At 70.0% G+C, this 52,390-nt stretch carries 56 protein-coding genes (1 of these 56 running past the window's edge); 34 read left to right on the forward strand and 22 right to left on the reverse strand.

Annotation, left to right across the window (positions count from 1 at the left end):
* The 4 genes from HYU53_13615 to cysK all read right to left on the reverse strand — a co-directional run.
* Positions 1-814 carry the start of a heparinase II/III family protein gene (locus HYU53_13615; GenBank protein MBI2222230.1) on the reverse strand. Its footprint begins 1,910 nt before the window's first position, so only the first 814 of its 2,724 coding nucleotides appear in the window; the start codon lies at positions 812-814; the stop codon falls past the left edge of the window.
* An 11-nt stretch (positions 815-825) separates the two neighbouring features.
* Positions 826-1,608: a hypothetical protein gene (locus HYU53_13620; GenBank protein MBI2222231.1), complete on the reverse strand. Its 783-nt coding sequence runs from the start codon at positions 1,606-1,608 to the stop codon at positions 826-828.
* 179 nt (positions 1,609-1,787) lie between these two features.
* Positions 1,788-2,732 (reverse strand): serine acetyltransferase, encoded by a 945-nt coding sequence (locus HYU53_13625; protein MBI2222232.1) that lies wholly within the window; start codon positions 2,730-2,732, stop codon positions 1,788-1,790.
* Positions 2,729-3,706: a cysteine synthase A gene (cysK, locus tag HYU53_13630; GenBank protein MBI2222233.1), complete on the reverse strand. Its 978-nt coding sequence runs from the start codon at positions 3,704-3,706 to the stop codon at positions 2,729-2,731. Before cysK ends, HYU53_13625 begins: the two co-directional genes overlap by 4 nt.
* Positions 3,707-4,183: 477 nt before the next feature.
* Here cysK and HYU53_13635 point away from each other — a divergent pair, with 477 nt between their 5' ends.
* The 9 genes from HYU53_13635 (at position 4,184) to HYU53_13675 (ending at position 10,826) form a co-directional block, all read left to right on the forward strand.
* Positions 4,184-5,146, forward strand: a complete 963-nt coding sequence (locus tag HYU53_13635; protein MBI2222234.1) for a hypothetical protein — start codon at positions 4,184-4,186, stop codon at positions 5,144-5,146.
* A 252-nt stretch (positions 5,147-5,398) separates the two neighbouring features.
* A complete protein-coding gene (locus HYU53_13640; protein ID MBI2222235.1) occupies positions 5,399-5,884 on the forward strand; it encodes a copper chaperone Copz family protein in 486 nt (161 codons plus the stop codon).
* A 2-nt stretch (positions 5,885-5,886) separates the two neighbouring features.
* Positions 5,887-6,330, forward strand: coding sequence for a heavy metal-responsive transcriptional regulator (locus HYU53_13645; GenBank protein MBI2222236.1), 444 nt, complete (start codon positions 5,887-5,889; stop codon positions 6,328-6,330).
* The gene (locus tag HYU53_13650; GenBank protein MBI2222237.1) at positions 6,327-6,650 is read left to right on the forward strand and encodes a mercury transporter MerT; all 324 of its coding nucleotides are present in this window, start codon (positions 6,327-6,329) and stop codon (positions 6,648-6,650) included. The genes HYU53_13645 and HYU53_13650 overlap by 4 nt, the downstream gene beginning before the upstream one ends.
* A 20-nt stretch (positions 6,651-6,670) precedes the next feature.
* Positions 6,671-6,982 carry a heavy-metal-associated domain-containing protein gene (locus tag HYU53_13655; protein ID MBI2222238.1) on the forward strand — a complete coding sequence of 104 codons (312 nt, stop codon included), beginning with the start codon at positions 6,671-6,673 and terminating at the stop codon, positions 6,980-6,982.
* A gap of 8 nt (positions 6,983-6,990) precedes the next feature.
* The gene (merA, locus tag HYU53_13660; protein ID MBI2222239.1) at positions 6,991-8,397 is read left to right on the forward strand and encodes a mercury(II) reductase; all 1,407 of its coding nucleotides are present in this window, start codon (positions 6,991-6,993) and stop codon (positions 8,395-8,397) included.
* Positions 8,398-8,540: 143 nt separating this feature from the next.
* Positions 8,541-8,825 carry a hypothetical protein gene (locus HYU53_13665; GenBank protein MBI2222240.1) on the forward strand — a complete coding sequence of 95 codons (285 nt, stop codon included), beginning with the start codon at positions 8,541-8,543 and terminating at the stop codon, positions 8,823-8,825.
* A complete protein-coding gene (locus HYU53_13670; GenBank protein MBI2222241.1) occupies positions 8,822-10,135 on the forward strand; it encodes a DUF2029 domain-containing protein in 1,314 nt (437 codons plus the stop codon). Before HYU53_13665 ends, HYU53_13670 begins: the two co-directional genes overlap by 4 nt.
* Positions 10,128-10,826, forward strand: coding sequence for a glycosyltransferase family 2 protein (locus tag HYU53_13675; protein MBI2222242.1), 699 nt, complete (start codon positions 10,128-10,130; stop codon positions 10,824-10,826). The genes HYU53_13670 and HYU53_13675 overlap by 8 nt, the downstream gene beginning before the upstream one ends.
* A gap of 7 nt (positions 10,827-10,833) precedes the next feature.
* Here the strand turns inward: HYU53_13675 and HYU53_13680 are convergent, their stop codons facing one another.
* The 3 genes from HYU53_13680 to HYU53_13690 all read right to left on the reverse strand — a co-directional run bounded on the left by HYU53_13680 (position 10,834) and on the right by HYU53_13690 (position 12,747).
* Positions 10,834-11,634: a redoxin domain-containing protein gene (locus HYU53_13680; protein ID MBI2222243.1), complete on the reverse strand. Its 801-nt coding sequence runs from the start codon at positions 11,632-11,634 to the stop codon at positions 10,834-10,836.
* 21 nt (positions 11,635-11,655) lie between these two features.
* A complete protein-coding gene (locus HYU53_13685; GenBank protein MBI2222244.1) occupies positions 11,656-11,805 on the reverse strand; it encodes a redoxin domain-containing protein in 150 nt (49 codons plus the stop codon).
* Between the two features lie 411 nt (positions 11,806-12,216).
* A complete protein-coding gene (locus HYU53_13690; GenBank protein ID MBI2222245.1) occupies positions 12,217-12,747 on the reverse strand; it encodes a hypothetical protein in 531 nt (176 codons plus the stop codon).
* A 268-nt stretch (positions 12,748-13,015) separates the two neighbouring features.
* Between HYU53_13690 and HYU53_13695 the strand changes: the two genes are divergently transcribed.
* A complete protein-coding gene (locus HYU53_13695) occupies positions 13,016-14,284 on the forward strand; it encodes a translocase (protein MBI2222246.1) in 1,269 nt (422 codons plus the stop codon).
* A gap of 70 nt (positions 14,285-14,354) precedes the next feature.
* Here HYU53_13695 and HYU53_13700 read toward each other — a convergent pair whose 3' ends face one another.
* Both HYU53_13700 and HYU53_13705 read right to left on the reverse strand, forming a co-directional pair.
* Positions 14,355-15,638 (reverse strand): hypothetical protein, encoded by a 1,284-nt coding sequence (locus tag HYU53_13700; protein MBI2222247.1) that lies wholly within the window; start codon positions 15,636-15,638, stop codon positions 14,355-14,357.
* 64 nt (positions 15,639-15,702) lie between these two features.
* Entirely contained in the window at positions 15,703-18,732 is a 3,030-nt protein-coding gene (locus tag HYU53_13705; protein MBI2222248.1) for a TonB-dependent receptor, read from the reverse strand.
* 248 nt (positions 18,733-18,980) lie between these two features.
* Between HYU53_13705 and HYU53_13710 the strand changes: the two genes are divergently transcribed.
* Genes HYU53_13710 through HYU53_13725 form a run of 4 tightly spaced genes read left to right on the forward strand, consistent with a single transcriptional unit; the run spans position 18,981 to position 24,390 of the window.
* Positions 18,981-22,115: a PD40 domain-containing protein gene (locus HYU53_13710; protein MBI2222249.1), complete on the forward strand. Its 3,135-nt coding sequence runs from the start codon at positions 18,981-18,983 to the stop codon at positions 22,113-22,115.
* Positions 22,094-23,005, forward strand: a complete 912-nt coding sequence (locus HYU53_13715) for a transporter (GenBank protein MBI2222250.1) — start codon at positions 22,094-22,096, stop codon at positions 23,003-23,005. Before HYU53_13710 ends, HYU53_13715 begins: the two co-directional genes overlap by 22 nt.
* A gap of 21 nt (positions 23,006-23,026) precedes the next feature.
* Positions 23,027-23,377: a heavy-metal-associated domain-containing protein gene (locus HYU53_13720; GenBank protein MBI2222251.1), complete on the forward strand. Its 351-nt coding sequence runs from the start codon at positions 23,027-23,029 to the stop codon at positions 23,375-23,377.
* Positions 23,377-24,390: an NHL repeat-containing protein gene (locus HYU53_13725; GenBank protein ID MBI2222252.1), complete on the forward strand. Its 1,014-nt coding sequence runs from the start codon at positions 23,377-23,379 to the stop codon at positions 24,388-24,390. Before HYU53_13720 ends, HYU53_13725 begins: the two co-directional genes overlap by 1 nt.
* Before the next feature lie 31 nt (positions 24,391-24,421).
* Here HYU53_13725 and HYU53_13730 read toward each other — a convergent pair whose 3' ends face one another.
* From HYU53_13730 to HYU53_13765, 8 genes are read right to left on the reverse strand one after another with little or no spacing between them, the layout of a single operon-like run.
* The gene (locus HYU53_13730) at positions 24,422-25,117 is read right to left on the reverse strand and encodes a DUF3179 domain-containing protein (protein MBI2222253.1); all 696 of its coding nucleotides are present in this window, start codon (positions 25,115-25,117) and stop codon (positions 24,422-24,424) included.
* A gap of 21 nt (positions 25,118-25,138) precedes the next feature.
* Positions 25,139-25,450 (reverse strand): DUF3179 domain-containing protein, encoded by a 312-nt coding sequence (locus HYU53_13735; protein MBI2222254.1) that lies wholly within the window; start codon positions 25,448-25,450, stop codon positions 25,139-25,141.
* 11 nt (positions 25,451-25,461) lie between these two features.
* Positions 25,462-26,289, reverse strand: coding sequence for a DUF547 domain-containing protein (locus HYU53_13740; protein MBI2222255.1), 828 nt, complete (start codon positions 26,287-26,289; stop codon positions 25,462-25,464).
* Position 26,290: 1 nt separating this feature from the next.
* Entirely contained in the window at positions 26,291-26,983 is a 693-nt protein-coding gene (locus HYU53_13745; protein MBI2222256.1) for a TVP38/TMEM64 family protein, read from the reverse strand.
* On the reverse strand, positions 26,980-27,297 hold the full coding sequence (locus tag HYU53_13750) for an inorganic phosphate transporter (protein MBI2222257.1): 318 nt from the start codon (positions 27,295-27,297) through the stop codon (positions 26,980-26,982). The genes HYU53_13745 and HYU53_13750 overlap by 4 nt, the downstream gene beginning before the upstream one ends.
* On the reverse strand, positions 27,294-28,106 hold the full coding sequence (locus HYU53_13755; GenBank protein ID MBI2222258.1) for an inorganic phosphate transporter: 813 nt from the start codon (positions 28,104-28,106) through the stop codon (positions 27,294-27,296). Before HYU53_13755 ends, HYU53_13750 begins: the two co-directional genes overlap by 4 nt.
* Positions 28,106-30,589 carry a methyltransferase domain-containing protein gene (locus HYU53_13760; protein ID MBI2222259.1) on the reverse strand — a complete coding sequence of 828 codons (2,484 nt, stop codon included), beginning with the start codon at positions 30,587-30,589 and terminating at the stop codon, positions 28,106-28,108. The genes HYU53_13755 and HYU53_13760 overlap by 1 nt, the downstream gene beginning before the upstream one ends.
* Positions 30,577-32,100 (reverse strand): mercuric reductase, encoded by a 1,524-nt coding sequence (locus HYU53_13765; protein ID MBI2222260.1) that lies wholly within the window; start codon positions 32,098-32,100, stop codon positions 30,577-30,579. The genes HYU53_13760 and HYU53_13765 overlap by 13 nt, the downstream gene beginning before the upstream one ends.
* Before the next feature lie 135 nt (positions 32,101-32,235).
* Between HYU53_13765 and HYU53_13770 the strand changes: the two genes are divergently transcribed.
* From HYU53_13770 to HYU53_13820, 11 genes are all read left to right on the forward strand, one after another.
* Entirely contained in the window at positions 32,236-32,487 is a 252-nt protein-coding gene (locus HYU53_13770) for a zf-HC2 domain-containing protein (GenBank protein MBI2222261.1), read from the forward strand.
* 37 nt (positions 32,488-32,524) lie between these two features.
* Complete coding sequence (locus tag HYU53_13775; GenBank protein ID MBI2222262.1) at positions 32,525-33,169, forward strand: sigma-70 family RNA polymerase sigma factor; 645 nt, start codon at positions 32,525-32,527, stop codon at positions 33,167-33,169.
* A 37-nt stretch (positions 33,170-33,206) separates the two neighbouring features.
* Complete coding sequence (locus tag HYU53_13780; GenBank protein MBI2222263.1) at positions 33,207-33,437, forward strand: zf-HC2 domain-containing protein; 231 nt, start codon at positions 33,207-33,209, stop codon at positions 33,435-33,437.
* A 16-nt stretch (positions 33,438-33,453) separates the two neighbouring features.
* Positions 33,454-34,146, forward strand: a complete 693-nt coding sequence (locus HYU53_13785; GenBank protein MBI2222264.1) for a Crp/Fnr family transcriptional regulator — start codon at positions 33,454-33,456, stop codon at positions 34,144-34,146.
* Positions 34,147-34,167: 21 nt separating this feature from the next.
* Positions 34,168-34,692 (forward strand): carboxymuconolactone decarboxylase family protein, encoded by a 525-nt coding sequence (locus HYU53_13790; GenBank protein MBI2222265.1) that lies wholly within the window; start codon positions 34,168-34,170, stop codon positions 34,690-34,692.
* 91 nt (positions 34,693-34,783) lie between these two features.
* Positions 34,784-35,251: a hypothetical protein gene (locus HYU53_13795; GenBank protein MBI2222266.1), complete on the forward strand. Its 468-nt coding sequence runs from the start codon at positions 34,784-34,786 to the stop codon at positions 35,249-35,251.
* Positions 35,252-35,275: 24 nt separating this feature from the next.
* Positions 35,276-36,658: a TIGR04283 family arsenosugar biosynthesis glycosyltransferase gene (locus HYU53_13800; GenBank protein ID MBI2222267.1), complete on the forward strand. Its 1,383-nt coding sequence runs from the start codon at positions 35,276-35,278 to the stop codon at positions 36,656-36,658.
* A gap of 70 nt (positions 36,659-36,728) precedes the next feature.
* The gene (locus HYU53_13805) at positions 36,729-37,688 is read left to right on the forward strand and encodes an alcohol dehydrogenase catalytic domain-containing protein (GenBank protein MBI2222268.1); all 960 of its coding nucleotides are present in this window, start codon (positions 36,729-36,731) and stop codon (positions 37,686-37,688) included.
* Between the two features lie 241 nt (positions 37,689-37,929).
* Complete coding sequence (locus tag HYU53_13810) at positions 37,930-38,598, forward strand: phosphoribosyltransferase (GenBank protein ID MBI2222269.1); 669 nt, start codon at positions 37,930-37,932, stop codon at positions 38,596-38,598.
* A 27-nt stretch (positions 38,599-38,625) separates the two neighbouring features.
* Positions 38,626-39,321: a dienelactone hydrolase family protein gene (locus HYU53_13815; protein MBI2222270.1), complete on the forward strand. Its 696-nt coding sequence runs from the start codon at positions 38,626-38,628 to the stop codon at positions 39,319-39,321.
* Between the two features lie 48 nt (positions 39,322-39,369).
* Complete coding sequence (locus tag HYU53_13820) at positions 39,370-41,727, forward strand: PBP1A family penicillin-binding protein (GenBank protein ID MBI2222271.1); 2,358 nt, start codon at positions 39,370-39,372, stop codon at positions 41,725-41,727.
* A 2-nt stretch (positions 41,728-41,729) separates the two neighbouring features.
* Here the strand turns inward: HYU53_13820 and HYU53_13825 are convergent, their stop codons facing one another.
* Positions 41,730-42,155, reverse strand: a complete 426-nt coding sequence (locus HYU53_13825) for a DNA-binding protein (GenBank protein ID MBI2222272.1) — start codon at positions 42,153-42,155, stop codon at positions 41,730-41,732.
* A 12-nt stretch (positions 42,156-42,167) separates the two neighbouring features.
* Here HYU53_13825 and holB point away from each other — a divergent pair, with 12 nt between their 5' ends.
* Genes holB through smpB form a run of 4 tightly spaced genes read left to right on the forward strand, consistent with a single transcriptional unit; the run spans position 42,168 to position 45,399 of the window.
* Positions 42,168-43,190, forward strand: a complete 1,023-nt coding sequence (gene holB, locus HYU53_13830; protein ID MBI2222273.1) for a DNA polymerase III subunit delta' — start codon at positions 42,168-42,170, stop codon at positions 43,188-43,190.
* Between the two features lie 40 nt (positions 43,191-43,230).
* The gene (locus HYU53_13835; GenBank protein ID MBI2222274.1) at positions 43,231-44,010 is read left to right on the forward strand and encodes a stage 0 sporulation family protein; all 780 of its coding nucleotides are present in this window, start codon (positions 43,231-43,233) and stop codon (positions 44,008-44,010) included.
* Positions 43,992-44,870, forward strand: coding sequence for a 4-hydroxythreonine-4-phosphate dehydrogenase PdxA (gene pdxA / locus HYU53_13840; GenBank protein ID MBI2222275.1), 879 nt, complete (start codon positions 43,992-43,994; stop codon positions 44,868-44,870). The genes HYU53_13835 and pdxA overlap by 19 nt, the downstream gene beginning before the upstream one ends.
* A 49-nt stretch (positions 44,871-44,919) precedes the next feature.
* A complete protein-coding gene (gene smpB / locus HYU53_13845) occupies positions 44,920-45,399 on the forward strand; it encodes an SsrA-binding protein SmpB (GenBank protein ID MBI2222276.1) in 480 nt (159 codons plus the stop codon).
* A 236-nt stretch (positions 45,400-45,635) separates the two neighbouring features.
* Here the strand turns inward: smpB and HYU53_13850 are convergent, their stop codons facing one another.
* From HYU53_13850 to HYU53_13860, 3 genes are all read right to left on the reverse strand, one after another.
* Positions 45,636-45,941, reverse strand: a complete 306-nt coding sequence (locus HYU53_13850) for a hypothetical protein (GenBank protein MBI2222277.1) — start codon at positions 45,939-45,941, stop codon at positions 45,636-45,638.
* Entirely contained in the window at positions 45,904-46,467 is a 564-nt protein-coding gene (locus HYU53_13855; GenBank protein ID MBI2222278.1) for a glycosyltransferase family 2 protein, read from the reverse strand. Before HYU53_13855 ends, HYU53_13850 begins: the two co-directional genes overlap by 38 nt.
* A gap of 79 nt (positions 46,468-46,546) precedes the next feature.
* Entirely contained in the window at positions 46,547-47,695 is a 1,149-nt protein-coding gene (locus HYU53_13860; GenBank protein MBI2222279.1) for a hypothetical protein, read from the reverse strand.
* A gap of 45 nt (positions 47,696-47,740) precedes the next feature.
* Here HYU53_13860 and HYU53_13865 point away from each other — a divergent pair, with 45 nt between their 5' ends.
* From HYU53_13865 to HYU53_13885, 5 genes are read left to right on the forward strand one after another with little or no spacing between them, the layout of a single operon-like run.
* Complete coding sequence (locus HYU53_13865) at positions 47,741-48,883, forward strand: DegT/DnrJ/EryC1/StrS family aminotransferase (GenBank protein ID MBI2222280.1); 1,143 nt, start codon at positions 47,741-47,743, stop codon at positions 48,881-48,883.
* Complete coding sequence (locus HYU53_13870; GenBank protein ID MBI2222281.1) at positions 48,880-49,125, forward strand: sugar nucleotide-binding protein; 246 nt, start codon at positions 48,880-48,882, stop codon at positions 49,123-49,125. The genes HYU53_13865 and HYU53_13870 overlap by 4 nt, the downstream gene beginning before the upstream one ends.
* Positions 49,126-49,164: 39 nt before the next feature.
* A complete protein-coding gene (locus tag HYU53_13875) occupies positions 49,165-49,761 on the forward strand; it encodes an NAD(P)-dependent oxidoreductase (GenBank protein ID MBI2222282.1) in 597 nt (198 codons plus the stop codon).
* Positions 49,762-51,330 carry a glycosyltransferase family 39 protein gene (locus tag HYU53_13880; GenBank protein MBI2222283.1) on the forward strand — a complete coding sequence of 523 codons (1,569 nt, stop codon included), beginning with the start codon at positions 49,762-49,764 and terminating at the stop codon, positions 51,328-51,330.
* The gene (locus tag HYU53_13885) at positions 51,327-52,073 is read left to right on the forward strand and encodes a glycosyltransferase (protein MBI2222284.1); all 747 of its coding nucleotides are present in this window, start codon (positions 51,327-51,329) and stop codon (positions 52,071-52,073) included. The genes HYU53_13880 and HYU53_13885 overlap by 4 nt, the downstream gene beginning before the upstream one ends.
* On the opposite strand, the gene HYU53_13890 is transcribed toward HYU53_13885, so the two are convergent.
* Positions 52,066-52,390, reverse strand: a 325-nt coding sequence (locus HYU53_13890) for an FAD-dependent oxidoreductase (GenBank protein MBI2222285.1), incomplete at its 5' end; no start/stop codon positions are given. The genes HYU53_13885 and HYU53_13890 overlap by 8 nt on opposite strands.

The raw sequence follows: 52,390 nt of genomic DNA on the forward strand, positions 1-52,390 counted from the left end.
CGTGCGCGGCCGCGGCCTGGAAGAAGCCATCCTCGATCCGCGCGCGCACGTTCATGCCGCGCTCGCGCCCGAGCCTCTCGATCTCCCCGCTGTCGTAGATCAGGTCGTACGCGCGAATCAGGGGCGTCGGCAGCTCATCGTAGTACCACCGTCCCCACTTGCCGCCTTGCGTGTCGTAGGGCGGCGCGTGCTGAAAACCCTTGTCCCAGACCGAGGGCTCGCGCGTCACGAGAAAACCGGGATAGAACTCTGCGAATCGATCCAGGATGAGGGCCGCCCTGCGGGCGCATGCGGCGTCGCGGGTGAAATGGAAAACCTGCGCGAGGTCGTAGGCGGCCAGCATGAAGTAGTCGCGGGCGATCCGCCATCCGCGCGCCTGGAAGAAGTATTTCCGGCCTGACGAGTCCTCGTAGTACGGATAGGCCTGTAGCCGTCCCAGCGGATCGCGGATCTCCAGCACCCGGTCGTCGGGGTACTGCCGGCTGGGGTACCGGTGTCCGCAGTAGCGGCACACCACGACCGAGGGATCCTCTATCCGCCACTGCAGCTGCGCGCCTTGTGCGCCCTCGTCGCAGTTCGGGCAGTCGACGGCCGTGAACCCGCTGCGAGCGGGGATGGCCGCGAGGAGCTGATCCTCCTTCAGCTCGATCAGGCTTCTCAGGTGCGCCTGCAGGCGGGGGACCTGCGCGCTCGCCGACTCCGGCTGGAAGACCGGGTGCGCGCTCGCGCGCGCCGGTGGGAGCCGGCGCAGCAACGCCGGCCAGGGCGCCGCGACGACCCCGCAGAACAATGCGGCGAACTGCCGGCGATGCATCCAGGCTCCTCCTAGGCTCCCGCGAACACCAGCTCCCGCGCGCGCGCGACCTTTCGCGCGTCCACGGTCCCGTGCGGAAAAGACTCCTCCGGAGTCCGGACCGCGCTGCCAAAGTGAAACTCGCGGATGCCCGTCGCGTCGCGGATCGCCTGCACGACGTCGAGGGTGAGACTGCCGGCGATCAGCTCGCACCCGGCGCGCAGTCGCATCCGATACGTCTGCAAGCGCGCGATCCGCTCGGCGAGCGGACGCCATGAGCCGCCGCTGACGAGTGCGCGATCCACGCCGCTCAGCGAGGCGAGCGCCTCGATGGCACCGGGAGGATCTGCCGTGCGCTCGATCGCGTTGTGGATGGTCAGGTGCAGCGACGGGGCCGCGCGTGAGATCGCCCGAAGCATGTCGAGGTCCAGGCGCCCCTCACGCACGTACCCGGTCACGAGGCCCTCGACCCGCAACGCCGCAAGCTGCCGCGCCTTCTCGAGCACGAGGCCTCGTTCGTCCCGCCCCGCCAGCTCGAGCGCGTCCTGTTCTCGAAGCATGACCCTGGCGGGAATGGACACCGCCGCGACGATCTCTCCCACGAGCGCAAGCGGCGGCGTGAGCCCGCCGCGATCCAGCTGCACGGCGATCTCCAGGCGCGTCGCGCCTCCCGCTTCGGCTGCGCGCGCATCTTCGACCGACGAGACGATCACTTCGACGTGCCGGGAGGTCGCGGACGGGCCGCGGTCCGACGATTCCGCCCAGGCCAGGAAAGGCGCCCAGGCGAGGCATCGCGCGAAGTCGCGTCGGTTCATCGGGTCGAGAACACTCTAGCCGCCGCGACATTCCGTGTCGACCACAAAAACGCGGTGAGTTCTGTTGAGAAGAACACGGCGCCGGGTTCCGCCCGCACGCGCCGCAGCGGCGTCAGCTACCTGGAGAGATCGCCTGATTGATGGCCGGCGTGAGTTCTGTTACGCAGAACAGCAGGGGCTTAGATCCCCGACCCGGCGTCGAAGACTTCGATGCGCGCCAGCGCCTGTGTGAGGTGGCTCCCGGGCGCAACGCTCCTCGTGACCCAGACGTTGCCGCCGATCGTCGATCCGCGGCCGATCGTGATCCGGCCCAGGATCGTCGCGCCGGCGTAGATCACGACGTCGTCTTCGACGATCGGATGGCGCGGCGTGCCCTTGACGAGCGCCCCGTCCTCGTCCACCTCGAAGCGCTTGGCGCCAAGCGTGACCGCCTGGTACAGGCGCACGCGGTCCCCGATCACGGCCGTCTCGCCGATGACGACACCGGTCCCGTGATCGATGAAGAAGCTGCCGCCGATGCGCGCGCCCGGATGGATGTCGACCCCCGTGGCGGAATGCGCCACCTCCGCGATGAGCCGCGCGATGAGCGGCGTGCCCAGCTCGTACAGGGCGTGCGCCAGCCGGTGGTGCATGATCGCCTTCACGCCGGGATAGCAAATCAGCACCTCGTCGATGCTCTTCGCGGCCGGGTCGCCGCGGTACGCGGCGTTCACGTCGCTCTCGAGCCGCGAGCGCACGCCCGGCAGCGACGCCGCGAACTGCCGCACGATACCGCCGGCGTGCTCGTCGATGCCGCCCCCGTCGAGGCTGCCCCGGCGGGCCGTCCACCGCAGCTCGCGGCACACCTGGTCGAGCAGGGTCTGGAGCGCCCGCTCGAGCGTGTCGCGAACGAAGCGGTCCACCCCGCTGGTCCCCATGTCCGGCGGGCCGAAGTGGTTCGGGAACAGCGCCGCCACGATCGCCTCGACAACCCCGGCGAGCGCGCGCGCGGACGGCAGCGTGTCGCCCGTGCCGCGATCCGGATCGCGGGCGCCGTCGCGGGCGACGCGCAGCGCGGCGACGAGGCGCTCCACGTGGCCGTGGGCGCGCTCGCCCTGCGCGCTGCCGCCGGTTCCGTGCGTCATATGGCGATCCCCGCCTCGTCGAACACCCCCTGGAAGAGGATGGTGCTCAGGTACCGCTCGCCCGAGTCGGGAAGGACCACGACGATGGTCTTGCCGGCGTACTGCGGGCGCCGGGCCAGGCGAACGGCGACGGCGGCCGCGGCGCCGCTGGAGATGCCGCTGAGGATGCCTTCGTCGCGGGTCAGCCGGCGCGCGCAGTCGACCGCTTCGTCGTTGGTGACCTGCTCGATCGCATCGACGAGCGAGAGATCGAGCACGTCGGGGACGAACCCCGCCCCGATGCCCTGGATCTTGTGCGGCGCCGGCTGGATCGGCCGGCCGTCGCGGTTCTGCGTCAGCACCGGGCTGTCGCTCGGCTCGACCGCCACCGACACGATCCGCTTCCCGCGCGTGTGCTTGATGTAGCGCGAGACGCCGGTGATCGTGCCGCCGGTGCCGACGCCCGACACGAGAACGTCGACGGCGCCGTCGGTGTCATCCCAGATTTCCGGCCCGGTGGTCTGCTCGTGAATCGCCGGGTTCGCCGGGTTCTTGAACTGCTGCAGCAGGACGTACCGCTTGGGATCGGACGCGGCGATCTCTTCCGCCTTCTTGATGGCGCCCGGCATGCCGCGCGCCCCCTCGGTCAACACCAGCGTGGCGCCGTAGGCCGCCAGCAGCTTCCGCCGCTCGATGCTCATCGTCTCGGGCATGGTGAGCGTGATCGGGATGTTGCGCGCGGCCGCGACGAAGGCGAGCGCGACACCCGTATTGCCGCTCGTCGGCTCGACGATTTCCGTGCCCGGTCCCAGGAGGCCGCGCTGTTCGGCGTCCCAGACCATCGCCGCCCCAATCCGGCACTTGACGGAGTAGGCGGGGTTGCGTCCCTCGATCTTGGCAAGAATCGTCGCCGGGGCGCCGTCGGCGATCCGGTTGAGACGAACGAGAGGGGTCCGTCCGATCGATCGCGAGTTGTCTTCGAACCAAACTGCCATGATGGCCTCCGCACGAGGAAAAGAAAAAAGGCCTTCCGGGCCTTGGACCGGCTGCGATTTCGGGGATGAGGTCGTTACGGTTGCACGACCCGCGTGCACGCAGCGCGTACCGGACCGGAGGGCCGGCGACAACACGCGCAGGTGCACGTCATCATGATGGTCTCGACTATGCCGGACGCGGCGCGCCAAGTCAAGGCGGCGCGCGGACGTTCATCGCGTCATATCAATGGGATCAATCGGCGATCTCCCTTCAATGGGCGATCTCCCTGCCGGTCCGTTGATCAATATGACGAGAAACGCTAATATCCGGTCCATGCGACGGGTTTCTTCCGGCCTTCGCTGTATCTGTCGGTAGAGGCGCTCCGCGCGGCGGACCGCCTCTCTGCCCCCGTTATTTCTCCTCGACACACGAACGCGAACTGATCCGGCCCGCCACGTGCAGCAGGCAGCAGGCGAGGCCGTTTTCCGGAGACCGCCATGAGCATTGGTGTCCTGTACGAACATCCCGAGTGGTTCGCGCCGCTGTTCCGCGCGCTCGACCGCCGCGGCCTGGCCTACGAGCGACTCGACGCGGCGAATCTCTCCTGGGATCCCGCGGCGGCGCCCGGTTTCTCGCTGCTCGTCAACCGCATGAGCCCGTCCGCGTACTTGCGCGGGCACGGACACGCGATCCACGCGACCCTGGCGTACCTGGACTACCTCGCGGCCCGCGGCATTTCGATCGTGAACGGCCCGGGCGCGTACGCGCTCGAGATCTCGAAATCGCGCCAGCTCGACCTGCTCGAGCAGCTCGGGCTGCGGTACCCGGCGAGCCGCGTGATCAATCACGCGGACGCTGCGCCCGCGGCGGCCGCCGGGCTCCGGTTCCCGGTGGTGGTGAAACCCAACATCGGCGGGAGCGGCGCCCGCATCCGCCGGTTCGATTCGCCCGAGGCGCTCCAGGACGCCGTCGCGGACGGATCGCTGGATCTCGGCGTGGACCGCGTCGCGCTCGTGCAGGAGTTTCTCCCCGCGCGCGGATCGTCGATCGTGCGCGTGGAGATCCTGGATGGAGAAGTGCTGTACGCCATCCGGCTCACGCCTCCCGCCGGCCACGGCTTCAACCTGTGCCCGGCCGACGTGTGCCAGACGCCCGCCGAGACGCTGGAAGGGTTCTGCCCGGTGAAGCCGGCGATGGACATCGAGGCCGTGCAGGTGCCGGCCCGCGTGAGCGACGAGGCGCGCGCGATTGCCGCCGCGGCAGGCCTGGATGTCTGCGGCATCGAATACCTGGTCGACGACCGGGATGGCGAGGTGTACTTCTACGACGTCAACGCGCTCTCGAATTTCGTGACCGACGCCGTGTCGATCGTCGGGTTCGATCCGTTCGAGCGCTTCGTCGATTACCTGGAGATGCGGCTCGCTCCCGCAGGTGCGGCGACCTCCGCGCGCGGGGCGTGAGCCTCGCTTGCCGGGTCGCGCGGACTGGCGCACGACCAGCTCGCCGTGGAGCAGGATGTCGCGCGTGGGCGGCGGGCGATCGGCCTGACCGACGCGGTCGAGCGATCGCGGCGATCGCCGCCGCGCCTCATGCAGGCGCCGCCCGTGGTCGCGGCCAACCTGCTGTACTCTCCGCCGCGGCCCGGGCCGCAAAACGCGCTTGACTCTGGAGTCCACTCCAGACCTGACAATGGATCCAGCAAGGGAGGATCCATGTCGAGCTGCTGCCAGTCCAACGCGTGCGAGACGGCGTCCCGTCCGCCCGAGGCATGCCCGAGCAGCGGCTCCAAGGGGGCTCCGGTCGAACTGGAGACCGTCAAGGCGCTGCTGACCGAAGCGGCGCTGGCCCGCCTGGAGCCCGCATCCTACCGCCTGTGCCTCGATTCGGCCTGTGACGTCGTGTACTTTGCCGGCGCGGGCCGTACCTTCGCGCGGGCCGACGTGCGCGTCCCCGTCTGGCAGAAGGAGCCGGCGGGCGCGCGGACGATATGCTACTGCTTCGGCGAGAACGAAGCGGACATCCGCACGGAGATCGCGCGCGGCGGAGGCTCGCACGCCGTCGCGCGCGTGACGGATCACATTCGCGCGGGCCGCTGCGCCTGCGAGGTTCGCAACCCGAAAGGCACGTGCTGCCTCGGCGACCTGGCCGCCGCGGTCACCCGCATGGCGGCGGCGGTGGAGCCTGGGACTGGAGTGTAACGGTGACGGGCAAGTCGAGACCATCGAACGGCGCGCTCCGGATCGGCGCCGTTGCCGCGGCTAGCGGGCTGACGCCCGACGCCGTCCGTTATTACGAGCGGCTGGGCCTGCTGCCGCCGCCGCCGCGCACGGCGAGCCGGTACCGCGTCTATCCGCCCGACACCGTCGCGCGCCTGTGGTTCATCCGGCAGGCCAAGGGGTTCGGGCTGGAGCTGCGGGAGATCCGCGAACTGCTCACGCCAGGCGCCGGCCGCGGGCGCGAGCACTGCCGGGCCGTGCGGGCGGTGCTGGCGCACCACCTGGACGGCGTCGAGGCGAAGCTGAAGGAACTCGCGTCGTTCCGGCGCACGCTCCGGGGAGCGCTCGATGACTGCGACCGCGCGCTGGAGCGGAAAGAGAACATTGACTGCCCGGTCGTCGACCGGTTGAGGAGGAATCGCAAGTGAAAGCCAGCATCGGCGCCATCGTCGCGGCGGTCGTCGCCTCCGCGTGTTGCATCGGCCCGGTCGCGTTCGCGGCCCTCGGCTCCGGGGCGCTCGCCGCGGCGAGCACGAAGCTCGACGCCGTTCGCCCGGTGTTCCTCCTTCTGACGACGGCGCTGCTGGGCGCGGCGTTCTATCGGACGTACGGCCGCCGCGCGGACACGTGCGAGGACGGCACGTGCGCGCCGGGCGCGAACCGCAAGGCGCGCATCCTGCTGTGGATTGCGACAGCGGTCGTGGCGCTGATCGCCGCATTTCCCTACTACGCGGAGCACTTGTTCTGAGGAGAGAGAGGAGACACGTCATGCGTTTCTGGACACTCGCGTTCGTCGTTGCCGCACTGTCGCTCGCCCCGCATGCCCTCGCAGAGAGCCGCGACGAGGGCAAGGCGGCCGTCTGCCAGCTCAAGATCACGGGGATGACCTGCGGCGGCTGCGAGGGGGCCGTGAAGATGGCGGCCAAGCGCATCGACGGCGTGAAATCGGTGACCGCGTCGTACAAGACGGGGAGCGCCGAGGTCACCTACGATCCGGCGAAGACCTCGCCGGACGCGATCGCGAAGGCCGTCAGCGAGAAATCCGGCTTCAAGGCGGAAGTCGTGAAGAAGAAGCCGTAACGGGCCCCATGATGGCCACCTACGACCTCGTGATTGTCGGCGGAGGCGCCGGCGCCTTCGCCGCGGCGATTCGTGCCGACGAACTGGGCGCGAAGACGGCCCTCGTCAACAGCGGCCTGCCACTGGGCGGCACCTGCGTCAACGTCGGGTGCGTGCCGTCGAAGGCGCTCCTCTGGGCCGGGGAGATCGCGCACGCCGCGCGCCACCACGGCGTGCCGGGCATCGAGATCGACTCGCCGCGCGTCGACTTCGCCACCCTCGTCCGTGACGAGCTGGCGCTGGTAGACCGGCTCCGTGCCGAGAAGTACGAGCACGTGCTCGCGGGGCTCCGCCGCGTCACGCACATCGAGGGCAAGGGACGCTTCGTCTCGCCGCGCGAGATCGAGGTGAACGGCGGCCGGGTGAAGGGGGCAAAGTTCATCATCGCCACCGGCTCGACGGCGACCGTGCCGCCGATCGATGGCCTCGCCACGGCGGGGTTCATCACGCACATCGAGGCGCTGCGCCTGGAGCGCCCGCCCGCCACCCTGCTCGTCATCGGCGCCGGCGCGCTCGGACTGGAGTTCGCGCAGTTGTTCGCGCGGTTCGGCACCCAGGTGACGGTCCTCCAGCGCGGCGCGACGATCTTTCCACGGACCGAGCCCCGGCTCGCACGGCGGCTGATGGAAGTGCTCGCGCGCGAGAACATCACGGTCGTGACCGATGCCGCCGTGCGGTCGGTCGAGTGCGGGGGTGGACGCAAGCGCGCCAGCTACGAGGCGGACGGCGCAACGCGGGGGATCGTGGTCGACGAGATCCTGCTGGCCGCAGGCAAGACGCCCAACACGTCCGGCCTTGGCCTGCGGAGCGCCGGGGTGCGGAGCGACGGCCGGGGCGCGATCCGCGTCGACAGCACGTTCCGCACGAGCGAGCCCGACATCTTCGCCGTGGGCGACGTCGCGGCGCTGCCGATGCGCCTGGAGATCACGGCCGCGCGGGAGGGCACGCTCGCGGCCGAGAACGCGCTCCAGCGATCCGCCCGGACCCTCGACTACGACACGGTGCCGTACACGGTATTCACGGATCCGCAATTGGCCGGCGCCGGCCTCACGGAAGACGCGCAGCTGCAGCGGCTCGGCGCGTGCGAATGCCGGACGCTCTCGTTCGAGGCGGTGCCGAAGGCGATCATCATGCGGCGCACCGAGGGGCTGATCAAGATGACCGTACACCCGCAGACCAAGCAGGTGATGGGCGTGCACATCCTCGCGCCGCAGGCGGGCGAGCTTGCCGCGCAGGCGGCGCTCATCGTCGGCCGGGGGCTGACGCTGCACGAGGTCGCCGACTCGCTTCCGATGTTCCCGACGCTCTCGGAGGCGATCAAGCTGGTCGCGATGTCGTTCACGCATGACGTGTCGAAGATGAGCTGCTGCGTCTGAGTCGAGCTGTGAGCCGGGTCACAGGCGACGCGAATGACGTGGCCGCCCCGTAACGCCTCTCCAGCCGCACGGACTGTTCAGCAGATACCGCTGGCGGGCCGCGTGAGGCGGCAGGCTGGCGACAGCCTCGAGGAGTGACCGTCATGCGCAGACATCTGGCGTCCATCGGGATCGCCACCGCCTTGCTCGCCACCACCGCCGCCGCGTCGTTCGCGCCGGCCAGGTACCTGCCGGCTTATGACGGCTTCTCCGCCACGGGAGTGTCGATGGGCGTGAAGCTCCGGTCGAATCCCAGGGTGTTCGCGCTCCGGAACGGGCGCACGTACTTGTTTTCGGATGCCCAGGCGAAAGCAGCGTTCGAGGAGGACGCGGCCGGCGTCATCGCGAAGGCCGACGCCAACTGGCCGGCCGTCAAGCGACGGAAGTGACGCGGCTGCCGGCCAGCGCGGCGCGCGGCCCCGCGTGGACTGGGCTGGTGGCGCCGGCCGCGACGATCGCTGCAGCGTTCTGGGCTCTCGCGTGGCTGGCGCCGCAGTCCGGCGAGCCGCTGTTCATGGCGGCCGTCGCGGTTGCGGTCGCCGGCTACGTGTGGGCGGCCGTTCGGCTCGTCGCGAACGGCGCCCTGGAGACGCGCGCGCTCGTCATCTGCTGCGCGCTCGCGCTGTCCTGGCGCGCGCCGATGCTGGCGCTGCCCGACGCGACGGCGCACGATGCCGTGCGGTACCTGTGGGATGCGCGTGTCTCGTCGGCCGGCCTGAGCCCGTACGAAACCCGTCCTGACGACGAGGCGCTCGCGGCGCTGCATTCCGAGGTGACGCGCGGCGTGGATGCTGCGTGGCTGCCGACGATCTATCCGCCGGCGGCGCAGGTCTACTTTCGCCTGGTGACCGCCGTACGCGAATCGATCACGGGGTTCCGGGTGGCCGCGCTGGTGAGCGACGCGGCGATCGTGCTGGTCCTCGTCCTGATTCTCCGCGCGACGGGGCGGCCGGTGGGATGGGCGCTCCTCTACGCCTGGCATCCACTCGTGCCGCTCGAAGGCGCCTCCGGCGCCCATTTGGATTTTGCCGGCGCGCTCGCGCTGGTCGTGTCGTGGCTGGCGCTCCTGCACAGACGGCCGACCCTCGCCGCCCTCGCGTTCGCCGCGGCCGTGATGGTCAAGCCGCTGCCGATCGTGCTCGCGCCGCTGTACTGGCGCAGGATTCGCCTGCGCGACGCGGCGCTGGCCGCCGCCGCCGCCCTGGCCGTCACGGCCTGGATCGCGCGCGGAGACGTGCCGCTCGGATCGATGGGGACCTTCGTGGACGTCTTCCGCTTCAACGGCCCGCTGTTCGAGGCGATGCGCGGCATCGCGCCACCCAGGGCCATCGCCGCCGTTGCGGTGAGCACCGGACTTATCGTCGCGATCTGGCTGCGGAAGACCCGCGAGGTCGGCGCGCCAGAGGCCTGGGCCTGGCCGATGTCGCTCGCGCTGCTCGCGTCCCCCGTCATTTATCCGTGGTACCTGGTCTGGTTGATTCCGTTCGCCACCAGCCGGACGGCGCTCCCCGTGTGGGCCTGGACGCTCAGCGTGCTCGCGGTCTATCCGGTGTGGTACCTGCGGCGGCTGGGCGCGCCGTTCGCGGTCCCGCCCCTGCTGCTGCTCGTGGAGTTCGCCCTGCCTGCGGCCGCGGTGCTGTACGTGCTCGCGAACCGGGCGGTGGCTGCTCCCCGCGCGGCGGGTGCCGCCCATGGATAACGGTCTCCGCGTGCGCGTCGTCGTGCCGGCCCTGAACGAGGCCGGCTCGATCGTGGCGCTGATCCGGCGCGTGCCGTGCCCGCCGGGCGCGGTGATTGTCGCGGACAACGGCTCGACGGACGGCACCGCGGCGCTCGCCGAAGAAGCGGGGGCGCGGGTGGTTCGGGTTCCGCGGCGGGGGTACGGCCGCGCATGCCTCGCGGGCATCGCAGCCGACCCGGGCGCGGACGTGTTCGTGTTCGTTGACGCCGATCTCAGCGAGGATCCGGCGGAGATGCCACGCCTCGTCGATCCCATCGCGAGCGGGGAGGCGGACCTCGTGCTCGGAGCGCGCGGCGGGCGCGGCCGGCCCTGGCACGCGCGGCTCGGCACGACGCTCTGCGTCTGGCTGATCAACCGCCTGTGGCGGACCCGCTATACGGACCTCGGGCCGTTCCGCGCGATCCGCGGCTCGTCGCTGCGGGCGTTGGACATGCGCGACGAGACGTGGGGCTGGACGATCGAGATGCAGGTGAAGGCGGCCGAGCGCGCCTTTCGCACGGTGGAAGTGCCGGTGGCGTCCGGCCCACGCGCGGCCGGACGCTCCAAGATCTCGGGTTCGCTCACGGGCAGCGTGCGAGCCGCGGCGCGGATGCTCGAGATCATCGCGCGCCTGCGGCTGACACGGCGCTATCGCGGCCGCACGGGCTGAGCGCGAACTATCGCTTCACCCGCTCGCGGTCGAGCGGCCTGAGGGCGACGGTCCAGGTCAGTGGCACCGACTGCGGCATGTAGCAGATCTTGTCATCGCACGCCTGGTAGTTGAGCGTGGCGGCGATGGTGAGGCCGGTCTTCCCGGCGAGCGCGGCTTGCGCCTCGCGCGACGGGTCCACCATGACGTCCTGCACGATCCGGAACGGCCGCTGGAACACCTGCACGCGTTCGTTGAGCGGCTCGAACACGTACTCCTCTGAGGGCGGGAAGTGGCTGTCGCGCACCACGAGGCCCGGCTGCGGCTGCACGCTGAGCGCGATCGGTTTGTACCCCGTCACCCCCGGGGCGTACACATGGATCTTCGGCAGCGGCACGATGTCGAGCACGAGTGAAAAGCGCGTCCCCGGCGCGGCGACCGCGTCGGTGGCATACGACGTGATTGCAAGGTGCGGCGCCGTGATCTTCGTCGCGGTCGCGTTCACCTGGCCGCCGAGCCGGACGAGCACGCTGCTGATCGTGTTGCGCTCCTCGTAGCTCCGCTCGAAGAATCGCGCCGTGACGACTCCCGCCCGGTCGATCACGAACGTGCCCGGGAACGGGTAGCCGTAAGCGGGATTTGTTTCGGGGACCGTCGTGTTCAGGATGCCGTACCGCTTGATCGTTGCGGATCCCTCGTCAGACAAGAGAGGGAAGGTGATACCGCGACGCGCGGCGAACTCCGCGAGGACCGGCACGGGGTCGTAGGTGACCACGGTGAGCCCCATGCCGCTCTTCCGAACGTCATCCAGCCGTCCTTGCAGCTCCACGAGCTGCGTCTTGCAGTAGGGTCACCAGTCGGCGGAGCGGGAGAAGACCAGGACGAGCCCCTGTTCGCCCATCAGCGACGACAGGCTGCGCCGGCGCCCCGCCTGATCCGGCAGCGTGAAGTCCGGCACCTTCTCGCCGACCTGAGGGCCCAACCGCGTCACATCGATCACAGGACCAGTCCTCGCGGGTCCGGGCTGTTGCGGATCGCTCCACGCCACGCTCCCGTTCACATGAATCCAGAACACAACAGCGGCGGCCAGCAGTCTCGAGCGCGTGTGCATTGGCCGTCACAGTGTATCCAACCTGACCGCGCGGCGCGAGGGCGGACCTGAAAGGTCCGCCCCACAGGCGCCGGTCCGTTGACGGCACCTGTGAACAGGCTCACAGTCGCTCGCATCCTGGCGCCCGAGCGCGTAAGATGAAGGAATGGAACTGCTCGCACGCATCTGGCGCGGAGCCGCGGCGTTCGTGCGGGCTCTCTACGCCAACCCGCCCGGCTGTTGAGCCATGAGCGTGCGGTCTCTGGATCGAGACCGGCATCCGTTCCTGTCCGCTCGCCGGTAGCGGGCGAGCCGAGCGACCTAAAACTCCTGTACCCGGTCCCCGCACGCCGCGCCGGCGTGGCAGCCGTACGCGAGCGCCACCGCGACGCCATATGCCAGGTGCGCGAGCAGGCTCGCGACGGCGGCGCTTGCGCCCAGATTCAACGCCAGGAAGCCCGGCCCGTCGCCGGTTCCGCCGGCCGCCGCGATCGCGCCCAGCAGAGGCACCGCGACCGCCTGCGCGAACGCCCATAACCCAAGACCCAGCATGAGGCCGCCGTAGGCCGCTCTCACTTTCAGGCGCGGCTCGATCCGGAATGCATAGAGGAGAGCGTAGGCCGATCCCACGAGGACGTGGAGCGCGAGACCGAGGGCCGCCGCGTGCGCCGCATCGCGGACAAACAGGCGGGCCACCCAGATCGGCAGCTCCACCTGGCTGATTCCCAGCGCCGGCAGGACGTACATGATGATCGTCATCGCCAGCGTCCCGAGAAACCCACTTGCCAGGGCGACGGCGACGTCCACGTGCGCTCGAGCGGCCACGCGCGCGGCGATTCGCTGTGTATGCATGGGCACCGGTGTGTCCTTTCCGCGGTCGCGCTCCCAGCGACAGCTCTCAATCGTGAAGTCCCGCGGCCGCCGCCGTGCGTTACCGCGGCGGCGTGATGGAACGCCAAGACCGTGAGCCTTCTCACACCAGGCGGCTCGCGCGGCGGACGCCTGCGCCCGCTGGCGACGGGCGATGTAACGCATCGGGCGGCGCCGGGACTCTCAATACAGGGCGCACGAGGGGTATTTGCATCTTCCAGCGGATTCCGGGACGGGCCGCGACAGCGGCATGGCGCACGCCGTTCTCCGGCTGTTCAGCCACGTGAAGCCGGGGGAGGCGCCGATCGCCCTGCTGATGCTGCTCAACCTGTTCCTGCTGCTCGTCGGCTACTACGTGCTGAAAACGCTGCGCGAGCCGCTCGTCCTGGCCAGCGGTGGCGCGGAGATGAAGGCGTACGCGGCCGCCGTGCAGGCGGTCGCGCTCATGGCATTCGTCCCGCTTTACAGCTGGGTGGCCGCCCGCGTCTCCCGCGCCCGGCTCATCGCCGGGCTGCTGCTGATGTTCCTCGCCAGCTTCCAGCTCTTTGCAGCCGGCGTCGCCGCCGGCTGGCCGTACGTGGGCTTCATCTTCTTCGTGTGGGTCGGCATCTTCAGCCTCGCGAGCATCGCGCAGTTCTGGTCCTACGCCAACGACCTCTACGACGTCGAGGCGGGCCAGCGGCTGTTTCCGCTCGTCGCCATCGGCGCCACGGCCGGCAGTCCCGTCGGGGCCAAGCTCGCCCAGGTGCTGTTCGACCGCGGCGCGTCGCCGCAGGTCCTCCTCCACGTCGCGAGCCTCATCATCGCCGCGCACATCGGGCTGTACTGGTTGATCGAGCGCCGCGAGCGCCACCGCGGCAGGACGCCGGCGGCGCCGATGCCTGGAGCGGGCGGGTTCCAGCTCGTGCTGCACAATCCGTATCTGCGGTGGGTGGCCTTGATTCTGCTCCTGCTGAATCTCGTGAACACGACCGGTGAGTACATCCTGGGCCGCATGGTCCTCGGCGCGGCGGCCGGCGCCCCCGGGAGCCGCGAGGCCTTTATCGGCAGCTTCTACGGCCAGTACTTCTTCGGCGTCAACGTGGCGGCGGTCCTGCTGCAGGCATTCGCGGTGTCGCGGATCGTGAAGCACGCCGGCACGGTTGGCGCCGTGCTGATGCTGCCGCTCGTGGCGCTCGGCGCGTATGCCGCGATCGGCGCGGGCGCGGGGTTCGCCCTCATGCGCTGGATCAAGACCGCCGAGAACGCGACCGACTACTCGGTGATGAACACGGGGCGGCAGCTGCTCTGGCTGCCGACCTCGCGCGAGGAGAAGTACAAGGCGAAGCAGGCGCTCGACACCTTCATCGTGCGGACGGGCGATCTGGTTGCCGCCGCGCTCATCTTCGCGGCCACAACCTGGCTGGGGCTCGAGCTGCGCGGGTTTGCCTGGGTCAATGTCGGCCTGGCCGGCCTCTGGATCCTCGCATCGATTCCGCTGCTACGCAGCTTTCGCCGCCTGTGCGCGGATTGTCCGTGACACGCCCCGATCGTCAGCGGCGGCCGCACGGTCAGGCCTGAATACCCTCACCGAGGGTGGCGACGATCGGTCAGGAGTCTGGCACACGGAGGTCCGAGAACGCGCCCGGCTCTCCCGGAGTCCGGCGACACGCCCTGGAGGCGGCGATGACGGCCATCATTCGCGTGGCCAGCACCCACAGAACGGCGGCCGCCACCAACGCGTACGCGAGCCAGGAGACATCCACCCGCGCGGCCGCATCCGGCCGTCCCCGCAGCGAGACAAACAAGAAGAGCGCGGCCGTCCCCTCGGTCATCCGCGACACCGCCCCGTCGATGACCAGCTTTGCCGCCCCGCGGTAGGCCGGCTCGACGGGCAGGTACGCCTGTTCCCAACTGACGCGATGGATGGACGCCTTCAGTCCCCCTTCCGCCATGCGGATGCCGGCCCGGAGCATCATCGACGCGCTGAGGATTGCCGCGGGACTGACGAGCGCCAGCGTGCCGGGCAGCACGAGCAGCGTGGCGCCGAGGCCGGCCCGCTGCTGCACCCGCGCGGTCAGAGTCAGCTGCACGGCGAAGGCTGCGAGGCTGAGCACGAGATAGAGGTTGGCGAACAGGGCGATGCCGTGCCCGGCCGGTTCCTGCGCCGCGGCAGCGAGGTAGAACTGGAACTCCACCAGGACGCCCGCCAGCGCCCCGCACGCGCCGACGACCGCCAACAACCGGACGTAGCGATCCTTGAAAAGCTCTGCGAGGGTGTGTGGCCCGACGCGGACGAGCGCCGCTGGAGCGCGGCGGGCCGGCAAGTGCCGCCGCTGCGTCAGTGCCACGATGCACGCCGCCGCCGCGAGCGTGCCGGCCGCGATGATGAAGAGCGTGGGAGGCGCGACCGAGGAGGCGAGAAGCCGTGCGGTCGCGGCCCCCGCCAGGCTGCCTGCGAGCGACGCGGCGCCGGCGCGGCTGTACGCGCGCGCGCGCGGGGCGGGTTCGCGCGCCGCGAGGATCTCGGCGCCGAGCAGCCATGTCATCGAGAAGAGGACGCCGTAGGCGAGCGGCACGAAGAGGAAGAAGGTCGTCATCAGCGGGCCGGCGCCCGGCCGCGCGACCGACGCGTACACGAGGAGGATCGCGGCCATCGCCACCGGCGCGATCAGCCGCGCCCGCCTCGCGCCGGCCAGCCGCATCAATCCCAGCGTGGCGCCGGCAACCGGCAGCGACAGCGCCGCCATGCCCAGGTAGGCCAGCGGAAGGTCGTCGATGCCGCCCGCCTGGAAATAGAGGGCGTCGCGGCCCGTTCGCGCGAGCACGAAGCTCGCGGTCGTCAGGAACAGCGCCGCCGCCAGGCCGTTCATGCCGGACGCGCGGGTGGACAACGTCTCAGTGCCGGACGGCCGCGGGACCTCGATAGTCCCGCGGCCGTTGCCAGCGCTGTCTGGCTCAGAACAGGTAGCGCACGGTGAACCGCGCTTCGATCGGCGCCTGGAAGGCGGACGGCAGCAGGAACCTGGGATCCTGCCGCAGCCCCTGCGCCGCGATGAGCGCGCGCGTGTCCACGCCCGAGAAGAACTGTGTCTCGGTGACGTTGACCGACTGGCCCGAGGCGAGCTCGGTGCGGAACTTCTCGGTCTCGTTCTCTTCGTCGAAGAGGTTCAGGATGTTGAAGCCAACCTGCAGCTTCTGACCGTTCCCGACGCCGAAATCGTGCTGCACCGTCAGGTCGGTCTGGGAGAAGACCGACGTGCGGCCGTCGCTCTTTCTCCCGAGATACATCACGGGGAAGGCGTTGCCTGCGATAAACGCCGCCTCGCGGGTGACGGGCACGCCGCTCGACACGAACTGGCTCACGCCGACGGTCGTGCCGAACGGCAGGTCGTAGATGAAATGCGCCTTGAACTGGTGCGGGCGATCGGTGGCCAGCCGGCCGAGGATCGACTCGCCGCGCTCGTTGAACGACATCACCGGGCTGTCGAAGTTCCGGCCGACGTTCGGGCTGAGGCGTCCCGGCTCGTCGGACTGCGCCAGGCCCGAGTAGTTGCCGTACAGGCGGCTCCACAGGTAGCTCGCCCGCAGCGCCCACCGGTCCGACAGGTTCCTGTTGACCGAGAACTCAAGGCTGTCGTAATCGCGCACCGCCTCGGGGAACGGAATGGGGGTCGTGCCTCCCTCAGGCACGAAGCTCGCCGACTGGCTGAACCCCGGGTTGCCGATCTTGAAGATCTCGTTCTGGTTCTCGTCGAGGAAGCCGATGTCTTCGACCGCCTTGTCGATCTGCTTGTGCACGTACCGCACGCCGACCGAGATCGTCGGTGTCAGCGCGTGATCCAGGCCGAAGACCGCCTCCTGCGAGCGCGTCGGATCGATGCCCGGATCGATCGTCTCGTCGCCCGGTGAGTTGGACGGGCTCCGGAAGTTCACGGGCCCGAGGAGCAGGCGGCCCGGGCAGGCTGGCGGGCAGCTCGCCGGATTGAGCGCGTTGAAGTCCGGGGTGTCGAGCGTGTACCAGTACTCGAGCCAGTGCTCGCCGCCGAACGACCCGCGCGGCAGCTCGAGCTTCATGATGTCGTAGAAGATCCCCCACGAGCCGTACGCCTTCCAGCGCCCGTCGCCGTTGATGTCGTACGCGAAGCCGACGCGCGGCGCCAGCTTGTCGGCGAAATCCCACTCGACGGCGGACGACGCGATGCCCCCTTCCGTGGTGAACGACGGCACGTTCTCGTTCTCGGTCCTCAGGCCGAGATTGAGCGTCAGCCGGTCGTTCGGCGTCCACGCGTCCTGGATGAACAGCCCGACGTTGTTGCTGTCGATGTCGCCGCCCCGCAGGAATCCCAGCTCGGGACGAAGGCCGTTGCTGCGGATCCGGTAGTAGCCGAACTGGCCCCGCTGGCCGCGGAAGCTCTCGTTCCAGAAGATCTGCGTCCGATGGCCCGTTTCTCCGGCATCGACGTTGTTGCCGATGCGGTCCACCTGCACGCCCCCCTTGAAGGTGTGCTGGCCGCCGAAGCTGGCGTAGTAGGTCGTGTCGGCCTGGAAGTTCAGCCTCGTCTTCTCGTCCTTCCGTGTCTCGAAGTTCGTCGAGACGTTCCGGAACCCGGTCGCCCGCTGGAACGCCGCCGGTACTCCCGGCATCCCGATGTTCGACGTGATGAACGAAATCCCCGGTGCTTGAGGAATCCCGTCGTCTTCGATGTCGCTGAAGAAGTAGCCGCCCCTCACGCCGAAGTACAACCGGTCGTTCGCGACGTAGTCGAGGTGGCCGGAGAGCGACCAGTTCGGGAAGGTGGTGTCGATGTCGAACAGGGTGTCGGGGGCATCGGTGCCGCTCAAAGACGGCAGGAGCCCTTCACGTTTCGAGCGGCTGAGGTTGTAGGCAATGCGGCCGACCAGCCGGTCGGTGATCTGGCTGCGCACGTTGGCCGCCGCGTTGTGGGCCGTCACGTCCTGCTCGCGCGTCAGCGCCTGGCCGGTCGCCCTCAGCGTCACGGTGCGCTCGGTGTTGGTGATTGCCGGCAGGTAGCCGCCGAAGAACCAGACGCGGTCCTTCACGATCGGCCCGCCGATGCTGAACCCCGGCTCGATGCGCGTCTCGTCGTCTTCGGGGAACGTCACGAACTCGGCGATGCGCGAATTCTCGAGGCCGAGCCGCAGCGTCGGCCGCCGGCTGCCGGTCAAGGCATCCCCTGAAAAGTGGAACGTCCCCTCGCCGTGGAACGCGTTGCTGCCGCTCTTGCTGACGACGTTGAGCACGCCGCCCGTCGAGCCGCCGAACTCGGCGGTGTACCCGCTCGACCGGACCTCGACGTCATCGATGAACTCGGTGACCACGCCCTTGCCCTGGCTGCCGTTGACCATCTGCGTGGTGTCGACACCGTCCACGTAGAAGCGGTTCTCACCGGCGCTGGCGCCGTCGATCGAGATGCCGCCGCCGAAGCGCCCCTCCGTGTTGACGCCCGGCGCCTGGGCCACGATCGTCGAGAAGTCCCGCCCCTTGGGCAGCTTCTCGAGGAACTCGGCGCGGATGTGGGTCGACTTCTCGCTCTGTTTCACGTCGACGATCGCCGACTCCGCGGACACCTGGACCGACTCGGCCACGCCCGCCACGCCGAGGCTGAAATCCACTTTCTTGATCTGTCCGACGGCCGCCTGCACGCCGGTGGCTGACGCCGGTGTGAATCCCGAGAGTTGCGCCGCGACGTGGTAGGTCCCGGGTGCCAGCGAGGGGAACCGGTACGCTCCGCTGTTGTCGGTCGTCGCCGACTGGACGACGCCGCCCGCGCTGCGCGCTTCCACCGTCACTCCCGGCAGCACGGCGCCGGATGTGTCTTTGACCACGCCTTCAATCGCCGCCCGCTGCTCCTGCGCGGCGCCGGGCATCGCCAGCCACAGCAGGGACAGCAGCACGGCGGAGCCCCTGTACACGTTCCGCCGCGTGTTTCTCTCGCTTGAAATCTCGTCTTGCGTGCGCGACATGGATCGCCTCCTCTTGTATTTCCAGTCCTATTTCCAGTCCGTGACGGAGGAGTGGCGTTACGTGAGGCGATTCACACACGCGCCCTGTTTCGGACGGCTCCGCGTCCGTGCCGCGCCGGCGGCTGTGAGGAACCTCACTGCAACGCGGCCTGGCCGTAACGCGCGGCCGATGCGCCGGACCACACCGTTGCGACGCGTGCGTGGTGGGGGCCGAGCGAACCAGTCAGGCGCGTCGGTGTGAGGCTTCGATGGAACCGAATCGGCTGTCGTCCAGCTTGTCCGCCCGGATCCTGTCAGTCACCTGTGCCGCCGTGGTTGCCGCCACGGTCGCGGCTCACGCGCAGACGCCGTTCTTCCCGTACCACGGCAAGAACCGGATCCAGTACGACTCGTTCGAGTGGCACGTCTACACGACCGACCACTTCGAAATCTATTACTACCCCGAGACCGAGGTGCATCTCGAGCGCGTCGCGAGCTACGCCGAGAGCGCGTACCAGCAGATCAGCGCCGATTTGAAGCACGACCTGGGGCACAAGGTGCCGCTGGTGCTGTTCAAGACCCAGAGCGAGTTCCAGCAGCAGAACATCGAGCCGGCCGAGCTTCCGGAAGGCGTGCTGGCGTTCGCCGAGCCGTTCCGCCACCGCATCGTCCTGCCGATCGACGAGCCGTCGGACGCGCTCTACCGGCTGATCACCCACGAGCTGACGCACCAGTTCGAGTTCGACATCATCCCGCGCTCGCTGGTGCGGCGCTCGCTGCCGTTGTGGGTGGATGAAGGACTGGCCGATTACCTGACCGGGTACTGGAACGCGTTCGACCTGATGACGGTGCGCGATGCGGCGCTGGCCGACGGCATTCCGCGGATGAGCGATTTCCAGGGGGCGGCGTTCGTCGACGGGCGGCTGCCGTACAACCTCGGGCACGCGGCGTTCGAGTTCATCGAGTCGCGCTGGGGCAAGGAGGGGATCCGCCGCTTCCTGTTCTCGCTGCGCAAGACCGTCATCGGCGGGGGGGAGAGCCCGTACGAGGAGGCGCTCCGCCTGAAGTCCGAGGAATTCGACGAGCAGTTCCGGAAGTACCTCAGGGACCGGTTCAAGCCGTTCCGCGACCGCGAAATTGCCGGCGATTACGGCCGCAACCTGGCGCCGGATCGCGAGAAGACGCCGTACCCCGTCGCGCTCTCGATTGCCGCCTCCCCCTCGAGTGAGATGCTGGCCGTCGCCGCCGGGAACCGGAAGGACCAGGAACTGGACATCCTGCTCATCTCCGCCGCCGACGGCCGCGTGATCCGCAACATGACGAGCGGCTTCAACAAGGACCGCGGGTTCGAATACATCGCGTCCCCCGGCGGCTTCCGCAACAACGCGGTGCCCTGGATGTCGTGGAGCCCCGCCGGGGACGTCATCGCGTACTTCGCGCGGACCGAGAAGCACAAGACGCTGATCCTCCAGAACGTCGCGACGGGCAAGATCGACAGGCGCGTCCCGCTGAAGACCGTGGACATGCCGGAGTCGCCGAGCGTCAGCCCGGACGGCCGGACGGTGGCGTTCTCGGCGCTGAGCGGCGCGGTCGGCGACATCTTCCTCGTCGACGTGCAGACCGGGGATGTCCGCAACCTGACCGGTGACGCCTTCGGCGACTTCGCCCCGGTGTTCTCGCCCGACGGCACGTCGCTCGTCTACCTGGCGCGCGTCAGCGGCAGCAACAAGCTGTTCCGCCTGGACCTGTCGAGCGGGAAGAAAGTCCAGGTCAGCTTCGGCACCCACGACGATGGGGGGGCGCAGTTCCTCGACCGGGACACGATCGTGTTTCCCTCGACGGCCGTGGACCCGCGGCTGGTCGTCGCTCCGGACATCGCGCGCAACGGCCAGATCTACAACCTCTGGACGCTGAACCTCGCCAACGGCGAGCTGCGCCAGCTCACCGACACGCTGACGGCGAACGTCTCGCCCGTCGTGCTCCGCGACGGGGCGCAGCGGCGCATCGCGTTTGTCACGTACCACAAGGGGGAGTACAGCATCCACACGCTGACGCGCGGCGAGCCGGTCGCGACAATCGCGAGCGCGGATTTCGGCACGCCGGGGCCGATCGTCGACTTCCAGCCGCCGCTCGAGCACACGCTCATCGAGAGCAACCGGCGGAAGAAGGGCGCCTTCGAGAAGATGCTCCTCGAGGGACGGCCGCCGGTGAACGTCGGCGTGACGAGCGGCGGCGACCTGTTCGGCGGCACGCAGCTCACCTTCACCGACGTGCTCGGGAACCAGCAGCTCAACCTGTTCGCCGCCTCCGTCTCGCAGTTCCAGTCGGCGGCCGTGTCGTACGTGAACATCGGGCGGCGGCTGCAATACGCGCTGCAGGGCTTCTCGCAGACGCAGTTCTTCTTCGGCAACCAGCCCGGCGTGCTGTTCGACCAGCAGCTCGCCTTTCTCGACCGCGACACCGCGCGCGCGACGCAGACCGCGCGCGGCATCACGGCGTTCGGCATCTACCCCTTGAACCGCTACGCCCGCGTGGAGTTCTCCGGCGGCTTCATGAGCTTCAAGCAGGAGTTCGAGGAGCCGGCGCTCCAGGAGCTCGCCGACCAGTTCCAGCGCGAGCGGCTGGGGCGGACCGTGTTCTCGGATGGCAACCTGATGCCCCTCGGAGTGGCGTACGTGCGGGAGACGACGGTCTTCCGCGAATACGGGCCGCTGGCGGGTGACACCCTCCGCGTCGGATACGAGTACGCGCCGTCGTTCGGCGGCCTGCTGTCGCGGCAGACCGCCGACCTCGACGCGCGCTACTACTTGCGGCTCGCCACCAACGGCGTGCTCGCCCTTCGCCTGCGCGGCTACCGGAGCTGGGGAGACGTCCCCGGCTTCCTGTACTTCGGCGGCAACTCCGAGCTGCGCGGCTACGACTACCTGGAGTTTCTCGGGAACAAGGCGCTCTTCGCGAACGCGGAGCTGAGATTCCCGCTCATCGAAGCGGCGCTCACCCCGCTCGGCGTCATCGGCGGCCTGCGCGGCGTGATGTTCGCGAACTTCGGCGGCGCCGGCCTGAACGGCCGGTCGTTCAAGCTCTGGACCGGCAAGACGGTCGAGCACACGCCGCTCCTCGGCTTCGCGCCGGATCCGCTGTCGCCGACCGGAGCGCAGCTGGTGTTCGGCCCGGCCGAGAGCATTCCGGGATTCAAGCTGGTGGACGGGCGCGCCTCCTACGGCCTCGGGCTCGAGACCTTCGCGCTGGGATTCCCGATACACTTCGACTGGTCGTGGCGGACGCTGTTCAACCGCCGGTGGGAGGACGCCGTGTTCGCCCTCCAGGGACGGCAGGCAGGGAAGAGCGGCAGCGAATGGTTCAGAGAGCCACGCTTCTCCGTGTGGATCGGGTACGACTTCTAGCGGCGCTGGGGATCGCGCTGCTCTGTCCGCCGCGCGCCGCCCTCGCCGGGCCGATCACGTTTCTCACGGCGCTGCCGGTCGCGCAGGGGCAGGCCGTGATCCGCGGCCAGTACCTGCTCGTCCGCGCGTCCGGCGATCCGACGCCGGCGGACCGCGAGCTGACCGTGCAGGGCGTGCCGCTGGCCGTGGCGGTCGGCGCGACGCCGCGGCTGGCGATCTTCGGCGTCGTGCCGATCGCGCGCAAATCGATGACGGCCACCACCCCCATGGGCCGCGTGACCCGCGACAGCACGGGGCTCGGCGACGTCGCCGCCTTTGCCAGGTACACGCTGTACTCCGTCGACACGACGGCGTCGACGCTCCGGATTGCGCCGTTCGGCGGGCTGAAGCTCCCGACGGGCGAGAGCGACGAGTCGGACGCGCTCGGCCGGCTGCCGCGACCGCTGCAGCCGGGCTCGGGCTCCTGGGACGTGCTCGGCGGCGCCGCCGTCACGTTCCAGACCAAACAGTGGGAGATCGATGCCGACGCCGGGGTGAGGAGAACCACCGCAGCGGACGGCTTCGAGTTCGGCGACGAGTCGTTCGCCGACGTGTCGTTTCAATATCGCGTGTGGCCGCGACGGCTCGGCGGCGGCGTCCCCGCTTTCCTTTTCGCCGTCGTCGAGTCCAATCTGGTGGTGCAGGGCAGGCATCGCAGCGCGGGCGTCCCCGATCCAGATTCCGGCGGCACCCGGTGGGACGTGGACCTCGGCCTGCAGCACGTCACGACGCGCGTCATCGTCGAGGGGATCGTGCAGATACCCGTCGTGGACGATCCCCGGGGCGCGGGACTGCGGAGCGATTTCCGTGTGATGGCCGGCGTCCGCTGGAACGTGACGCTGCCATTCTGAACGGAGAAGGGTGAATTCACCATGCGCACATCTCTCTCTCTGCGCGCGCGGCGGCTGCAAACGCCGATTGCGGTCCTGGCGGCCGTGTGGCTGTTCGCCGGCCCGTCGCGGGCAATCGCTCAGCAGCCGGAGGCCGCCCCGAAGCAGGCCGTCGTCACCGTGCGGGGCATGCAGTGTCCTTTCTGCGCGTACGGGATCCAGAAGCAGCTCAAGAAGCTCGCCGGCGTCGCGCGCGTACACGTCGAACTGGAAAAAAACCAGGCCGTCGTGACGCTTGCGCCCGGCGCCACGGTGACCGGCGCGGACATTCAGCGGGCGATCCGGAAGGCGGGCTTCACGCCCGGCAAGATCGAGTGGAAGACGGCGCCCTGATGCCTGCGCGCCCGCCATGTCTTGCGGCCCGCGTGGCCGGCTTCCTCGCCGTGATGGCGGTTGCCGCGGTCGCCTCCGCCATCGCCGCATGGGGAACCCGATGGACGATTCCGCAAGCGCGGCCCGACGCCGCGCGGTACGCGCTGCGGGCGCAGTGGAATGGGATCGCGGCGCCGGCCGGCAGGCTCCTCCGGCCGATCGGTGTCGCGGCTGCGCCCACCGGCGACGTGTACGTGACCGACGCGCGGCTGCGCGTCGTCCGCTTCAGCGCGTCCGGCGACGTCCTGGGCGCGTGGGGAACGGAGGGGGACGGCCCGGGAGAGTTCAGGAATCCCGTGGGGATCGCGGCCGGACCGGACGGCTCGGTGTACGTCTCCGACTACGAGCAGGATCGCGTTCAGAAATTCACCCCGAACGGCACGTTCATCGTCGCGTTCGGTCGCTCGGGATCGGGCCCCGGAGAGTTCAACGCGCCCGCCGGCGTGGCTGTCGATGGGGCCGGTGGGGTCTACGTCGCGGATTTCTACAACCATCGGATACAGAAGTGGCACTCGAACGGGTCGTTCGCGCAGGTGATCGGCCGGCCGGGGCGCATCGGCCCTGGCGCGCTGCACTATCCGACCGCCGTCGCGGTGACCGGGGGTGGCGAGCTGATCGTCGCCGACGCGTACAACTACCAGGTGCAGTGGTTCGACACGGAGGGCAGACCGCTGCGGCGAGCCGGGTACCACCTGTTCTGGGTCTGGCCGCGACCAGCCGGCTCGACGAGCGGGTTCTTCGTTCCGAGCGGCGTTGCGGTCGATCGGCGCGGCGTGCTCCACCTCGCCGACAGCGGCAACCACCGGGTGGTCATGCTGTCGCCGGAAGGCGAGTACGTCACCGAATGGCGCGTTCCGAACGCTGATCCGAAGGTGTATTCCCCCGAGCACGTCGCCGTGTCGCCGGACGGGCGCACGCTGTATGCGGCCGATGCGGCGCGCAACCGTGTGCTCGTTCTCGCCGTCGGCCGCTGAACAGGCGCGCACGACGATGTCGAGCGGCGCGTCAGCGCTTCCAGAGATCCGTTCCGGGAAAGTACCCCAGCCACCCGAACCAGAACGCCGGATAGGCGGGCGCCCGCTCGAGCTGCGCGCCTTTGAGCGGACCTGATACCGCGCGGCCGTCGGCAATCGACCAGCGGCTGCCGGTCTCGCGATCTTCGAGCGCCGCGGGCGTGCCTTCGATGAGGCGGAACGAGAGCACGCGGCCCGACACGCGCCGGCCGAACGCGACGATCGGGTGATCGTCTCCTGCGGCGACCAGGACGACGGGCAGCGATCCCGCCGTCGCCTCCGCGAGGCGCGCGTCGCGCACGTCCCGCTCGACGAACGCGATTGCCCCCTCGCCGGCTCGCACGCCGATGATGCGCTCCTTGGGCGGCAGCCGCTTGTCGCGGACCCGCCGGTTCAGGATGCCGATGCGGCCGGGGTCCCTGTTGTACGTCTCGTACGCCGAATTCCGGACGCCGCGCTGCCTCAGCACCAGGCTGTTCGGATAGAGCTGCTTCCACTGCTTCCACGTCGCGTGCACGGACGGGACGACCTCGAGCGCGCGTCCCATCAAGGGGCCCTTCACGCCCCGGCCATCCACGTGCGTCCACAGCGTGCCGGTCTCGCGGTCGTACATCACGAGCCCGTCGCGAAACAACATGCCGGACACGCCGAAAGAAAGCACCCGCCCGCCCGTCTCTCTGGCATACACGATGCCAGTGCCGCAGAGCGGTCACCAGGTCGCCGCGATCGGCCGCCCCTCGAAGACGTCGTTCACGATCTCGTGCCGATCGAGCAGCCAGGTGGAGTACGCGCGCTGCTCGCGCTCGCCGACGACGCCGAGCACCAGCTCGTTGTCACGCAGCGGCGCCTTCGACGCCGGCTCGAACTCCGGGTTGAAGATCGCCGGGATCGCATCGCGCGGCAGGATGACGTGCAGCCGGTCGTCGTCCCCCTCGCTTTGCCCGGCCGCGGTGACCGCCACCAGGGTCGCCGCCGCGACCGCCAGGCACGCTGTGAGCGCGGGAAGTGATCCGAATCGCATGGGGAGCTCCGTCAACGCTGGATGTCGTTGAGCGACCAGTCGTAAGAGAGATACCTGATGGAGGGGCGGCCGCTCCGTGCCAGATCTGCCGCCGCCGGCGGGCCGTACTTCACGACCGCGCCGAGAATCGCCCGCTCGTGCGCGTCCCCGGTGCCGGGCACCAGGCGCGCGTGCTGCCCGATGAAATCGCCGCCGTACCACTTGAAGATGCTCGACACCCGGAAGGCGTCGCCGTCGATCTGCAGGCCTTCCTCGCTCGCGAGGTACCGCCGCCCCGCCTGGTCCAACTGCGCGCTCAGGGTCTTCGGCCGGTACGGCTCGCCCGCCAGGGGCGGGCACGAGACCGAGGCGCAGTTCACCGCGAAGTGAATGCGTGCGTCCTTGAACGTCGGGCGCAGGATGCCGTGCTCGATCTCGTCGAGCGAGACGGTTCGGCCCGCCGCCTGCCATTTCATCTCGGTCCACACGCCGTCGATCTGCCGGATGCTGTTGCGCGGGTACACCGTCAACCAGGCCGAACGAATCGGGTAGTGATCGACGATGGCGCGGAGCGTGAACGCGTTGTACGCGTTGATCCAGAAGGCCATCCGCTGTTCGCGCGACCAGCCGCGCTCGCCCGCGGCCGCGGGCGAGGCGAACTCGGCGACGGCGCGATCGAGCCGCGCGCGGTCTGCCTTGAGCGCGGCGTAGTCGACGCGTGGATAGCGGACGTGCCTCTTGAGGACATCCGCGTACGCGACGTACTCGTGATCGAACGCGCGGGCGCCCGGCGCAGGTCCGGCGTGTGAAACAGCGGCGATGCCGATCGCAAGGCCGAACGCGCTGAGGGCCCTCTTCATCTCACGCGGTCTCCTGCAGCGATGCCTTGAGCGCCGCGCGCGCGGCGCGCGCGGCGATCGTGGCGGCGGCCGCCGTCGCGGCCAGGCCGCCAACATACAGGACCATCCGCGCGCTTCCTCCTCCGCCGCCGGCCGACGACAACTCGGCGGCGGCCGGCGCCAGCGCGCCGAGGTACACGTACAGCGCCGTCCCCGGAAGCATCCCGAGAAACGACGCCAGAACGTACGTGCGGAGACGGACCTGCGTCAGGCTGAGCGCATAGTTCAAGACGTTGAAGGGGAAGAGCGGCGAGAGGCGCAGCAGCACGACGATCTTGAACGCCTCTCGCCCGATTGCGCCGTCGACCGCCTTCAGCCGCGGAGACCGGCCGACGCGGGCGGCCGCCCAGTCCCGAAGCAGCGTGCGGCCGAGAAGGAACGCGCACGTCGCGCCGCAGACGCTGGCGGGCGAGGCGACCGCCAGCCCCCAGAACGGACCGAAGGCGAAGCCGGCCGCGAGCGTCAGGATCGATCCCGGCAGGAACGCCACGGTGCTGATGACATACGCCGCGAAGAACATCGCGACGCCGAGCGGGCCCGTGTTCCGCGCGCGCGCGGCGATGGCCGTGATCCAGCCGGCGACAGGCAGGGCGTACGCCGCGGTCGCCGCACCGGCGACGAGCAGCCCGACGAGTGCGATCCGTCTCTTCGTCATGCCGCGAATCCCAGCGCCCACAGGGTGGCCGCGGCGAGCGCGGCGGAGACCGGCAGGGTCACCACCCACGCGCTCACCAGCCCGCCCACCCGCCCCCACCGCACCGCGGCGACATCCTGCCGAAGACCGGCGCCGACGATGGCGCCGGTGGCCACGTGGGTGGTGGACACGGGCAGCGCGTAGAACGACGCAGAGAGCACCAGCGCCGCGCTGACGATCGACGCGGCCAGCCCCGTGCTCTGGTCCATGTCGACGACGCGCGCGCCGAGCGTGCGCGTCACGCGAAGGCCGCCGGCGTAGCTGCCGATGGTCATCGCCGCCCCGTGACCGCGAACGCCACCCGGAGATCCGCGTGCAGCGCGGTCAGTCCCAACGCGCCGATCGCCGCGATCTTCGCGTTGTCGTTCACGCCGCGCGCGAAGCTCAACGCCGCTGACGCGCCCCAGTGCAGCGCCTGCGCCGGGAAGAGGCGCCAGCCTCCGCCCGTGCCGCCGGCCGGCAGGCCGCCGCCGCCCTCAGCGCATCGGCACGTGCGGACGACGACGCCCGGCGCGAACACGGCCGAGGCGGCGCCATCGGCGCCAGTCAGACCGGCCGCGACGCCGCTTTCTTCGACGCACACGCACGCCGGCGCGACGCGCGCGCCGAAACCCTGGACGGCGTAGCCAATCGCGGCGGAAGCCAGCGGGCTCACCGCAAGCGGCGCCGCTATGCCGGACAGCAGAACCCACCACCTGACCGAGCCGGCACCGCCCGCCGCCAGCGCGACGCCCACGATCCCGCCGGTCACGGCGTGCGTCGTCGAGACCGGGAGGCCGGTCAGCGACGCGAAGATGACCCACGCGGCCGCTCCCGTGGCGACGGCCAGCGGAAAGGTGGGCAGCGCGAGCACCTCCGGTCCGACAATCGCCGACGTGAACGCGTTGACGAGCCCGGCGGAAATCGCGAAGGACGCCAGCGCGCCGGCCAACGTCCATAGCGTGCCCCAGGCGATCGCCGTTCGATACGAGGCGCGTCCCGTGCCGGCGAGCGTGGCCACGCCCTTCGACACGTCGTTCGCGCCATTGGCAAACCCGAGCACCGCCGCTCCGGCGGCAGTCAGGATGGCGAGCGTCACCGGCATCAGCAGCAGCTCCCGTCCGCGCCGCAGCGGGCGCCGCCGCCGTCGATCGCCGCCGTCGACGCGATCCCGTCGAGCACCGCGAAGCCGCCGGCATACGGCGGCGCCCCGAGTTTGGCCGCCGTGTCCGTGCACACCTCCACGGGAACACCGCGCGGGAAGAGATGTCCCTCCTCGTCGGTCACGCTTTTCATCGGCCCGAGATAGACGGCGTACTGGCCGATATAGCGGCAGCCGGCCTTCTTCTCGAACTTGAATCCGCGCACGGTCACCGAGTAGAAGTGCGTGCCTTCGACCTCGCGCCAGAACATCTTCTTCAGCACCGTGATGCCGTAAAAGCCGGCGCGCTCGAGCGCGGCGAGAAACGCGTCCTCCGAGAGGGCGCCGCTGATGCACTCGCCCCAGAGCTGGCCGTCGGCGCGCATCGGTGGGGGCACCTCGGTGTCCGAGACGATGTCGGCCAGAACCGCGCGGCCACCGTCGCGCAGCACGCGCCAGATCTCGCGGAACACCGCGGGCTTGTCGGGCGACAGGTTGATGACGCAGTTCGACGTCACGATGTCGGCCGAGAGGTTGTCCAGGGGAATCCGTTCGAGGATCCCCTTGCGGAACTCCACGTTGTCGTACCCCAGGGCCGCGGCGACGCGCGGCTTCGACTCGTGCGCCACCGCGAGCATCTGGTCGGTCATGTCGACGCCGAACACGTGCCCGCCCGGTCCCACGCGCCGGGCGGCGATGAAGCAGTCGATCCCCGCGCCGGAGCCGAGATCGACGAGCGTCTCTCCCGGCTGCGGCGCGGCCGCCGACACCGGGCTGCCGCATCCGTAGAACCGTTCAACGACCTCAGGCGGGATGTGCGCCAGGTCTTCTGCGTCCGGGCGCACCGGGCAGCACAACTCCGCCTGAGGTTCTTCCGCCGCGTGGCCGTAGAACTCGCGGACGGCTGCACGCGACCGATCCGCGACCTCCTCCGACAACACGCAGGCAGAATGCGTCGTACGCACGATCTCCGGCTCGTCGTGGAGCGTGCGCTCACCCATGCCGCGCAGGACGACCGGCCGATCGAAGCCGGACCGCGGCTGGACCGTCGCGCGCCCCTCGACGACGAGCTGCTTCAAGGCATCGCGCGCCAGGCCCTGGTACAGCTCGCAGTAGGGATCGTGGCCGGCGAAGCTGCCGCGTCCCGACGAGCCGCCCGAAGCCCAGTAGCCGTGCTCGAGATCCCCGCCGCCGCAGAGAAACTTGAGGTGGCAGCTCCGGCACTGCGCCTTCTGATCGACGGTCACGCCGCGCAGGTCGTTCAGGACAGGGCTGTTCTTCCAGATGCTCTCGAGCGCGGCGTCGAGCACGCTGCCGCACCGCAGGTCCGGAACCCCGGCCATCGACGCCGAAGGGTAGATGCCGCCGTCCGGCGCCAGGCACAGGCTCGTCCATCCAGCCCCCGCGAGGTCGTTTTTCACGCGCGGCGTGCCGTCGAAGCGCAGCCTCAGCTCCTCGACGTTGTCGATCGTCACGCCCTTTGCGGCAGCCGCGTCACGCGCGCGGCGCACGGTCTCGAGGATCTCGGACGCGGAGGGAAGGTTGGCGAACGGCCCCGCGAGCACGCGGCCGCGGCGATGCGGCCACAGCAGGTGGACGTTTCGGACGCCGAGCTCCGCCGCGAGTTCGACGAGTGCCGGCGCGTCCGACAGGTTGCGCCGCAGCAGCACCATCGTGATCGTCGTGCGCAGGCCGGCATCGACCGCCGCGCGGATGCCGGCGCGGATGCGCCCGAACGTCCCGGCGCCGCGAATCGGATCGTTGACCTCCGGCGACGCGCCGTCGAGGCTGATCTGCACGCGCAGCCGGTCGGACGGCAGCGCCGCCAGGGCGCGAAGCCGGGCGCCCTTGAACAAGGTGCCGTTGGTCATCAGCACCAGCTCGCGCTGCCGCGTCCCGACGATGTCCTCGATCAACTCGATCGCGTCGGCGCGCGCGAGCGGCTCGCCGCCCGTGAGATAAAAACGTTCGGCGCCGAGCGCTTCCGCCTGGTCGATGGCCGAGCGCAGCGCGGGCGCCGGCAGTCCCTTCGCGCCGTCCGGTCCCGACGACACGAGGCAATGCTCGCAGGCGAGGTTGCAGAAGTCGTTGACCTGGATCCAGAACTCGCGGAGCCGCTCGGTCCGCAGGTAAGCGGCGCGGCCGAGATAGGGCAGCGGCACCGCGCCGTCGGTCGAGATGAACTGCTGCCGCAGGGCGTCGCGCGTGAACGTGTCGACGTGCAGCCACGCCCGCGCGGCGTCCAGGCCGGATTCGGCGGCGTAGGCCCGCACGACCTCGCCGAGAGGAGTACGGCCGTCCAGGTGCCGGAGAATGCGCAGGCCGCGCTCGTCGGTCGCGATCCAGTTCGGGCCCGCCGGATCGATGGCGATGGCGGCCCCCTCGGCACGCTCGACGACGGTCGCCGGCGCGCGCAGCACGGTCTGATCGGTCACTATCTTGTCCATGAAAAATATCGTTCGAGCCACCGGCGAACGCCCGGTGTGAGCGACTGGCGGCGGTACATGTCCCCCGCCTTCCGAAGCGCCTCGGCCTGCGTCGGGTACGGGTGGACGGTCGAGGAGAGCGCCCCGAGCGTTCCGCGATGCGTCATCGCGTACGCCACCTCGCCGATCATTTCTCCGGCGTGCGGCGCCACGATCGTGCACCCGCGCAGGCGCCCGCGCTCGTGGTGCACCCGCACGAAGCCGTCGGTCTCATCGTCAACGACCGCGCGATCGACGTCCGCGAGCGGCACGGCGATCGTCTGCAGGCGCCCGCCGCTGTTCGCCACTTCCGCCTCGGACACGCCGAGGTGGGCGACCTCGGGATCCGTGTACGTGACCCACGGGATGACCAGGGCACTTGCCGTGCGCCTGCCGAAGAACAGCGCGTTCTGGATGACGATGCGCGACATGGCATCGGCGGCGTGGGTGAACTTGTAGTCGGAGCACACGTCGCCCGACGCGTACACGCGCGGGTTCGACGTCTGCAGCCGATCGTTGACGCTGACGCCCCGCGGGGTGGCCTTGATGCCGGCCAGGTCCAGGCGGAGCCCCTCGATGTTGGGCGCGCGGCCGGCAGCGACCAGGAGCACCTCGCCGGTGACGCTCGCGCGTCCCTGGCGCTCTCCGTCGCGGAAGTAGTGCAAACGGACTTCACCCGGCAGCGCGTCGGCGCGATCGAGCCTGATGCCCGTTTCGAATCGCACGCCGTCGCTTTCCATCCGGCGCCGGACGATGGCCGCCGCGGCCGCCGACTCGCGCGGCAGCACCTGCGGCGCCTGGTCCAGGACCGTGACGGAGGAGCCGAAGCGCGCGAACGCCTGCGCCAGCTCGCAGCCGATCGGGCCCGCGCCGATCACGAGCAGCCGTCGCGGCCGCTCGGTGAGCGAGAAGATGGTTTCGTTCGTGAAGAACGGCGTCTCGTGGAGCCCCGCGACGGGCGGGGCCGTCGGCCGGCCGCCCGTCGCGATGACGGCCCGCCGGAACCGAAGGCGCCCGCCGTGATACGCGACCGTCCGGTCGTCGGCAAACGACGCGCTGCCGAAGAAGACGTCGATGCCCGCCTCGCGCAGGCGTTCCGCCGAATCGTGCGCGGCAATCGTCGCGCGCCGCCGCCGCATGCGGCCCATCACCGTGGCGAAGTCCACCTGCACCGCGCCGGCCGTCACGCCCAGCGCGGCGGCGCGCCGGATCTCGCCGACGGCGCGCGCCGATCGAATCACCGCCTTGGACGGCACGCAGCCGGTGTTGAGGCAATCGCCTCCAAGAAAATGCCGTTCGACCAGCGCCACGCGCGCGCCGAGGCCGGCCGCGCCCATCGCGCTGACCAGCCCGGCCGTGCCGCCGCCGAGCACGACGAGGTCGTATTTGTCTGCCGGCTGCGGATTGCGCCAGGTTGGTGGATGGACGAGGCGCGCCCGCTCCAGGTCCGCATCGTCCGGGGGGGCCATCGCGCTTGCTGAAACCGCTTCCATTGCGATTCAGTCAGCGGCGAGTGCGGGTTGTTACAGCGCGGCCAGAACTGTGATTCAATTCACACTTTCGGGGGGCCACCAACGCTGGGGCGTCGCGTAACGACGGCCGTGCTTGCGGGACTATTCGGTGGCACAATGCTGACTTGCCGAGACGTCGCCGACTCCGCGACCAGTTACATGGAGCGCAAGCTCACGCTCGGAGAGCGCCTGCAGTTCCGCGCGCACCTGCTGATGTGCCGTTTCTGTCGCCTGTACGTGCGCCAGCTCGCGTTGACGCGCGATGCGCTGCGACGGCTGCCCCGCCCGCTGCCGTCGGACGCAGACCTCGACCGCCTGCTCCACCTGTTCCGATCGCGTGCCCGCCACACGGACGAAGACAGCAGTTGACGCTGCCCCCGGGGACGTTTCGGATGCCGCGGCGTCTATGGAGGGGCGAGGTCACGTGAGATCCGAAGCTGCGGCTGAAGCCGACGATGCCGTCCTGGCGCGGCTGCTGGCGGGAGACGAGGCGGCGTTCTCCGAGCTGGTGACCGCACACCACGCCTCTCTCCTCCGGCTGGCGCTCACCTTCGTCTCCGATCGCGGCGCGGCGGAGGAGGTGGTGCAGGAAACCTGGCTGGGCGTCGTCAAGGGGCTGAAATCCTTCGAGCGCCGCGCCTCTCTCAAGACCTGGATCTTCCGCATCCTCGTGAACCGCGCGCGAAGCCGCGGCGCGCGCGACCGGCGCACGCTGACCTTCTCCGCGCTCCAGGATACGGAGGGAGGCGATGCGGATCTCCTCGATCGCTTCTCGGCCGAAGGACGATGGACGCAGCCGCCGTCGTTATGGCAGGAGCAGGACCCGGAAGATCTGCTCCTGCGCGCCGAGACGGTGCAGTGCCTGGAGAACGCCATCGCGAGCCTCCCACCGAACCAGCAGGCGGTGGTCACGCTGCGCGATGTCGAAGGGATCGAGGCCGGGGACGTGTGTAACATGCTGGCCATCAGCGAGACTAATCAGCGGGTGCTCCTGCACCGCGCCAGGACGAAAGTGCGCGCGGCGCTGGAGAAACACCTGAAGCGGGGCTGAAGCCGCGGCGTGCCGCGGCCGACCGAACTGAATCAAGATGTTGAACTGCCGGGAGATCACCCAGCGCGCGAGCGGCTACCTTGATGGCGCCCTGCCGTGGCACGTGCGCCTGGAAGTACGGTTGCACCTGATGATGTGCCGGTTCTGCCGGGAGTACGTCCGCCAGATGGCCCTGGTCATGCAGGCGCTTCGCCGGCTTCCGGGCCGGGAGCCTTCCGCCGCGCCCAGCGAGGATCTCCTGGCGGCGTTTCGTGCCGAGGGCCGGTAGGCGCCCACTCACGCATATGGCGAACAATCATTCCGCGCTGTGGTACTTCGAGCGTTTCGGGCTGCTCTCCGGGCTGTCCGACGATCAGAAGCTGTGCGTGGAGAGGCATGCCCGCATGCTGCACGTTCAGCGCGGGCAGGCAATCTATTTACCCGGCGACCCCAGCCAGCACGTGTATGTCGTAAAGGTCGGGGCGGTGAAGATCGTCGGAAGCTCGCCGGAAGGATCCGAGGTCATCCTGGCGCTCCTGATGCCGGGGGACATTCTCGGCGAGCTTGCGCTGCTCGGCGACGATGAGCCGCAGGAGCACCGGGCCGAAGCGGTGGACGATACCGTGCTCTGCGAGGTGCCGCGCGAGCTGATGTTCCGGCTGATCGAGGAAACGCCGGCGTTCGGCCGGCACGTGAGCAAGCTCGTCGGCCTGCGCCTCCGCACGTTCCGCACGCGCGTCGGAGAGCTGCTCGGAAAGAGCGCGCCCGCGCGCCTGGCCCACGCCATCCTCGAGCTTTCCGACCAGCACGGCATCCGCGACGGCGGGGGAGTGCTGCTCCCGCTGCGGCTCAGCCAGGGGGACTTGGGAAAGCTGGTGGGCCTCACACGCGAAACCGTGAACGGCATTCTCCAGGTCTGGCGCCACCAGGGCGTCATGGAGATGGATCGGCGGAGCATTCGTCTCCGCGATCCGGACCGGCTGCGGCGCGTCCGCTGACGCGGCTTCAGGAGGGCAACGATGTGGATAGACGGCATCCCGCCTTCAGACGCGACGGGGGCGTTGAAGGACATGTACGAGCGGATCGCGGGGGCCCGCGGAGGCGTCGCCGGGATTCACCAGGCGCAGTCGCTGAACCCGAAGGTGCTCGAGACCCATTTCCAGTTGTACAAAGCGCTGATGTTTCAACCCTCCCCGCTCTCGCGGGCCGACCGCGAAGCGCTGGCCGTGGCTGTCTCGCGCGCGAACTCGTGCGAGTACTGCGCGGCGCATCATGGTGCGGCGCTCGCTCAGCTCGGCGGCCCGTCGTCTCTGCCGCCGGAGGTGTTCGACTGGGCCGCGCGGCTGGCGCGCACGCCGGAGAAGATGTCGGCAGCCGATATCGCCACGCTGCGCGCGGCGGGCCTGTCGGACCGCGCGATCCTCGATGCCGTGTTGACGGTTGCGTATTTCTCGTTTGCCAATCGGTTGGTGATGGGGTTGGGGCTCGCGCTCGAGCCGGACTTTGAAGAAACCTGCCGGCCCAACCTCGGCGCTTCAGTCTGAAACTCGGCCGTTCGACCTCAGGCGGCGGCCGCGTAACGTTTGCGCGCGGCCCGAGACTCACAAAACCGGGGGATTTCACGGAGGTGATGCGATGTCCTCGAAAATCAGCGCGTCGGTTGTCGCGGGTGTCATCGGCGGCGTCGTGTTCGGGATGATGATGCAGATGATGTCCGCGCCAACGCCGGACGGGGGCCGGATGCCGATGATGGCCATGGTCGGCCAGATCGTCGGGTCACCCTCGATCGCCGTCGGCTGGCTGTATCACCTGTTCAACAGCGCGGTGATCGGCGCGATCTTCGGCTGGCTCCTTGGCGGCCGGGTCCACGGCTACGCGTCGGCGCTCGGCTGGGGCGCCGCGTACGGGTTCGCGTGGTGGATCGTCGGCGGGCTGATCCTGATGCCCATCCTGCTCGGCATGCCCGCGTTGGCGCCCCTGATGATGCCGCCCATGCGCGTCGTCGCGATGGGCAGCCTGATGGGACACCTCATCTTCGGCTTGATTCTCGGCGCCGGGTTTGCCTGGCTCTATCGCGGCCTCCACTACCGGGTCGCCGCCTGAGCCTGACGGCGTCACCGCCCGGTCATGCGGATGCCAGCACGTCGAACGTCCGGGGAACCGCTCGTCAGCGTCGTGATCCCGGTGTGGCGGGACGAAGAGGCGCTCTCGCGAGCCCTCGCGCACGTCCGCGCGTCCGCGCGGGTGGAAGTGCTCGTGGCGTGCGCGGGCGGCGAGGAGCGTCGATACGAGCGCCTGCGCGAGCGTTACCACGGAACGAAGTGGATCTCGGCACCGCGTGGCCGTGCGGTCCAGATGAACGCCGGCGCCGCGGCCGCGCGCGGCCGCTGGCTGCTGTTCCTCCACGCCGATTCAACACTGCCCGACGACTGGCTCGACGTGCTCGCCCGGGCGGACGAGCGGGCGGACACCGTTGGCGGCGCGTTCAGGCTCTCGATCGACAGCCGCGCCTGGCAGGCCAGGGTCATCGAGGCCGGCGTGCGGCTGAGGGTCGCGCTTCTCGGTCTTCCGTACGGCGACCAGGCCCTGTTCGTCAGGAGGAAGATCTTCGAGCAGGCAGGCGGATACCGCGACCTGCCGCTGATGGAGGACGTCGACTTCGTCCGGCGGATCAGCAGAATCGGTCGGATCGAGCCCTGCCGATCGCCGGTGCTGACCTCGGCGCGCCGATGGGAGCGCGACGGCTGGTTCCGCCGAAGCCGCCAGAACTTCAGGCTGGTGGCGCAGTTCCTGCTCGGGGCGTCGCCCGCGCGCCTCGCGCAGGCGTACTTCGGCCGGAAGCCGCATGCCGTCGTGATGATGGCGCGCGCGCCCTGGACCACGGGCAAGACAAGGCTCGCCAACCTGGCGAACGAGGCGGCGCACGCGGAGCTGCGTGAGGCGCTGTTCCTCGACACGCTCGAGGCGATGCGGGCCGTGCCCGGCGCGCAGCACGTCATCGCGTGCGAGCCGGCGCACGCGTGCGAGCAGATGCGCGAGCTGGCAGGGCCGGGGATCGACCTCATCGCCCAGCGCGGCGAGGACCTCGGGACGCGGCTGGCGCACGCCTTCGAGGACGTGTTTCGACTGGGTGCCGAATCGGTCGTCGTCATCGGCTCGGATCTGCCCGACCTTCCCGCGGGGGTGATTGAAGCCTCGCTTGTCCGGCTGCGGCTGCGGGGCGATCGGATCGTGCTCGGGCCGGCCGCCGACGGCGGCTATTACCTGGTTGGAATGAACCGGCCGTGTCCCGCCGTGTTCAACGGGATCGCGTGGAGCACGGAACGGGTGCTCGCACAGACGGTGGACGCTGCACGGGCCGAGGGGTTGGATGTGGCGCTGCTCGACGAGTGGGCAGACATCGACGATGAGCGGGACCTCGAGCGGCTGAAGGGCCATTCGAGCGAGCTGACGGCCGCACGCACCCGCGCCTGGGTGTGCCACAATAAGTGGGACAGTCACACTTATTAAGTCTGACTGTCCCGCTTAATAAGTGTGACTGTCCCACTTATTGCTGTCCCACTTCACTATGATCGCCCCCGTGCGCGCCCTCTTTCTCGACCCCGACGGCACCCTGTCGCTCCGCGATCGAACGAAACCGGCACCCGGCGCGGAATGCGTGATCCGTGTCGCGGCAGCCGGGATCTGCGGCACCGACCTCGAGCTGCTTCGCGGCTATGCCGGTTTTTCAGGCGTTCCCGGCCACGAGTTCGTCGGGGTCGTCGAGGAGGCGAGCGCGGCCGACGCTGACTGGATCGGCCGTCGAGTCGCGGGCGAGATCACGGTGGGCTGCGGGCGCTGTGTCGGCTGCCGCGCGGCAGGCCGCGGGCACTGCGACTTTCGCACGGTGGTCGGCATCCGCGGGCGCGACGGCGCGTTCGCCGAGTACGTGTCGCTCCCCTCGGAGAACCTGCACGAAGTGCCCGCGTCGCTCGACGACGCGACGGCGGTGTTCGTCGAGCCGACCGCGGCCGCCTGCCGGGTCGCCGAACAAGTGGCCATCGAGCCCGGCATGCGCGCCGCGGTTGTGGGCGCCGGACGGCTCGGGCTGCTGGTGGCGCAGGTGCTGCGGGCGCATGGCGCGGATGTGACGGCGATCGTCCGAAGCGAGGCGAGCCGCCGGCTCGCGTCGGCTCTGGGATTCGAGGCCGCCGCCGTCGATGAGGCGACCAGGTCGCTCGCGCGGCGGTTCGATCTCGTCGTGGACGCGAGCGGCGCGCCGGGCGGATTCGCAGCGGCGAGCGCGCTGGTCCGCCCGCGCGGCACGCTCGTGATCAAGTCCACGTTTCACGGCGAGACGCCCGTCTCGTTTTCGCCCCTCGTCGTCGACGAGATCACCGTGATCGGGTCGCGATGCGGTCCCTTCGCGCGGGCGATCGAGCTGCTCGCGACCGGCCGGATAGACGTGAAGCCGCTCGTGGCCGGCACGTATCCCCTGGATCAGTTTGCGGCGGCGTTCGAGCGCGCGAAGCGCGGGCTGAAGGTGATTCTGACCCAATAAGGGGGACAGTCACACTTTCCTGGGCCGGCGCTTCGGAAAGTGTGACTGTCCCCCTTATTCTCGCGCCATTCGGACGAACCTGTCGCGGACGAGCGCTCTGCGCCGCCGTCCCTGCACGGGAATCTGCCCTCCTCGCGAACCAAGCGGATCGACGCAACGCCAGTGCCACCACCGCGCGAGGCACCTCGATTGCAGTCTCCTTCTCCTGCCGCGCACCTGGAGGCCAGCCGTGGAGTGGCACCTGGACAACCCGCAGCCCTTCGATAACCGCCGCGCGGCCGGACGGGAACTCGCCATCCATCTCGTGAAGTACAAAGCCCGCCCGGACGTCGTTGTCCTGGCGTTGCCGAGGGGGGGCGTGCCTGTCGCGCATGAAGTCGCGCAGGCCCTTCAGGCTCCGCTCGACGTGTTCCTCGTCCGCAAGCTCGGCCTGCCGCAGCACCGGGAGCTGGCGATGGGCGCGATTGCCTCCGGCGGTGTTCGCGTTCTGAACGACGACGTCGTGGCTTGGTACAGTGTGTCTCCGGCCGTCATCGACGCCGTCGCGCGCGAGGAGCAGGCGGAACTCGAGCGCCGGGAGCGCGAGTACCGGAACGACCGGGCGCCGCTCGATCTGCGCGGCCGCGTCGTCCTGCTCATCGACGACGGCCTGGCCACGGGCTCGACGATGAGAGCGGCGGTGCAGGCGATTCGCGCGCGCGAGCCGGCGCGCATCGTCGTCGCGGTTCCGGTGGGCGCGCCGGAAACGTGCCACGAGTTCACCGGCGTCGCCGACGAGATCGTCTGCGCCCGTACCCCCGAGCGGTTCTCGGCGGTGGGGCTGTGGTATCGCGACTTCTCGCAGACGAGCGACGAGGAGGTCCGCGAGCTGCTGCAGGAAAGCGCCGGAGCGGTGGGGAGGTCGCGGTGATGGGCGACAGCGGAATGTGAGGACACCATGGCACGCGAGGCGCCCCGCAAGCGGGTGCTTCATGAAGCGGTTCAGATCGACAACGGCGTCATCGTGCTCGACGCCGACCTGCGCGTGCCGGATCGCGTCGCCGGCCTCGTGATCTTCGCGCACGGCAGCGGCAGCAGCCGCTTCAGCCGGCGCAACCGCGCGGTGGCGGCCGTGCTCGAGGACGCGTCGTTTGCCACGCTTCTGCTCGACCTGCTGACGCGCGAGGAAGAGCTGGCGGACGAGGTCACGCGCGAGTACCGGTTCGACATCGATCTGCTCGCACGGCGGGTCGTCTCGGCCGCCGACTGGGCGCAGGATCGCCCGGACCTGCGCGCCCTGCCGGTGGCGCTCTTCGGCGCGAGCACGGGCGCCGCGGCGGCCCTCATCGCGGCGGCGGAACGCCCGCGCGTGACGCGCGCCGTGATTTCGCGCGGCGGGCGCCCCGACCTCGCCGACGCGGCGCTGCCGCGCGTCCAGGCGCCGACGCTCCTGATCGTCGGCGAACACGACGAGCCGGTGATCGAGATGAACCGCGACGCCATGCTGCGCATGAAGATCCCCGTGGATCTGCAGATCGTGCCCGGCGCGACGCACCTCTTCGAGGAGCCGGGCGCGATCGAGCACGTGGCGCGGCTCGCGGCGGACTGGTGCCGGCGGCATCTGAAAGCAGGAGCGCGGGTTGAGCGTGCGTGAGATCCCCGCGCCGGACCGCGGCGAGAATGTGGGACAATCGACCCCGCGATGTTAGCCCCGGGCTCCGCCATTCGCCGCCGCCTCGCCGCTCTCTTCTTCATCGCCGTCGCGCTCCTGACGTGGGGCGTGGCAGGTGCGCTCGCGTGGTTCAGCTACGACGTCACGCTGAGGCTGCCGGGCCAGCAGGCGATTTCCGGCATCGGCGACATGGCGCAGCGGACGACGATCTTCGATGCGAATGACCGTCACGTGTTCACGGTCTTCAAGGAACAGCGCATCGAGATCCCGCTTCGGCAGATGTCGCCGGCGCTGCTGAAGGCGGTCGTGGCGGTCGAGGACCAGCGGTTCTACGACCACGGCGGCGTCGACATGATCCGCGTGGGGGCCGCGCTGCTGGCGAACCTGCGCGAAGGGCGGCGCGCCGAAGGGGGCAGCACGATCACGCAGCAGCTCGCGCGGCAGAGCTTTCTCACGCGCGACAAGACGCTGCGGCGGAAGTTGAAGGAGATCGTCCTCGCCTCGCGCCTCGAGCGGATGTACTCCAAGGAACGCATCCTCGAGCTGTATCTGAACAAGGTCTATTTCGGCGACGGGCTCTACGGCGCCGAGGCCGCGTCGCGCGGGTTTTTTGGCAAGCCGGCGGGCGATCTGGACCTGGCCGAGGCGGCGCTGCTCGCCGGCGTGATCCAGTCGCCCTCGGCGTACGCGCCCACCATCAACGTCGAACGCGCGATCGCGCGGCGCAACCTCGTCCTGCACGCGATGCTCTCGACCCGCGCGATCTCGCGCGAGCAGTACGAGGAGGCGCGCGCCGCGAAGGTGGCGCTCGACGACGCGCTGGACGTCGAGGAGCGCTTCGGGCTGTATTTCAAGGAGCACGTGCGGCGCGAGCTGGTGGAGAAGTTCGGCTGGCAGCGCGTGTACGAGGGCGGGCTGAAGGTCTACACCACGCTGGACTCGGCGCTGCAGCAGGCGGCGGAGCGACAGTTCGAAGACGGGCTCGCGGAGATCGAGCGCCAGCGCGGCTTCGATCAGCCCACCCGCGCCGCGCTCGTGAAGGCGTCGGCGAACGGCGACGCGGTCAAGCCCGATTACCTGCAGGGGGCGCTTGTCGCGATCGATCCGCAGACCGGCCGCGTCCCGGTGATGATCGGGGGACGCGACTTCGCGGCGAGCCGCTTCAATCGAGCCGTCCAGGCCAGGCGGCAGCCGGGATCCGCGTTCAAGCCGTTCGTCTTCGCCGCCGCCCTCGAGAACGGCTACTCGCCCGCCTCGCTGATCAGCAACCTGGACGATCCCGTCCTCACGCTGGAAGGGGAGTGGGTGCCGGAAGACGAGCACTCGTCGGCGCGGTCGATGACGCTGCGATCCGCGCTGCGGATGTCGAGCAACCGCGCCGCCGTGCAGCTGCTGCGGCAGGTGGGCATCCCGCAGGCGGTCAGCTACGCGCAGAAGCTCGAGGTGGGGACGCCGCCGAGCGTGCCGTCGCTGGCGCTCGGCGCGGGCGTGGTGACCCTCGAGTCGCTGACCTCCGCGTACGCGGCGTTTGCCAACGGCGGTGTCGTGCGCGACCCGGTGACCATCCGCCGCGTCGAAGACAAGGACGGCCGCGTGCTGTTCGAGGCGAAGGACGCGCCGCGGCGTGCGATCAGCGAAGCGACCGCGTTCCTGATGTCGAACATGCTGGCCGACGTCATCAACGCCGGGACGGGCTACCGCGCGAGGCGCGAGGGGTTCCTGCTCCCGGCCGCGGGGAAGACGGGCACGACCAACAACTTCGTGGACGCGTGGTTCGTCGGGTACACGCCGAAGCTGGTGACCGGCGTGTGGGTCGGCTTCGACCAGCCGCGGACGATCGTGCCGGAGGGATACGCGGGAGACCTCGCCGTGCCGCTCTGGGCGCGCTTCATGCGCACCGCCACGCGCGGCGCAAAACCCGAATGGCTGTCGCGCCCGAAGGACGTCGTCGCGATGAATATCTGCCGGGTGTCGGGCAAGCCGCCCGACGGCGGCTGCGGCAGCGTGGCGGTCGAAACCGCCGACGGCCTCGTCGAGACGCGCTCGATGATCTACACGGAATATTTCGCGCGCGGCACGCAGCCGTCAGGTGTGTGCCCGCTGCACCCGGCGCCGTCGTTCCTGGATCGCCTCGCGGGGATCTTCGGCGCCGAGGGGGACCAGAAGCCGGTGAACGCCGCGGAGGTCGGCCTGCCCGCCGGCGCGCTGCCGCCCCCGCCGGCCGCGCCCGCCGCGACAAGCGGCCAGACCGCTCCGGCGGCGCCTGCCGCGGAGGCGCAGCCGGCGGAAGACGAGAAAAAGAAGAAGCGCGGCTTCTGGTCGCGGTTGTTCGGGCGCGGAAAAGAGGACGAGAAGAAGCCGGAGGCGCCGAAGAAGCCCGTGCCCTAGCGCTACAGATCCAGCAGGAACAGCCCCGTCGCCTCGTCCTTGACGCGCTGCACGCACCCCGGCATCGGCCGGAAGATCACTTCGCAGGTCGCGCCCGCTTTTCCCTCGAACAGGTGCCCGGCCAGCGCGCGGAAGTCGCGCCCGCCCACCGTGACGTGCAGGTGGGGGAACGCGCGTCCCTCCTTGAGCGCGATGTTCCCGAGCAGCGAGGAGATTTCGACCTCGCCGGGCACCGCGTGGCGCTCGTAGGACCTCGTGGCGCGGTCGAAGTATCCGAGCACGACGTCGTACGCGGATCCAATCGCGCTCACCGAGGCGGCATCGATGGAGTGCGCGTGCGCGAACTCCGTGATGGCCCCGACAATCTCCTCCCCCGTGGCCAGCCGCACCAGGAACCCGTCGCCAAGCTTCGCGTATCGCATCAACATATAATGCCTCCAATGCCGCTCCAGGACGTTCGCGGGCATCGCCGCCTTCTCGAGCTGCTCGCGGGCGCCGTCGGCCGCAACGCGCTGCCGCCGAGCCTGCTGTTCGACGGGCCGGAAGGCGTGGGCAAGCGGACGACCGCCGTGGCGGTGGCGCAGGCGCTCAACTGCACGCAGCCGATCCCGTTCCCCGGAGCCAGAGAGGAGAGCCGCGCCGGCTGCGGCCGCTGCCCGGCGTGCCGGCGGATCGCCCGGGGCGCGCATCCCGACGTGGTGGTGGTCTCGCCGGAGGCGTCCGGCTCGATCAAGACCGAGACGATCCGCGACGAGGTGCTCCAGCCGAGCGCCTATCGCCCGTTCGAAGGGCGCTGGCGCGTGTTCATCGTGGACGAGGCGGACGCGCTGGTGCCCAACGCGCAGGACGCGCTGCTCAAGACGCTCGAGGAGCCGCCGCCCGGCTCGATCTTCATCCTCGTGACGTCGATCGCCGACGCGCTGCTGCCCACGGTGCGGTCGCGCTGCTATCGCCTGCGGTTCGGGCGCGTGAGCGAGGCGGAGATCGCGCGCGTGCTGCGCGAGCATCACCGGTTCAGCGCGGCGGACGCGCGGGCGGCCTCCGTGATGGCCGACGGCAGCATCGGCCGGGCGCTCGCCGCGCAGGAAGGGGAGCTGGCCGCGGCGCGCGAGGTCGCCGCGGCGCTGCTCCGGTCCGTGGCGCCGGGACGGCTGCCGCAGCGCCTCGAGGGGGCGAAGGCGTTCGTCGCGGGCACGCGTGCGGCCGCCGCCGACCGGGCGACGCTCGCGGACCGGCTGCGGGCGGTGTCATCGATGTTGCGGGACCTGGGAATCCTGGCCAGCCGCGCGGAGCACGGGCTGCTGGCGAATGCCGACATCCAGGAGCAGCTCGACGCGCTGCTGCCGGCCTTCGCCGCCGACCGCGTGCTGCGCGCGTTTTCGTCGGTCGATCGCGCGCTGTCGGCGCTCGAGCGGAACGCCAGTCCGAAGATCGTGGCGGACTGGGTCGCGCTCGAGATCTGACGCGCGCGGGGCGGCCGGCCATAGACAGTGGATGCGCGTGATGTCTGCCTTCGTCAGCGTCAAGTTGTCCCCGGTCGGACGCGCGCAGACGTTCCTGCTGCCCGAGCTGACGCCGTCCGCCGGCACCTTTTCCCCGCCCACAGCCGGCGAAACCGTCGTCGTCGACACCGGCCAGGGGAGCGCGCTCGGGCGCGTCACGCGCGCCATCCCCGCGCTCGGCGAGCGAGGCGCTCCCGCCGCGGACTCGCCGCGCCGCGTCGTGCGCCGCGCGACGCGCGAGGATGTTCTCGCCCGCACGCGGCAGGAACAGCGCGAGCGGGACGCGTGGCAGGTCTGCACGGTGAAGATCCGCGAGCACGGGCTCGCGATGAAGCTGACGCGCGTCGAGCAGCTGTTCGACGGGTCCCGGCTGATCTTCTATTACACGGCCGAGGAGCGCGTGGACTTCCGCGAGCTGGTGCGCGAGCTGGCGGCGCATCTCCGGTCGCGGATCGAGATGCGGCAGATCGGCGTGCGGGACGAGGCGAAGATGCTCGGCGGCTACGGCCCGTGCGGCCGGCCGCTGTGCTGCACGACGTGGCTGAACTCGTTCGAGCCGATCACCATCAAGATGGCGAAGCAGCAGAACCTCAGCCTCAACCCGTCGCGCCTCTCGGGGATGTGCGGGCGGCTGAAGTGCTGCCTCCGGTACGAGATCCCCAACGGCAAAGGCGTGAAGCACGGCGGGTGCGCGGAGAACGGCGGGTGCGACAACCCGACGGGCCCCGGCTGCGGCGGCGGATCGTGCGGATCGGACGGCGGATGCGGCTGCCGAAGATAGCGATCACCGTCGGCGATCCCGCCGGCATTGGGCCGGAGATCGCGGCGAAGGCCGCCGCGGATCCGCGCGTCCTGGCGGCGTGCGAGCCGGTGCTGTACGGACCGGGCGACGAGGAGCTTCGCGGCGTGCGCGCGGGCGTGCTGTCGGCCGCGGCGGCGCGCGCCGCGCATGCGGCCATCGTGCGCGCCGTTCGCGACGTGCAGGCCGGGGCTGCCGGCGCGATCGCCACCGCGCCGATCAACAAGGCGGCGTTCGCGCTCGCGGGACTGCGATGGCCGGGGCACACCGAGCTGCTGCAGGAGCTGACCGGCGCGCCGCGCGTGGCGATGATGTTCTACGCCGAGGCGCTGCGCGTGGTGCTCGCGACCGTGCACGTGCCGCTCAAGGATGTCCCCGCGACGCTGACCGCCGCGCGGCTGCGCGACACGATCGAGCTGGCCTCCGAGGGGCTTCCGCGGTTCGGGGTCCCGCGCCCGCGCCTCGCGCTCGCGGGGTTGAACCCGCACGCCGGGGAGCAGGGCCACATCGGCGTCGAAGACGAGCGCGTGCTCGCGCCTGTCGCCGCCGAGTGCCGCGCGCGCGGCATCGACGTGAGCGGGCCGTTTCCGGCCGACACCGTGTTCGTCCGCGCGTCGCGCGGCGAGTTCGACGCCGTGATCGCGTGCTACCACGACCAGGGGCTCATTCCGGTGAAGCTGCTCGCGTTCGGCCGCGCGGTGAACGTGACGCTGGGGCTGCCGATCGTCCGCACGTCGGTCGATCACGGCACCGCGTTCGACATCGCGGGGCAGGACAAGGCGGATCCGTCGAGCATGATCGAGGCGGTGTTACTGGCCGCGAAGCTCACGGCTCACGCGTAGCGGCGGGAGTGTAGCCGCCGGCCTTCAGGCCGGCGGCTTCGAACCAACCATGGCAAAGACCGACGACAAACCCGCCGAGAGGCCGATCGCCGACAACCGCAAGGCGTTTCACGACTACCACATCGTCGAAACGTTCGAAGCCGGGGTGGCGCTGCTCGGCACCGAGGTCAAGGCGATCCGCGAGGGGCGCGTGAACCTGCGCGACAGCTACGGCCGCGCCGAGGGGGGCGAGATCTGGATCTACAACGTTCACATCTCGCCGTACTCGCATCGCGGCTACGCGGACCACGAGCCCACGCGCCGCCGCAAGCTGCTGCTGCACGCCGACGAGATCCGCAAGCTGATTGGCAAGACCACCGAGCGCGGCATGACGCTCGTGCCCACGAAGATGTACTTCAAGCGCGGCCGCGTGAAGGTCGCCATCGGCCTCGCCAAGGGCAAGAAGGCGCACGACAAGCGCGAGACGATCCGCAGGCGCGAGGCCGAGCGCGAGACGCGCGCGGCGATCAAGGAGCGGCGCGCGCGGTGAGATAAGGGGGACAGTCACACTTTCCCGGGCCGTTGCGCCGGAAAGTGTGACTGTCCCCCTTATCTCACCCGATGCTGCGCGCCGTGGTGGAGAACCGCGCGTTCCTCCACTGCTACGAGCCGCTGCAGGTCGCGCACCGCGTCGGTGGCGCTCAACCAGAACCTCATCGATGGATGGCGAAGCACGGCGGGGGACGTGATGCGGTCGGGCGCCGTGGAGATCTCGACGCCGGGCCGCTATACGTTCTGGTTTGTTCCGCCCGGTTTGATGGCGGGCAGCGTCTTGTTCCTGTTGGGGGTCGCGGTCACGGCGTTAGCGGCTCGCGGTGTTGCGGGCCGGTAACGCCCGGCCGCACGGCGGGCGGCCATCCTGAGCAGGTCCAGCACCATCGCGGGCCCCGCCCGGGCGAGCTTCACACTGCTGCGGGCGGTCTCGTACCTGACCTGCACCGGCACCTCGGCCACGCGCGCCCCGAGCGCGCGCGCCACCAGCAGCATCTCGACGTCAAGCGCGAACCCGTTCCTCGTCAGCGACGCCTCCATGTGCCGGAGCGTGTCGCGCCGGAACGCCTTGAGCCCGCACTGCGTGTCGCGCGCGAATGCCGAGCAGCACCCGCACGAACAGGTTGAACGCCTGGCCGGCCAGGTGCCGCCGGTACAGAAAGCCGAACAGCCGGACGGGCACCGAGTAGCGGGAGCCGGAGTGGCGGCGGTTTCCAATCGCCATGTCGGCCGTCTCGAGCGCGGCAAGCGCGGTTCGGGCCGACGCCGCGCCGAAGGCGAGGTCCGCATCCAGAAAGACGACGCGCTCTCCCTCCACGAGCGGAATGGCGGACCGCAGGGCGGCGCCTTTGCCCTGGTTCGTTTCCAGCCGGTGGATGCGCACGCGAGGGTGTCCCGCCGCGAATTGGCCGGCCCGCTCGAACGTGTCATCACGGCTCCCATCGTCCACGACGACTATCTCGAACGAGCTGTCGAGCCACGATTCCAGTTCCGCGAGGCAGGCGCCGATCCGCGTCCCCTCGTTGAAGCAGGGAACCACGATTGAGACGAGCGGCGGAGTCCTCATCGCGAATCCCCCCGGCGCGGATGGCCCGGAGCAGCGCGCCTGCCGGATCGCCCGCGCGGGCCGGTCGGCGGCATCTCACTCAGAATAGCGGATACACCTTCGTGAACAGCGCGAGGCACAGCACGTAAAACATCCCGAACACCACGGTGACGGCCGTCCGCGCGAGCGGCGCGCGCACGGTCGCCAGCCACAGCGAAAACGGGAAGAGCACCGCGCAGTAGCGCCCGATCCCTTCGAGCGCGCCGGTCGACAGCGGCACGTAGAGGTTGATCAGGATCAGGACCGGGTACGCCGGGCCGAACCGCAGCCAGATGAACGGCGTCGCCGCCAGCGCCGCGATTCCCGCCGACGCGTTCAGCAGATCGACGACCGCCTGCGGCGAGCCGGTGATGAACGCGTACGGTCTTGTCGCCATCGCGGTCACCACCGTGACCAGCGGCTGCCATCCCGCAACCGCGCCGGGATGCCAGTTCCACCGGTCCATCGAGTTCGCCCACTCGAACGGGTGGCCGCTGATGCTGTACACGAACAGCGAGTAGGTCCCGACGCCAAGCAATGTCGCCGCGAGCGCCGCCGCCGCGCGCAGCATCGCGGGGCGATCGCCTCGAGTCTCGCGCCAGGCGATCAGCGCCAGCGCCGGCACGATGAAGACGCCGTTGGCGCGTGTCGCGGTCGCCAGCGCGCCCGCCGTCGCGCCAAGCCACCAGCGCTTCGCGCGGAAGCCGTAGAACGCCGTCACGCTGAACAAAAGGAATAACGCCTCGGAGTAGACGACGCCGAAAAAGAACGCGAAGGGAAAGATGGCCGCGAAGAGGACGGCACGCCGCGCCGCGCCGTCGTCCTTCAATTCCACGCGCGCCAGGCGGTGCAGCATCACCATCGCCAGCACGAACGCCGTCCAGGAGATCAGGATCCCCGCCATGTAGATGCGCACGCGTCCGCCGCCCATCGCGAGCGCCACGTATCGCATCAGCATCGGGTAGACCGGGAAGAACGCGAGGTTGCTTCGGCCCGCCTCCACGAACTCGTAGCCGTGGCGCGCGATGCCGAAGTACCACCCCGAGTCCCATCGCGCGAAGGTATCCCAGAACAGGTGCGTGCTCGGATAGACGGTGAACTGCTCGCGTTGCGCCATCGGCACGGACGCGTTGACGATGTACGCCACCAATGCCGAGATGAGGCGGAATCCCAGCGCGGCGGCAACAATGCGGGCGGTCACGAAACGCATGCGAGGGGGTGGCTCCGAAAAGCCGCCTGATGGTACAGTGCGCCTATGCCATCCGCCAAATCGTCGAGCGCCGTGCGCGTGCCGCTGCTCGACCTGGCCGCGCAGAACGGCCCGCTGCGCGACGAGATTCTTGCCGCCGTCGCGCGCGTCGCCGACAGCAATCGTTTCATCATGGGGCCGGAGGTCGAAGGGCTCGAGCGCGAGCTTGCGGCGATGCTCGGCGCGAAGCACGCGGTCGGCGTGTCGTCCGGCACCGACGCGCTGCTCGTGGCCATGATGGCGCTCGGCATCGGCGCGGGCGACGAAGTCATCACGCCGACGTTCTCCTTCTTTGCGACCGCCGGTTGCGTGTCCCGTCTGGGCGCCACGCCGAAGCTGGTGGACATCGACCCGATCACCTTCAACGTCAACGTGGCGGCGGTCGAGCGCGCGATCACGCCGCGCACGAAGGCCATCGTCCCCGTGCACCTCTACGGGCTGTGCGCGGACATGGAGCCGCTGCTGGTGCTGGCCAGGCGCCGCGGCATCGCGATCGTCGAGGACGCCGCGCAGTCGATCGGATCGAAATACGGCGACCGGCAGGCGGGCACGATGGGCGCATTCGGCTGCTTCTCGTTCTTCCCGAGCAAGAACCTGGGCGCGTTCGGCGACGCGGGGCTCGTGACGACCAATGACGAGGGGCTGGCGGCGCGCGTGAAGATGCTGCGAAACCACGGCGCCTCGGAGAGGTACTTCCATAAGTACATCGGCGGGAACTTCAGGCTCGATGCGCTGCAGGCGGCCGTCCTTCGCGTCAAGGCGCCCCACCTGGCGGGCTGGACGGAATTCCGGCGGCGCAACGCCGCGCGGTACGACGCCATGTTCCGCGCCGCACGCCTGGACGATGTGCTGGCGCTGCCGTACGAGCCGGCGAACCGGTACCACATCTTCAATCAGTACGTCGTCCGCGCGCCGAAGCGCGACGCGCTCAGGGCGCACCTCGAGGCGGCCGGCGTGGCCACCGAGATCTACTATCCCGTGCCGTTCCACCTGCAGGAGTGCTTCGCGGATCTCGGCCATCGCCGCGGCGACTTCCCGGAGGCCGAATCGGCCGCCGCCGAAGTGCTCGCGCTGCCGATCTACGGCGAGCTGACCGAAGACCAGCAGGCGCACGTCGTCCAGCGCATCGCGGAGTTCTACGCCGCATGAGAGTGCTGGTGACCGGGGCGGCCGGCCACCTCGGCGCCGCGATCGTGGAGGAGTTCTCGCGCGCGCACGAGGTCACCTCGTTCACCCGGGCCGATCTCGACATCACCGATGCGAAGGCGGTCGCGGCCTCCGTCGCCGCCGCGCGTCCGGAAGCGATCGTCAACTGCGCCGCAGACAACGATGTTGACGGCGCGGAGGACGAGCCCGTCAGGGCCTTCGACGTGAACGCGTTCGCGGTGTAGGCGCTCGCGCGCGCGTCGGCGGCAGCCGGCGCCGCGTTCGTGCACTTCAGCAGCGATTTCGTGTTCGACGGGCGGGCGGATCGGCCGTACGCCGAGGATGACCCGCCGGGCCCGCTCAGCGTGTACGGGACCTCGAAGCTCGTGGGCGAGTGGCTCGCGCGGGAAGCGCCGAGGCACTACGTGCTGCGGGTGGAGAGCCTGTTCGGCGGGCCGACCGCCGGGCGCGGCGCGAAGTCCGGCAGCGTCGGGCGCATTGTCGACGCGATCGCGCAGGGGCGCGAAGTCCCCGTGTTCACCGATCGCGTCGTCTCGCCGACGAGCGCCGTGGAGGCGGCGTCGGCCACCGCGCGGATCCTGCAGGCCGGGCTGCCGCCCGGCGTCTATCATTGCGTGAACGGCGGCGCCTGCCGGTGGGATGAGCTTGCCGTGGAAGCCGCGCGGCTGCTCGGCCGCGAGCCGCGGTTGAAGCCCATGACGCTCGACAGCGTGGCGCTCAAGGCGCGCCGCCCGCGCTACTGCGCGCTGTCGAACGCGAAGCTCGCGGCGGCAGGCGTCACGATGTCGGATTGGAAGGAGGCGCTCGCGCGGTATCTCGTGGTGTGGGACGGACCCTTCGGGTCCGCCGAGCGACCCTGAATGTCGCGCTCCGATCTCGTCGCGGCCGTCGCCCTCGCCCTGCTGCTGCCCGTCATGGTCGTGCTGTCGCGTGACTTCGGCGTGACGTACGACGAGCGCTTCCAGCAGAAATACGGCGAGGAGATCTGGGATTACGTCAACGGCCGGCGCGCCCGCGCCGCGTTCGACACCGGCTTCGGGCATCAGAACCTGTACGGCGGGTCCTTCGAGCTTGCGGCCGTGGCCGTTCAGCGCGCCTTCCCCCGGTCGAACGTCTACGCCGTCCGGCACGCGGTCAATGCGGCGATGGGCTGGGTGGCCATCGTCTTCTGCTGGCTGATCGGTCGAAAGCTGTTCGGCGATCTCACGGGAGCGCTCGCCGCCGTCCTCCTTCTTGCGACGCCGCGCTTCGCCGGCCACAGCATGAACAATCCGAAGGATATTCCGTTCGCGGCGTTCGGCGCGGCGGCGGTCTACTTCCTGGTGAGGCTGCGGCCGCCCGCGCCGTTCATGACGTGGCCGCACGCCCTGAAGCTCGCGGCGGCCATTGGCCTGGCGTTGAGCGTGCGGCCGGTCGGGCTGCTCTTCGGCGTGTACCTCGGCCTGCTGCTGCTCTGGTTCGTTGCCGAGCAACGGGCCATCCCGCGCGGTGCCGCACTGGCCGGCCTGGCCGGCCGCCTCGGCGTGCTCGTCGTGGTGGTCGTACTGGTGGGCGTCAGCGCCTGGCCGTGGGCGCAGGCCGATCCGATCCGGCGGCCGCTCCAGGCGTTCTTCGAGGTCTCACGGTTCGATTTCGGCGGCAGCCTGCTGTTCGCCGGAGAATGGATTCCTGCGTTCCGGCTGCCTGCCGCCTACCTGCCCACGTGGTTCGCCATCGGGCTGCCGCCCGTGCTCCTGGCGGGTGCGCTGCTGTCCCTGCTGCGTTTGGGGAATCGAGACGATCGGCGCCCGCTGCTGACGCTCTGGGTCTTCGTGCTGCTGCCGGTGACGCTTGCCGTGGTGCGCGGGTCGACCCTCTATGACGGCATGCGCCATTTCCTCTTCGTCGTGCCGCTGCTTGCCGCGCTCGCGGCGAGCGGCTGGGTCGCGGCCGTTCGGTGGAGGAGCGGCCCGGCCAGGGTGGTTGCCGTCCTGCTGCTTGCCGCGGGGCTGGCCGAGCCCGTCGTCTTTGCCGCTCGAAATCATCCGAACGAGGTTGCGTATTTCACCCCGCTCGCCGGCGGGCCGCGCGCCGCGTTCGGCCGCTACGACATGGACTACTGGGGCAATTGCATGTTCGGCGCCGCGCGATGGGCCGCCGATCGCGCGCGCGAGGCGGGCATGCCCCTGGCGGTCACGGGGCGTCCCGAGCACCTGGTGCACTTGAACGCAGAGCGTGTGGGCGCGCTGTACTTCACCCGGCCGCAGCTCGGCCAGCACCACGTCAGCATCCACTTGCTCCGGGGACCCGCGGATGCCGTTCGCGAGCTCGCCTCGCGCGCCACCGTGCTGCACCGCGTGCAGACCGCCGATGGCGCCCCGCTGTGCGTCGTCCTCGAGGGCCCGTTGTTCCCGCAGATCCGCGACCGCATCTCTGTGTCCGCCCGATGAACCAGCGTCTCACGCTTGTCGTGCCGTGCTACAACGAGGCCGGGCGACTGGATATCGCCGCGTTCGAACGGGCGCTGCACGCGCGGCCCGCGCTCGATCTCCTGTTCGTGGATGACGGGAGCCGCGATGGAACGGGACAGATGCTCGCGGCGCTCGTCGCACGAAGCGCCGGCCGCGCGGGCGTGCTGACCCTGGCGGCCAACTCGGGAAAGGGGGAGGCGGTGCGGCAAGGGGTCCTCGCCGCCCTGGACCGCGCGCCCGACTGGGTGGGGTACTGGGATGCGGACCTGGCGACTCCGCTCGATGCCCTCGCGGACTTCGCCGTGGTGTCCGGCCGGCCGGGCGTCGAGGTCATCATCGGCTCGCGCGTGAAGCTGCTCGGCCGCAACATCACGCGCCAGGCGCACCGTCACTATGCCGGCCGCGTGTTCGCGACGGCGGCCTCGCTCGCGCTCGGGATCCCGGTGTACGACACGCAGTGCGGCGCGAAGCTGTTCCGGGCCGGCGCGCGGACGCGCGAGCTGTTCCAGGCACCGTTCGCGTCGCGCTGGGTCTTTGACGTCGAGCTGCTCGACAGGCTTCTTGCGCAGGCGGGCGGCGATCGCCGCCGCGTCGCCGAGGAACGCATTTACGAGCTGGCATTGCGCTCCTGGCATCACCAGCCCGGATCGAAGCTGCGCCCGCGGGACATCCTGCGGGCCGCGCTCGATCTCTGGCGCGTCTACCGCCGCCGCGTCAGGTGAGGATCCCGTCGAGGATCTCCGCGACCATCAAGCCGATCGCCAAACTCGCCGTCAGCCCCGGCGAATCGATCCCCGCCGCGTGCACGAGCCGCGGCTGCCGCGCGTCGCGGCGGATCAGGAAATCGGCGAACGATGCTTCCGGCGGGTGGAGCTTCGCGCGGATCCCCGTGCCGCCCGGCTGCAGATCCGTGAGCGTGACCTCCGGCAGCAGCGCGCGCGTGGGCTCGAGGAACGCCTCGAGCGGCATGCGGTTGCTCTCGTAGTCGTCCTTTCTCTCCTGATAGTCCGCGGTGGGCCCCAGCAGGATCGATCCCCAC

The organism is Acidobacteriota bacterium (assembly GCA_016184105.1).
Lineage (GTDB): Bacteria > Acidobacteriota > Vicinamibacteria > Vicinamibacterales > 2-12-FULL-66-21 > JACPDI01.

Bases quoted from the DNA above. Each gene is read 5' to 3' on its own strand.
- HYU53_13775 (MBI2222262.1), top strand. From the start codon at position 32,525: ATGGAGGGGCGAGGTCACGTGAGATCCGAAGCTGCGGCTGAAGCCGAC.
- HYU53_13785 (MBI2222264.1), top strand. From the start codon at position 33,454: ATGGCGAACAATCATTCCGCGCTGTGGTACTTCGAGCGTTTCGGGCTG.
- HYU53_13745 (MBI2222256.1), bottom strand. From the start codon at position 26,983: ATGACGAAGAGACGGATCGCACTCGTCGGGCTGCTCGTCGCCGGTGCG.
- HYU53_13635 (MBI2222234.1), top strand. From the start codon at position 4,184: ATGAGCATTGGTGTCCTGTACGAACATCCCGAGTGGTTCGCGCCGCTG.
- HYU53_13870 (MBI2222281.1), top strand. From the start codon at position 48,880: ATGAGAGTGCTGGTGACCGGGGCGGCCGGCCACCTCGGCGCCGCGATC.
- HYU53_13865 (MBI2222280.1), top strand. From the start codon at position 47,741: ATGCCATCCGCCAAATCGTCGAGCGCCGTGCGCGTGCCGCTGCTCGAC.
- pdxA (MBI2222275.1), top strand. From the start codon at position 43,992: ATGCGGCTGCCGAAGATAGCGATCACCGTCGGCGATCCCGCCGGCATT.
- HYU53_13880 (MBI2222283.1), top strand. From the start codon at position 49,762: ATGTCGCGCTCCGATCTCGTCGCGGCCGTCGCCCTCGCCCTGCTGCTG.
- HYU53_13640 (MBI2222235.1), top strand. From the start codon at position 5,399: ATGTCGAGCTGCTGCCAGTCCAACGCGTGCGAGACGGCGTCCCGTCCG.
- HYU53_13885 (MBI2222284.1), top strand. From the start codon at position 51,327: ATGAACCAGCGTCTCACGCTTGTCGTGCCGTGCTACAACGAGGCCGGG.
- HYU53_13620 (MBI2222231.1), bottom strand. From the start codon at position 1,608: ATGAACCGACGCGACTTCGCGCGATGCCTCGCCTGGGCGCCTTTCCTG.
- smpB (MBI2222276.1), top strand. From the start codon at position 44,920: ATGGCAAAGACCGACGACAAACCCGCCGAGAGGCCGATCGCCGACAAC.
- HYU53_13780 (MBI2222263.1), top strand. From the start codon at position 33,207: ATGTTGAACTGCCGGGAGATCACCCAGCGCGCGAGCGGCTACCTTGAT.
- HYU53_13655 (MBI2222238.1), top strand. From the start codon at position 6,671: ATGCGTTTCTGGACACTCGCGTTCGTCGTTGCCGCACTGTCGCTCGCC.
- HYU53_13740 (MBI2222255.1), bottom strand. From the start codon at position 26,289: ATGAAGAGGGCCCTCAGCGCGTTCGGCCTTGCGATCGGCATCGCCGCT.
- HYU53_13770 (MBI2222261.1), top strand. From the start codon at position 32,236: ATGCTGACTTGCCGAGACGTCGCCGACTCCGCGACCAGTTACATGGAG.
- HYU53_13790 (MBI2222265.1), top strand. From the start codon at position 34,168: ATGTGGATAGACGGCATCCCGCCTTCAGACGCGACGGGGGCGTTGAAG.
- cysK (MBI2222233.1), bottom strand. From the start codon at position 3,706: ATGGCAGTTTGGTTCGAAGACAACTCGCGATCGATCGGACGGACCCCT.
- HYU53_13825 (MBI2222272.1), bottom strand. From the start codon at position 42,155: ATGTTGATGCGATACGCGAAGCTTGGCGACGGGTTCCTGGTGCGGCTG.
- HYU53_13795 (MBI2222266.1), top strand. From the start codon at position 34,784: ATGTCCTCGAAAATCAGCGCGTCGGTTGTCGCGGGTGTCATCGGCGGC.
- HYU53_13705 (MBI2222248.1), bottom strand. From the start codon at position 18,732: ATGTCGCGCACGCAAGACGAGATTTCAAGCGAGAGAAACACGCGGCGG.
- HYU53_13860 (MBI2222279.1), bottom strand. From the start codon at position 47,695: ATGCGTTTCGTGACCGCCCGCATTGTTGCCGCCGCGCTGGGATTCCGC.
- HYU53_13625 (MBI2222232.1), bottom strand. From the start codon at position 2,732: ATGACGCACGGAACCGGCGGCAGCGCGCAGGGCGAGCGCGCCCACGGC.
- HYU53_13725 (MBI2222252.1), top strand. From the start codon at position 23,377: ATGCCTGCGCGCCCGCCATGTCTTGCGGCCCGCGTGGCCGGCTTCCTC.
- HYU53_13690 (MBI2222245.1), bottom strand. From the start codon at position 12,747: ATGCATACACAGCGAATCGCCGCGCGCGTGGCCGCTCGAGCGCACGTG.
- HYU53_13765 (MBI2222260.1), bottom strand. From the start codon at position 32,100: ATGGAAGCGGTTTCAGCAAGCGCGATGGCCCCCCCGGACGATGCGGAC.
- HYU53_13710 (MBI2222249.1), top strand. From the start codon at position 18,981: ATGGAACCGAATCGGCTGTCGTCCAGCTTGTCCGCCCGGATCCTGTCA.
- HYU53_13760 (MBI2222259.1), bottom strand. From the start codon at position 30,589: ATGGACAAGATAGTGACCGATCAGACCGTGCTGCGCGCGCCGGCGACC.
- HYU53_13695 (MBI2222246.1), top strand. From the start codon at position 13,016: ATGGCGCACGCCGTTCTCCGGCTGTTCAGCCACGTGAAGCCGGGGGAG.
- merA (MBI2222239.1), top strand. From the start codon at position 6,991: ATGATGGCCACCTACGACCTCGTGATTGTCGGCGGAGGCGCCGGCGCC.
- HYU53_13750 (MBI2222257.1), bottom strand. From the start codon at position 27,297: ATGACCATCGGCAGCTACGCCGGCGGCCTTCGCGTGACGCGCACGCTC.
- HYU53_13855 (MBI2222278.1), bottom strand. From the start codon at position 46,467: ATGAGGACTCCGCCGCTCGTCTCAATCGTGGTTCCCTGCTTCAACGAG.
- HYU53_13735 (MBI2222254.1), bottom strand. From the start codon at position 25,450: ATGCGATTCGGATCACTTCCCGCGCTCACAGCGTGCCTGGCGGTCGCG.
- HYU53_13720 (MBI2222251.1), top strand. From the start codon at position 23,027: ATGCGCACATCTCTCTCTCTGCGCGCGCGGCGGCTGCAAACGCCGATT.
- HYU53_13815 (MBI2222270.1), top strand. From the start codon at position 38,626: ATGGCACGCGAGGCGCCCCGCAAGCGGGTGCTTCATGAAGCGGTTCAG.
- holB (MBI2222273.1), top strand. From the start codon at position 42,168: ATGCCGCTCCAGGACGTTCGCGGGCATCGCCGCCTTCTCGAGCTGCTC.
- HYU53_13675 (MBI2222242.1), top strand. From the start codon at position 10,128: ATGGATAACGGTCTCCGCGTGCGCGTCGTCGTGCCGGCCCTGAACGAG.
- HYU53_13850 (MBI2222277.1), bottom strand. From the start codon at position 45,941: ATGGAGGCGTCGCTGACGAGGAACGGGTTCGCGCTTGACGTCGAGATG.
- HYU53_13755 (MBI2222258.1), bottom strand. From the start codon at position 28,106: ATGCCGGTGACGCTCGCCATCCTGACTGCCGCCGGAGCGGCGGTGCTC.
- HYU53_13835 (MBI2222274.1), top strand. From the start codon at position 43,231: ATGTCTGCCTTCGTCAGCGTCAAGTTGTCCCCGGTCGGACGCGCGCAG.
- HYU53_13800 (MBI2222267.1), top strand. From the start codon at position 35,276: ATGCGGATGCCAGCACGTCGAACGTCCGGGGAACCGCTCGTCAGCGTC.
- HYU53_13820 (MBI2222271.1), top strand. From the start codon at position 39,370: ATGTTAGCCCCGGGCTCCGCCATTCGCCGCCGCCTCGCCGCTCTCTTC.
- HYU53_13665 (MBI2222240.1), top strand. From the start codon at position 8,541: ATGCGCAGACATCTGGCGTCCATCGGGATCGCCACCGCCTTGCTCGCC.